Origin of the sequence: Alkalimarinus coralli (assembly GCF_023650515.1) — a bacterium.
GTDB classification, from domain to species: domain Bacteria; phylum Pseudomonadota; class Gammaproteobacteria; order Pseudomonadales; family Oleiphilaceae; genus Alkalimarinus; species Alkalimarinus coralli.
In genome coordinates this window covers 2,639,046-2,696,520 of record NZ_CP096016.1, presented here as the reverse complement: position 1 = coordinate 2,696,520, position 57,475 = coordinate 2,639,046, and the positions used below count along the sequence as shown (strand labels likewise).

The window sequence follows — 57,475 nt, the reverse complement described above, 5'->3', positions numbered from 1 at the left end:
CACTTCACGCTTTTTGCTGGAGTCAGCAGGTCGGCCATGACCGAGTGACGTTTAATGACTATGACTACGAAAAACCGAACCGTTCTCTCATGTCATCCGCTCAGAATAGTCGAGACGCCTCACTCGAGCAGTATCGTTACCCCGGTGGTTACAAACAGTCGGAAGAAGGCGATAGGTTAAGCCGTATTGCGTTAGCACGAGAATCTATCGCAAGCTGCAAGATAGACGCTGCGGGCACTGTGAGTTTTTTGAGTAGTGGCGCGGTCTTTTCGCTTAGCCAGCACCCGAGGAGCGACTTCAATGATGACTTCCTGATTGCTGAATTACGACAGAGTGGCGACCAGCCTCAGGTTCTGGAAGAGCAATCGGGCAGTGGCAGTTATCGCTTTACGGCAGAGGTTTCGTGCGTTCCATCCAGCATGGAATACCGCTCGCAAAGAGGCTATCAACGACCTTTGATTAAAGGTTCTCAAACGGCCGTCGTGCATGGCGCGCCAGGTGAAACGATCTATACCGATGACCTTGGGCGCATCAAAGTTAATTTTCATTGGGAGCGAGAGAATAAAAGCTCGTGCTGGGTAAGGGTCTCCCAGTCATGGGCAAGCAATCAGTGGGGAGCGATTAACCTGCCACGGGTCGGGCAGGAGGTGATAGTGGATTTTGTGGATGGCAACCCTGATCACCCGATCGTCACTGGCTGCGTTTACCATAGCCTGCACAAGCCTCCTTATAAACTACCTGACCATAAAACGCGTACCTCATTTAAAACCCAAAGTGTCCCTGCGGGTGGTTTTAACGAACTTAGAATCGAAGACAAAAAAGGCCAGGAACAGATATTTGTGCATGCTCAAAAGGACCTTGATCTGAAAGTGCTGGAGAACCACAAAACCCATGTCGGCGCAGACAACCATCTGATCGTTGGAAAAAGCCGATTTGAGCAGATAAAAGGCGAGATAAACCAATCTGCCGATGGCGATATTAAATGCCAGACCGGTGGCGGTTATCACTTGACGGTGAAAGGCGATCAGCAGGCCAAAGTCGGGGGCGATATAAAACAGCAATCTGGTGGTGATGTTCATATTAAGGCAGGTAGTAAAGTCACTATCGATGCTGGGGTTGAGCTGACAATCAAAGCGGGCGGCGCTTTCGTTAAGCTCAGCCCGGCGGGAGTTCAAATACAGGGTGCCACCATTAATCTGAATGGTGGCGGCAGTGCAGGGTCTGCCAGTGCGGCATCACCGAAAACACCTGAGGCGGCCATTGAAGTCGTAGGGGAAGGGGCAGGTAAGCGCGCTGAAAAGGGTAAAGCTAACCAGCCCCACAAGCAGGAAGCCATTGATTTTCACCATGATGGTGGGGCGCTTAGCTTTTTGACTGCGGATAAACTGGAAGTGGCCTCATCAAATGCCTCAGCCTTGCAGACAGCGTGCGAAGTGTGCGGTGAACCAGGGGGATGCGGCCATGAAGCATGATGCAATCAGCTTGGACTTGCTCTATGAAAAATTGTGGCCTGATCATGGAGAAAACACTTATGCTTTTTTAGATGCTGCCTCTCACCAAGCATTGCCAGCCAAGATATGGGAACTAGAAAAAGAACCTCAAGCCATATCGTTGTTTTTCCAGTCGTCTGCCGCCGAGCTGTCAGAGCAAGCCCCGTATATTGTTAAACTTGAGAAAGAATCATCACTTACGAATTGGATCTTGGGTAGTTGGCAAAAACAGCCTGTCGGGTTTTTCTTCACATCGTCTCTTTCTTTGGATGCGCTATTTATTTTATATAGAGCCAGAGTTTGTGTAGTTGATGACGATGGCAAGCCGATGTTATTTCGCTTTTATGACCCACGCGTGATGCTTGCGTATCTCCAATATGCCCCCGAGCAGAGTGTTGAGCAACTAGTGTACCCCATTTCGAGACTCATGATATGGGATTATTACAACGAAGAAATCGCACTTTATGAGCAAGTGAGCAATGCAGACTTGACCGACACAATGATGACTACTCGTCGATTTGAACAGAGGCTTACTCCCATCCTTACATCAGCCTTATTGCCCTTCAAAATATTGAGTTATTTGAAGTTGAACTTTATTGAAAAAACTCATGCCTTCACAGACGCGGAAATTCTAACGCGGATAAGAGATGATTACATTCCAAGGGCTACCCGATTGGGGTTCAATGACGACTCTTCTGTAGGGCTGTTAAGCAGTCTGTCACTGGAGTTTGGAGATCGTTTTGAGACCCATCCAATCATTATAAATGCCACAAAAGACAGAAAATATAACTCGTTAAGTGATGCGCTATCAGGTATTGATGAGATAACTTGGGAATATATCCGTGAGCACAATTGGGGTGCTGCCCCCCTCAAAAAAGGACTTGGACAATGAAAAATAAGCTATTGAAGGCCTGTGGCGGTGTGATGTTAGTGCTAATGGTATTAGCGAGTGCAAGCTGCGTCTGGTATCGGGACGGGTTTCACTCGATCATCATTGTTAACCATACAGACCGGCCGATATTTACAAGCTCAATACAGCTAGGCGGGTTTACCTATTGGGCTGGAGCCGCAAATGCTCAGAATGAGGGGGGAAGTGTATTGCTAGATGTTAAATGGGTACCGCGTAAGGCTATTTTTACCTGGAATTGGGGGGATGTAATAGGGGATGAAGACAATGTTCAAGTAATACCTATTCCACCATATCCTGATCTGCCGAGTGGCGCTAGGGTACGTGATAACCAGCTCAGAATTCATGTTTTTCCTAATGACCGTATTATAGCCGAGCTGGGAGTTTCATATATTGATAAAAACAATGATTCGCAAGGCGTAAGTTTTTATGATGGCCCCAAAAAAATAGGTTGGTGGTGGCATAGGCATTAAATTGTAACTTACTATAACTCAAGGATGAGTCGATCAATGAATATTAATACCCATTTTAGTTCTGCGTCACAACTTTCTTCAGCAAAGTGCAACGGGGGGATTGCCTGTAACAAACCCGATAGTATATGGATTAGTGTTTTCTTTGATGGAACAGGTAATAATATTGAAGTTGATGAAGCGCTTGGAAGAATGACTAATGTAGCCAAACTACACAAATCCGCTAAAGAGCTGGTCAATAGCGGGGTCTACCGAATATACATTAACGGTGTGGGCACGAGAAGCGGCGATCAAGGGCCTATTGACTATATCCGTGACTCGGTCTATATCGGGGGCGCCTCAGGTGCAGGAGGGCAAGCTCGAATTCTGTACGCCAAAAGTAAAGCTGCTGATTTTTTAAAGGATCAGAACCATGCAAAAACTATCAATATAGCCCTATTTGGCTTTAGCCGAGGTGCCGCGTTAGCTCGGCACTTCGCAAATGTGTTGGTCAATGAAGGTCTGGAGAATCAGAACGACCCTGGTAACCCATTCAAAGTAGGCGAACATATTAATATCAAATTTTTGGGTATTTTTGATACTGTGGGTTCGTTTGGTCTTGGGGGGAATAATATAGATTGGGGTTTTGAGTTTGAAATCCCGCAGGCTGTAGAAAAAACTGTTCATTTTATTGCGGCTCATGAGAGGCGTTCTAAATTCGACCTACAGTCTATACGCACTAGTGGTTGCATACCTGTATCTGGCAGGCTAAAGGAAGTGGTCTATCCCGGTATGCATGCGGATGTTGGGGGAGGTTATATGCAACATGAACAGGGAAGACATAAAGAGCTTTCTCGCATTCCACTACATAATATGAGTCAGGCGGCAATTAATGCGGGCGTGCCTCTGTATTCAGTTGAAGAACTAAAGTTATCCAACCCAGAGCTATACAGCGTATTTGAAGTGTCTTCTGAGCTTAAACGTTTTTATAAGTCTTATTGTGGTCAGATACCTTCCACCCCAAACCTCTACCAATCTATTGCCTACCATGAAGCGCTTTACTTTAAATGGTTGAAAAAATTGGTTGCCCAACCCGATGAATTTACGCTTCTTATCAATAAGGCCAAGGCTCACAGAAAGAATTTACAAGACAGTATAGAGCCTATTTCCAAAGATGAGCGAGAGAAGAGAGTTCAAATAATTAAGGATCTTCGTGATGCCCAAAGGCGTGCGCCAAGAAAGTTAACCGGTGTTCAGTTAAGACTGGGGGTTTATGATGACCCCGCCTACTTGGAGATTCACCGGGAACTACAGGGCAAGCAAGATGAAATTGAGTCAATAAATAACTCCATTGATGATATGGAGGATGCTTACGCTCAACTAAGCGAGAGCTACTACAGCGCTAAATGGAGAGATTTGTACTTTAAAGGCGTAACGCCCAGATTCTCCCCGCCTGCATCTGCTTTTTACCACTTATCAGGGGCTAAGGGACAGATGAATGAGCAGCGCCGAGTTAAATCGATTACTCGCGAAGAACGTGATTTTCTGACTTGGATGGACGCGCCTGTTTCATTGCCGAAAGAGGCTTCACTGTTGTTTGAAAAGTATATTCATGACTCTGTCGCTCACACGCCAGACCCAACTGGAGACCGGTACTTTCAGCGGCGAGCCATTTTTTTTCAAAATGATGAACGCTGGGTATCTGAAAAAAGAGCTTAACGCGTATATCGGTCTACGATTTTCTGAATTCCACCTTGCTGCTTGAATACCCTTATAGCTTGGTCGAACTTAGGCAATATATCTGGGTGTTTTGATTTTTTGCTGACCAGTAACGGAAAGGGGACTTCGTCAAATACGAAAGGCAGCATCTCGACTTTATCCGTAAGCTGCTCTTTTTTTAGTAGCGCTAAACCTGCAGCGCTGGCGTGTATGGCGATATCATATCGCTCAAATGCTATATTTCTAAAACAGAGATTAATGTCTTTAAATCGCTTTATTTCAATACCATACTTGCCATAAAAATTGTTTGCCCAGCCATTTCCAATCATGTCGCATACGTTGTAGTTTTCTAACTCGCTTATGTTGCTTAGGGTGAGCGCAGATAACGCTTTTTTATGTTTGGAATGCCTGTTGATAAATGCTTTTTCTTCAAGCGTATACACTACTTCACTGCTGCTATTGCTATATGCAAGCCGTGCTTCAGTGGCGGTTGTTACAAGCGCATCATGAACGCCAATTTCAACATTGTGCTGAACCCGCTTCCAAGGGTATCCATAAAACTCGACAGGCTCTTTTAACTTCGTCTCAAAGACTTCTTTAACGATATCAACCAGAATGCCTGCCATTTCATTGTTTTCATTTCTAAAGCTAAATGGTGGCCAGCTTTCGTTATAAGCAACAGAAAAGGGCTTGTTCTCAGCGAATGCAAGCGTAGGCAGAGTCATGGCGAAAACAATTACCGAATGGCGTATTAAACGTTTGATCGTAGAGCCTTGCATGCATTATCCCTGCATCTATTTAAAAAGAATTGACTATAGGGTAGTACTATATCAGTTGTGCTGCATCCTGAAATTATATTCTTACGTGCATTATGCTTTCACCCTATACCATAAGCGATTAAACTTAAGTTGAAGGTGTTAACTGGTGGGCCGTTTATGTCACAGTTGCTTAACTTAAAGCCATCGGATGGGCATCGTTCAAACCCATGCGTGAGAAACTGTTGCCTGGACGAACAAGATATTTGCCTGGGCTGTTTTCGCTCTTTAGATGAAATACTGGCATGGCGTAAATTGACAGAAGAGCAGCGCAGAGCCGTGATGCTTGAGGCAAAGAAAAGGCGAGAAGCCAGACTAACTGATAATAAATAACGCTGTTCTTCCACCCAACATTACTACAAACATTAATACAATAGACGCGATATATTTTAATGCATATTCATATTTTAGGTATTTGTGGCACTTTCATGGGCAGCTTGGCGGTATTGGCCAAGCAACTTGGGCATCATGTTACAGGGTCTGACCAAGCCGTTTACCCGCCTATGAGCACTCAGCTGGAAGCTCAAGGCATTGAGCTGATGAATGGGTATTCGCCCGACAACCTGAATCCTGAGCCTGACCTTGTGGTTATAGGCAATGCCATGAGTCGTGGTAACCCCGAGGTGGAAGCCGTTTTGAATCAAGGGTTGCCCTATACCTCAGGGCCAGAGTGGCTTTCAAGATACGTGCTGCAAGGGCGCTGGACGCTGGCTGTGTCAGGCACTCATGGAAAGACAACCACAAGTACCATGCTTGCATGGATTCTGGAGTATGCGGGCATGTCTCCGGGCTTTTTAATCGGGGGGGTGCCGCAAAACTTTGAAGCCTCAGCCCGGCTGGGAGATACGCCTTTTTTTGTTGTAGAAGCGGATGAATACGACAGTGCCTTTTTTGATAAACGCTCCAAGTTTGTACACTATCGTCCACGCACGCTAGTTATGAATAATTTAGAGTTCGACCATGCTGATATTTTTCCAGACTTGGCGGCTATCCAAACACAGTTCCACCACTTAATTCGAACAGTGCCTTCATCAGGGCTGATTATTGCCCCGAAAAACACAGCAAGCCTCCAACAGGTATTAGACAAAGGTTGTTGGAGCGACTTGCAGACAATATCTACAGGAGACGGCGACTGGAACTACAGGCTTAATGCGCCAGATGGCTCTGAATTTTCTATCAACATTGAGCAGGAGCATGCGACCGTAAACTGGGGTATGACAGGCCTGCATAATGTGTTGAACGGTGTCGCGGCAATGGCTGCCGCCAGGCACGTCGGGGTGACTGCCAAAGTGGCCGCAGAAGCACTGAGCCAGTTTGGCGGGGTTAAGCGCCGCCTTGAACTATTGGCTGATATTAAAAATGTAACGGGTGTTAATAGCATTAAGATATATGATGACTTCGCCCATCACCCTACAGCCATTGAGACAACCCTTGATGGGCTTAGAAAACAGGTCGGTACAGATTCAATTATCGCGCTCATCGAGCCACGTTCAAACACGATGAAAATGGGTGTCCATCAACGTAGCCTGCTCACTTCGGCAGATGAGGCAGATCAGGTTGTTTGGGCAAACCTGGCAATAGATGGTTCAATGGACTGGTTAAATGGCATGGTTGATAGTGCCGTTAGCAAGCACCAACTGGGTTCGTCTGTTGAAAGCATTATCAAGACTGTAACGCAGGGCATTCATGATGCTGGTTCATCCAACCAGCATGTAGTGATTATGAGTAACGGCGGCTTTTCCGGTATACATCAGCAACTGATTGCTGCGTTAGAAGAGAAGGCATAAGTCATGATAGAGCAAAAACGCGTAACCGTTGCCATTACCGGGGCATCAGGGGCTCAGTACGGGCTTCGACTGATAGAGTGCTTGATTAAGTCAGATATTAAGGTATTTGTCCTGGTCTCAAAAGCAGCGCAGGTTGTTATTGCCACAGAGACAGAGTTGAAACTTCCCGCTCAAGCGGCTGCGATGACACAATTCTTAACTGAGCGATATCATGCAAAAGAAGGCCAATTAGTGGTTTTCGGAAAAGAAGATTGGATGTCACCGGTGGCATCGGGTTCAGGCGCGCCTTCATCAATGGTTGTCTGCCCATGCAGTACTGGCGCACTTTCGGCAATTGCTACCGGGGCGAGTAATAACTTAATTGAGCGCGCGGCGGATGTGGTGCTGAAAGAGCGGCGTCAATTGATCCTGGTACCACGAGAGAGCCCGTATTCGGCTATTCACTTGGAAAATATGCTTAAACTGACGCAGATGGGGGCGACGATCATGCCTGCCAGCCCTGGTTTTTATCATAAGCCTGAGTCGGTAGAGGATGTGATCGACTTTATGGTGGCGAGGGTGCTAGACCATCTCGGCGTTGAGCAAAAGATGGTCGAACGATGGGGGGGTGACCGGGCTTAGGTAAAACGTGAACAACTCTTCCCCCCCCACAAGGGCTCGTTCCTACCTCAGAACGACAGAACCCATTATGGGAGACGCTGGGCAATGATGAGTCAATCACGCTTGTTTTAATGCGCAATGGTTTGCCAGTGCGGTACGACTATCGAGTCGAGTAATTTGCAGGTTTCAAATCCATGGCAGATACGTTTATTTGCCTTTTGATTGCTTCACGGTTTGTAAGTTTTCCCCTTCAAGCGTAAAAGCCTGGCCAAACCCCTTCACATAATTAGCGGTTGATGGGGTGAGTTCAAATAGTTGAAAATCCGGCAGTGAGCGCAATAATTCAACTGTAGGGCCGTGCTCTGCCTGAAAGAGATCTAACAGCGTCTCCCATTGTTGATGTTCTCTGGGAATGGGGGTGGCGCTGCACTCAATGGTTAGCCGACGACGCGCGAACAGGTTTTTCGCATCAACTTCGTTTTGTATGAAAAAAAGAGAGAGCATAGGGTGGCGTAGAATATTTGCCGTATGTGATGCCAGTTCGCTAATAAAGATATAATAGCGCCCCGCCTGCTTAATGTAAGGGGCGTAGCTGGCTTCCGGGTTGCCTGCCGGGTTAAGCGTTGCAAGTTGAACGGTTTTAAACTGGTTAACCAGGTCTGAGGCTTCTTCTATTATTTCTTCTGAATTCACTGACTGATTCATGGTTTTCCTATAGTGGCCATTGGCCCTCTGCAATTGTGTGGAACTATGCTGGACGCTAATGCCCACCTGGAAGTAAGCATAGTCGGGCACTAATTATAGTCGGGAGCTAATTATAGCCGGAAGAACATTATAGTGGGCGTTGGTGGTTGTTTTAACTGTTGAGGGCGTACTTTTAGCTGTTAGTAACGGCCGTGAATGCTAAAAACATCTGAGCCCCAGCCGTTAAATCAGGAGTGTTCAGGCTGATCGCCACCTAACAGGCAAGCAAGATCCCAGAACCAGATGTTACCTGTTCAATCGGCAGCAAACCCCATGGTAATACTGTCACCTGCAGCAGCCGCATTGCTGGGCAGGTCGGCTCTTGCAGACTGAATACCGAACAACAGGCTTATGAGCAGTGCGAGTGAAAACCCTTTGATTAGTGCTCTGGTACGAGTGACATGACTTGTTTTCATTGTTTGTCTCCGTTCCCTTCGCTTTGGGTCAAGCGATTGTTTTTTTATTTTTTTATGAACCTCAGTCATTCTTTTATGTCAAACTGGCAGTTTTGTACAAAAAATAAACAAGTGTGAGCTGGTTAATGAGATGTGCGTCACAAAACTATGTTCGTGTCGAGATGGTTCACTGTGATCGCTGGAAGCCGTGTATCACTTCATTTCATGCTCTATGACTTACGTGATTTTTTTAGCTACTTAAATTGGTGGATTAGAGCATTGAGCAAAACAGTTCAGGCTTGAGAAACTGAGGGTATGCGCCCCTTGGTTTCATATACCAAACGGGGATACCAGAATAAGTAAAATATTGAGGAGATAGCCCATGCTGACACGCCCGTTGTTTGATTCAGATTTAGAAGGTTTTAGAGATGCGGTTAATAAGTTTTTTGTGAAAGAAGCGGTTCCTTTTCATACTCAATGGGAAAAGGAAGGGCAAGTTTCGAAAGAGCTTTGGCGAAAAGCAGGAGAGATGGGGTTTTTGTGCCCGACAGCGCCTGAAGAGTATGGTGGTGTAGGGGCTGATTTTAGATATAGCGCTGTAGTGATGGAAGAAGCCTCTGCGCTTGGCCTATCGGGGGTCGGCTTTTCCCTTCATTCGGATATTGTCATGCCTTATATATTGCGCCATGGTACTGAAGCGCAGAAGCAACACTATATACCCAAGCTGATTAGCGGCGAGATGATTGGGGCTATCGCGATGACTGAACCGGGAGCGGGTTCAGATTTGCAGGGCGTGAAAACGACGGCAATAAAAAAAGGCGATAAGTACATTCTCAATGGCTCTAAAACGTTTATCACCAATGGTCAGCTTTGTGATCTGGTCATTGTCGTGGCTAAAACAGACCCGAAAGAAGGTGCTAAAGGCACCAGTTTGTTTATTGTTGAAACAGGTACAAAAGGGTTCGAAAAAGGTCAGAATCTTGAAAAAGTGGGCATGAAAGCACAGGATACCTCGGAGCTGTTTTTCCAGGATGTTGAGATACCGGAAGAGAATTTACTGGGTGATGCAGAAGGCAGAGGGTTTGTTCAGCTAATGCAGGAGTTGCCGCAAGAACGACTATTGGTTGGTCTTACGGCCATGGCTGCCTGTGAAGCTGCGCTGCAATGGACCATCGACTATGTTAAAGAGCGAAAAGCCTTTGGCAAGCCGGTTATGTCGTTCCAAAACACGCGTTTCAAACTGGCCGAACTTAAAGCCGATATTATCGCTGGGCGTTGCTTTGCAGATCGCTGTTTGGAACTGCACCTGGACAAAAAGTTAGATGTGCCTACGGCTGCAATGCTTAAACAGTGGACAACTGATTTGCAGTGCAAGGTGATGGATGAATGTGTACAGCTTCATGGCGGCTACGGATACATGTGGGAGTATCCTATTGCGAGGGCCTGGGCTGATTCTCGTGTTCAGCGAATATATGCCGGAACCAATGAAATAATGAAAGAGATCGTCGCTCGATCGCTATAAGTGGTTTGCCGCTTCTGACCCTGGCTTTAGCTGCGCTAAGTTATGCCCAGGTGACGAGGACTCTTATGGCCAATAGGGTAAGCAGCCCCTTAAAAAGCACTTTAAATTGCTTTTCGGGGAGCTTGCCCAATACACGCAAGCCGATTTTTGTGCCTATGTACCCCATGGTTATCATCAACCCCAGCAGTGGTAGCCATTCAGTAAATGCGAACCCCGCGAACCCGAAAACCACTATCTTGAGTAAATGTTGAAGCGTCATGCAGCTTGAGAAGTTAGCGGTATAGATCCAGCGGTCAACCCCGCTTCTTCCCAACCAGGCAGAGACAAGCGGGCCAGTTGCGCCCACAGTCATTGTTGCTAGCGTGGTTAACCATCCGCCGAGTAGCAACCCGGTGGGCGTTTTTCCCAAGCCAAACTCCGGCATCGGCCCCCAGCATAACCACAGGATAAACAGTGCAACCAGTGGTGGAATTATTTCGGTGCCGATGGCGCCCAAAAGAAAAACGGCACAGCCCGATGCGATTACGGCACCTATAGCAAAAAGACCCACCACCTGTTTGTCGATGTGCTTGCGGGTGAGTACTGCGCGTGATCCGTTTGACCCCATTTGCACCAGACCGTGTAAAGGGATGAGTGCGAGGGGAGGGACTAAGTCGGCCATTACGGCAATTAAAAACGCACCCCCGCCGACACCCAACGCAGCAGTGATAAATGACCCTAAAAAGCTACTTGCTGACAGCAGCGCGATGGTAACCGGCGATAGGCCTGCAAACCACTCAGTCATTCAGGCTTCTCGTTTTCGGGGTTGTTTGTTTCAGGCCTCTCTTTTTCAGGTCTATCTTTTTCTGGTCTCTCTTTTTCAGGAACATAGCTCATTGCTCGTTCGGTCAGTGCGGTAATGGTCAGAGATGGGTTTACACCAATATTGGCGGAGATCGAGGAACCATCGCAGACATACATGTTTTGATATCCAAACACACTGTGTTTTGAGTTGATGACGCCTTCACTCGCGCTGTCACCCATGCAGGCGCCACCGAGAATGTGTGCGGTAGTCGGTATGCCCATGAGCGTTTCGGAAAGTAAAACAGTGGGTTTTCCGTCAATGATCTCAGCGTATTTTTCTCCAAGCTCCTGCGCCTCGGGTATAAACGCGGTAGGCGCTTCGCCTATATCTACGCGCGATTTCATCCCGAATAGGCCGCGAGTAAACTTTAGCGTGCTGTCGAGTGTTTGCATAAAGAGCAGTATTTGCGTTCGTTTTGCCCAGTCGTCAACAGTTGCCACCCTAAAGTTTTTGACCGGATGGCGTAGCCACTGCCAGGCCATTTTTGCAATGCGGGTGATAATATTGCCACCTCTAACCATAGGCACCATGGCCAGCCGCCAGAAGCCTGCACCTGCAGAATAGCGCACTGCCTCCAAATGGCTATGGTCGTCAGTGTGCAGCAGCGAGCTAATAGCAATGCCCTCAGAATAGTCGTTCTCTTTACTGGTTGTTGTCACCGGAATTAAGGCTTCTGAATTGGTGCGAATACCGTAACCGAGTCGGTCTGAAATTCTGGGTAATGAGGTTTCTTTAAGTTTTAAAAGCAGCTTGATGGTTCCCATAACGCCACCCGCAAAAATAATACCTTTGGTATGAAATGTTCCAGATTCACCGAAATAGCGAGTTGAGTTTTTCCAGTCCACGCTATAACCATGAAGGCCGTCAGCAAGATACTCTCTTACATCGATGACTTCTGATTCGGCTTGAATCTCTGCACCATTCTGTTGCGCAAGATAGAGGTAGTTTTTATCCAAGGTGTTTTTTGCGTTGAAGCGGCAACCGAGCATACAGCCGCCGCAAAAAGTACAGCCTACGCGTTCCGGGCCTTTTCCGTCAAAATAGGGGTCTGCGACTTTCTTACCCGGTTCGCCAAAAAATACCGCGACATTAGGGGCTTCAAAACATTCCTCTTTTCCCATTTGTTTAGCGAGTGTTTGAAGGGCTTCATCGCCGTGCTCTTTTCGGGGAGATGGCGTTGCGCCCAGCATGGTTAATGCTGTTTTGTAGTGTGGCTTAAGCTCTTCTTCCCAGTTTTCTAAATGACGCCAGCTATCCGCTTCAAAAAACGTTTTTTTGGGCACTGGCAGTGTGTTGGCGTAAACCAGCGATCCGCCACCGACACCAACGCCGGATAGTACGGTGACATGGCGGAAAATTGTCATTTTAAAGAGTCCGAAACACTTTAACAGTGGTAGCCATAGCCACTTTTTTAGCTTCCAGTTGGTTGTCGGGAAGTCTTTGGCTTTGAGCCACTTTCCCTTTTCCAACACTAATACCTTGTAGCCTTTCTCTGACAGACGAAGGGCTGATACCGAGCCCCCAAAACCGCTGCCAACAATGATGTAGTCGTAGTCGAAATGCTTATCCATGCTCGTTCCTTATTATTCTGGTCTCTGAACCATTGTCTATCAGATTCAACGGTGATCACAAGAGGCTCTTGATCTTATACAAGTACAACGTAATCAGAATTCGTTTAAATGCACAAGTTTATGACGACATTGACCTGAATACAGAAAGGTCGGGCACTCACTGCGAGAGGGGATGGTAGATGAAGAACAAGGGGTGGCAGGTCACCTTAGCGGGTACAGGCATTAACCTGGCGTTAGGGGTACTTTATACGTGGAGTATTTTTAAAAAAGAGATTACCGAATCGATTCAGCAAGGTGGGGTGTTTAATTGGAACTTGTCGTCTATTAATGACCCCTACGCGGTTGCTTGTCTTACGTTTGCCTTAACGATGGTTGTTGCAGGAAAGTGCCAGGATCGTTTTGGCCCCCGTGTTACGGCTATATTGGGTGGGGTTCTGGTTGGTGCAGGTTTCTTGCTTATCTCTCAAACCGCAGATTATTGGGGCTGGATTATTGGCTTTGGCGTACTTGCAGGGGCAGGTATTGGCTTCGGTTACTCATCTGCGACCCCTCCCGCTTTACGCTGGTTTCCATCAGCCAAAACCGGACTGATTGCAGGTATTGTTGTATCAGGTTTTGGCCTGGCTCCGGTTTATATTGCCCCCTTAGCGGCCTATATGACAGGCGCTCTTGGTCTTCAGAGTACGATGATGATACTGGGGATCGGTTTTACGGTGATTGTATGTTCGCTGGCCATGCTGCTATCTAACCCACCTGAAAACTATCGTGTGAACGAGCCGGCCGCCGCTGCGGTTGTTCCTGCACAGGATTTTGCTCCATCACAGCTATTGAAGGAGTCAAAATTCTATATTCTCTGGACGATCTACTTTATTGGTGCAGGTGCAGGGCTCATGGTGATCGGTAGCGTTGCAGGCATGGCTAAACAGAGCATGGGAACCATGGCGTTTATGGCGGTATCTATCATGGCTGTGGGAAATGCTGGGGGCAGGGTTGTGGCAGGTCTGTTGTCTGACCGAATTGGGCGTGTCAACACACTATTTGCCATGCTTATATTCCAAGCGGTACTCATGTTTTCTGCTATTCCATTATTGGGCGGTAATGATGCCAGTGCGGTGGCGCTTATTCTGTTAGCAACGTTTATCGGCTTTAACTACGGCACCAACCTTTCCTTGTTTCCGGCTTTTGCCAAAGGGCTATGGGGCGCGAAAAATTTTGGAACCAATTACGGTATGTTATTTACTGCATGGGGAGCGGGTGCATTTGTACTGGTAAGAGTGGCGGAAGTATTAAAGGCATCCAGCGGTTCTTTTACCAGCTCTTTTGCGGTTGCCGGAGGCTTGCTGGTTCTAAGTGCTCTGCTAACGTTTATGCTTAGAGAAAAGCAAACTGTCACGCGTCTTAGTGTTGCTCACGCCTCCTAATTTTCTGCTGGCCTGAGTTAAAAATATAGCGATACCCTTAGGTGAATATCTAAGGGTATTTTTTTGCCAGCTGTAAAAATAAGTTGTGCGTTTATCTTGCAGAAATGATGGGTTGAAAAAAACGATAATCGAACGCTATTTTGTTTATAACCCCATTACTTGACGTTATACTCTGCTCCAATTTGAGGCATTGGGATTGTGCACGGAATTTGGTTTACAGGTTGCTCATTGATGTCTCATCAAATCATTTTACTCTTCGCAAATTCTATAGGTGAAGTATGCCGGTACATGAGATTAAACACCCATTGGTGCAACATAAATTAGGGCTGATGCGTGAAGCTGATATCAGCACCAAACGCTTTAGAGAACTGGCAACAGAAGTTGGCTGCTTGTTGACCTATGAAGCGACTAAAGATCTTGAGCTTGAATCCAAAACCATAGAAAGTTGGGCTGGCCCAATAGACGTTCAGCAGATTCAAGGTAAGAAAGTGACCGTAGTGCCGATATTAAGGGCAGGGCTCGGCATGATGGACGGCGTATTGCAGCTGGTTCCGAGTGCTAAGGTGAGTGTGGTAGGGCTATACCGTGATGAAGAGACACTGGAACCGGTTCCTTATTTTGAAAAACTGGTGGGAAAGATAGAAGATCGTATCTCTCTGGTTATTGATCCTATGCTGGCGACCGGCGGCTCAATGGTGGCAACGATTGAAATGTTAAAAAATGCTGGCTGCGACCATATTAAGGTTCTCGTACTTGTTGCGGCACCTGAGGGCATTAAGCGAGTGGAAGATGCATACCCGGATATTGATATCTATGTTGCTTCGGTTGACCGTTGTCTGAATGAGAACGGGTACATCTTGCCTGGCTTAGGCGATGCCGGTGACAAGATATTCGGTACTAAGTAAGGGGAACGGAATGAATTCGACTTCCTCAAATGCAAGCCGCGCACCGGCCTGGCAAAATGCATTAGCAGGTTCTCAAATCCTGCTTGTTGCGTTTGGTGCACTGGTACTGGTGCCGCTGATTACCGGGCTTGATCCGAGTGTTGCGCTTTTTACTGCCGGCGTAGGGACTCTGCTTTTTCAGTTGGTAACGAAAAGAACCGTTCCGATCTTTCTGGCTTCCTCGTTTGCTTTTATTGCACCTATTATTTATGGCACGCAAACATGGGGGCTTGCGGCCACCATGGGAGGGCTGGTGGCCGCAGGTGTGCTATATATATTGATGAGTATTGCGATACGCATTTACGGCACTGACTTTTTAGATCGATTACTACCGCCGGTGGTGATTGGCCCGGTTATCATGGTGATTGGGCTCGGCTTGGCACCTGTGGCAGTAAATATGGCGATGGGTAAAACCGGTGATGGTTCCGCTGAGCTAGTCCCATATGCCACTGCGCTGATGGTGTCGCTAACGAGTTTGGCCGTTACCTTGCTGGTGGCGATTAAAGGCCATGGTATTTTTAGGTTGTTGCCTATTCTATCAGGCATTTTAGCGGGTTATGCTCTGTCTCTGTCGTTAGGGCTGGTCAGCTTCACCTCGCTGGATGATGCAGTGTGGTTTGCGGTGCCCAACTTCATTATGCCGGAATGGAACTGGCAGGCGGTGCTATTTATGATTCCTGTGGCGATTGCTCCAGCGATTGAACATGTGGGAGATATCCTGGCGATTGGTACTGTGACGGGTAAAGACTATTTCAAAAAGCCAGGCTTGCAGAACACCTTGCTAGGCGACGGTATCGCAACAGGGGCGGCGGCGATGCTCGGCGGCCCGCCAAATACAACCTACTCTGAGGTCACAGGAGCGGTTATCCTGACCAAAAACTTCAACCCTGTGGTTATGACCTGGGCGGCAGTGTTTGCGATTCTGCTGGCCTTTGTCGGTAAATTTGGTGCTCTTTTACAAACGGTGCCGACACCTGTAATGGGTGGGATTCTGATTCTGTTATTTGGTTCGATTGCGGTTATTGGATTGAATACACTGATTAAGTCGGAAGTTGACCTCTCTGAACCCCGAAACCTCAGTATCGTCTCACTGGTGCTGGTGTTCGGAATCGGCGGGATGGCGATTGGTAATGGTGAAATGGTGTTAAAAGGTGTCAGCCTGTGTGCAATAGCGGCGGTTGTATTAAACCTGATATTGCCATACCCAAAAGCTGAGCCAGCCAACGAATAACCGGCAAAGAACTAAGAAAAGGCAATCGCAAAGGGCAGGCATTAGGTTGGTGAACTAATGGCCTGCCCTTTGTTTATGCGCTATTTACTTGGAGTCGGCGCGGCTGACAAACTTGCGCTCGTCAACGCTGATGGTAATTCGTTCGCCTGTTGAAATATGCTCTGGCACTTGAACGGTTAGTCCGGTGGAAAGAATTGCCGGTTTTGTTCTTGCTGTTGCAGAACCGCCTTTCAGTGCCGGGTCTGTCTCAACAATATCAAGGTCAACGTTGGCAGGCAGGTCCAGCGCTATTGGCGCATCGTCAACAATGACGACCATCAAACCTTCGGTATCTTCATTTATGAACTGTAACTCTTCTTCAATTCGCTCTTTGTTAAAGCTGTAAGATGAATAGTCTTCGTTATCCATAAAGACGTATTCGTCGCCATCAGAGTAGGAAAACTTCGCAGGGCGACGTGTTAAGTCTGCGAGGTTCAGCATGTCTGAATCTTTGAAGGTCTCATCAATTTTATTGCCGGTCGCAACATCGTACATCCGCATACGATAGATACTTCCTCCAGCTCGACCTTGCGGCACTGAACGCTCGATGGTTCGGATGACGTAGACGTTGCCGTTATACTCGACGGCGGCATTTTTCTTTAGTTCACTAGCTTTTGGCATCTTATTCAGCTCTAAAATCAAAAAATTAAGGTTACTATAAACTGTTGATGAATCAAAGATAGCGGGCTGCTCATGGGGGACTAATAGTCCACCCCTTTCCGTGCCATGATACCCGCGGTATAAGCATGTTTGATGTCGTTTATTTCTGAAACTGTATCGACCAACTCCCGAATCGCCTTACCGCCGCCACGTCCGGTGACCACAACGCTCTGATTTTCCGGACGATTGCGAATGGCATCCAGTACTTTCTCCTCGTTTAGATAGCTATAGGCCAGCATATAGGTGAGTTCGTCCAGTACTACAAGGTGCAAGCTTTCGTCTTGCAGCATCTGTTCGGCGTGCTTCCATGACTTTTCAGCAGCGGCGATATCAGCGTCTCTATCCTGAGTATCCCAGGTAAAGCCTGTTCCCATCTGATGAAATTGAACTTCAGGGTGCTGGTCTCGGATGAATATCTCTTCCCCCGACAGTTGTACGCCTTTTATAAACTGCACAATGCCGACGTTGTAACCGTACCCGAGGCAGCGCATGACCATGCCGAAAGCGGAACTTGATTTTCCTTTTCCATTGCCAGTTAAGAGAATTGAAACGCCGCGTTCGATATTTGCATTAGCGATACTCTTATCGACCTTCTCCTTTTGTTTTTCCATGCTGGCTTTGTGTTTTGCTGACTTAGAATCACTCATAGTGGGCCTATAGTTTGAACTGATTGATTATTTTCAAGGATTCAGTGTAATGGTAATCCAGTTGCGCATCAGTATAGCGATGTTTTTGCTGTACAGGGCAGCTTAACCGGGCGTGACAAGTATTCATGCAGTTGGACTCAGCCTGCTTTCTATAATTGATACAGGTGTTGATATTGAGGCTACCACTCTCACATGCGCCTGCCGGGCAGTGACTAATGCAGGGTTTATGCTGACAGCTAGTACAGGGTGATGGTGGCTCGAAAGGGGGCGATACTTTGAATTGGCTATTGGCCAAAATAACCGCACGATAAGCAAACCAAGTCCCCCACTGTGAGTTGATTCCCACTTTAAACGGTGACTCATGATGCCAGCCTGCTAACTGGCCAAGGGTGATCAAGTTTATGGTTTGCGATAGGGGGTAAACAAGCTCATAGTTCAGCGTTGGGTGCGCGGTATTAAGCCAGTTAGTGATAGTGGCCTGACTGAAGTCATCAATCCGGTTTTCAGGGTGGGGCCTGGTCTGGGGTAAAAAATTCCAAAGCTTGCGCCCCCCATGGCCAACTAAAATCAGCTGTTGGTACTTTGACTGTTGTAGACCAAGTGAGTCAATGATGCTGTGCGGTAGCGCTGAAATATTGAATACATGTAACAGGTTTAAGCCGTTGTCACTCAATATTTCAGGTTTGAGTTCTTGATAGACAGGCATCTTTACTCTGCTAACTCGTTGCATTGAAATAACTTATCCAGATCCAGGTGCTGCTCAACGGCATCTGCCAGTCGGTTGATCGATGATTCACGGAGCTGTCCGTAATCAATTTGGGTGGCTTCTTTTAAACCCGCCCATATCAGCAGTTGTTCCAGTGCTTCTGGTTGATCAAACAGGCCGTGTAAATAGGTGCCAGCAATTTGGTTATCGTTAGAGAGTACTCCGTCGCTGATGCTGTCGCCGTTAATGTTGTCGTTGTTAGGGCAGTTGTTATCGCTAATATGAGTACTGCCAACGCTCGCGCGGCCCAATGTCAGCATGGGGTTGTTGAGCGCTTTACCACGGGTAATACCGGCGTGAATCTCATAGCCAGTGACGGGCACTTCTGGCTGGTCTGGCAGCTTGAGTGTTCCGGCAACACGCTTTAGCTGTTTCTCTGGCTCCAGTTCGGTGCTCATTGACAGCAGATTCAGGCCGGTTTCATCTCCAGCAGTACCTTCTATGCCTAGAGGGTCTCGAATACTTTCGCCCAGCATTTGATATCCACCACAGATGCCCAGCAACTTGCCTCCATAGCGCAAGTGTTTGTGTATCGCTTCTTGCCAGCCTTGATGTTTGAGCCACTGAAGGTCTTTCCGTACATTTTTGCTGCCGGGTAAGATAATCAGGTCAGCCGGGGGAATAGCGTCCCCTTCTTTTATGTAGCTAAACTTTATCTGAGGGTGTAGCCGAAGAGGGTCAAAATCGGTGTGGTTGCTAATGCGGGGGAGTAACGGAACAATAACGGTTAGAGATTCCTGATGATCTCCACTATCCTCTTTTTCGATACAGTTCACGCCATCTTCAGCATCAATGTAAAGGCCGTGTAAATAAGGGAGAACACCCAGTACAGGTTTATTGGTTCTCTCTTCCAGCCAATCCAGCCCTGGTTGTAGCAGGGCAATATCACCTCTGAACCGGTTAATAATAAAGCCCCGTACCCTGGCTTGTTCTGAAGGGGATAGAAGCGCTAACGTCCCGACCAGATGTGCAAACACACCGCCTCTATCGATATCTGCCACAATTACTACCGGACAATCAGCTTGCTCAGCAAAGCCCATATTGGCGATATCGTTTTGCCGAAGATTGACCTCGGCAGGGCTACCGGCACCTTCGATCATCACATAATTAAACTGGCTTTTTAAGCGATTGAAGGAGTCAAAAACGGCTTCACGAGCGGTGTTTTTGTAGTCATGGTATTGCTTCGCCTGCATGGTGCTAACGGCTTTTCCCTGTATGATCACCTGCGCGCCCTGATCTGATGTTGGCTTCAGCAGCACCGGGTTCATATCGGTAATCGGGTCAAGCTCACAGGCCATTGCCTGAAACGCCTGTGCTCGACCAATCTCGCCCCCATCGGTTGTTACTGCGCTATTCAACGCCATATTCTGTGGTTTAAACGGCGCAACAGGAATCCCCCTTCGCTTTAACACCCGGCAGATACCAGCAACCAGCGTACTTTTACCTGCATCAGATGTTGTGCCTTGAATCATTAATGTACCTGATAGGGAAGGGCAGGCCGAGTTTGCATGTGCTTCTGTCATGAATGGCAACTTATATAAGGCTATGAATTGATTGAACGGGAATGCTATCAGGCATAGGGCAGGAGTCAATTAAACATTATTATCGGTAAAGAACTTTGCAGGTCTACTGCGCGCTTTCGCCATTTTTTGCCTTGTCTTTGTGTCGCTTATGACGTCGTACAAAGGTTTTCATTAAAATTAACAAAAATTTAATTGATAAGCGTTCTCATTTGCATATAATAATGATTATTGAAACTTAATACGGGTCTTTAAATATGTTGGTGTGCATCTGTAACGGTATTACTGATAAAGATATTGAAAATGCAGTTCATGAAGGCGCTACCGGATTTCGTGATGTTCACGCCGCTCTGGGTGTAGGTGGATGCTGCGGGCAGTGTGCTTCTTACGCAAAAAGCCTTGTTGAAGATACCGTTTCCCAGTTGCAGTTATCCAATAATTTTCACCTGGCTCAAGAGATTGCCTGTTAATCTAAATTACTTGCATTAAGATTATCTTTATAATCATGTAGTTGCATATTATCTTTTACTATTGGACAACCTCTTCTAATTGCCAAAAATAGTTGGCACTCCCTCCCTATCGTCTATACTATCCAACCTATACTACAGTAAATGGTTAACTCCATTGGCTCTTCACGCTAGTTTGAAAAGGTTTTCATTATGAAAGGCGATAAAAAAGTCATTGAGTTACTTAACAAGTGTTTAGGTAACGAGCTGATAGCGATCAACCAGTATTTTCTTCATGCGCGAATGTTCAAGCACTGGGGGCTGGCTGAGCTAGATGAGCACGAGTACAAAAAGTCCATAAAGGATATGAAGCAAGCGGATAAGCTTATCGAGCGGGTTTTGTTTTTGGAGGGGATTCCAAACCTGCAAAAACTGGGCAAGCTATTGATTGGCGAGCACACTCAGGAAATCCTCGAGTGCGACCTCAAACTTCAAACAGTGACGTTGCAGGATTTACGAGAGGCCATCGAATATTGTGAGTCTGTGTCTGACTATGTCAGCAGAGATCTGTTGGGTGGCATTCTGGATAGTGAAGAAGAGCACCTGGATTGGGTTGAAACACAACTTGATCTAATTAATAAGGTGACTATCGAGAACTATCTTCAGTCTATGATCGGCGATTGATTTTTTGGGAGTAAAATTATGAAGGGCAGCAGTAAAGTAATTGACGTACTGAATGATCTATTAGCCGGTGAGTTAACGGCGATGGATCAGTATTTTGTTCATTCCAGAATGTATGATGACTGGGGGCTATCTAAGCTGTATGAGCGCATTGGCCATGAGATGGAAGATGAAACCGGTCATGCAGATGCAATGATAAAGCGAATATTGTTTTTGGAGGGTACCCCTAACTTAACGAAGCGTGAGCCTCTGAATATTGGTTCTACTGTTCCTGAAATGCTGCAAAGTGATCTTGATCTTGAGTACTCAGTGGTCAAAAACCTTAAAGCAGCGATCGCGCTGTGTGAAACAGAGCAGGATTATGAAACCCGAGCGATGCTGGTAAAGCAGCTTGAGGATACAGAAGAAGATCATGCCTACTGGCTCGAAAAACAGCTAGGGCTAATCGACAAGATTGGCTTGCAAAACTACCTACAGTCAGTGATGTAGTTCCTGGCCTGTATGGTCGAATATAAATAAAGGGCTTTTCGGCCCTTTTTTGTTTGCCCAGCGAAGCTGGCAAACCCGTCCACTTGAAAGAAAGTGGAATCACCCTGACTAAGGGGAAGATAATCTGAATGGCAAGGGCGTCACTGGCCAACGGTGGGGTCTGAAGGAAGCCATAGGAAGTTAGAGATACACAACTAACCGTAACCTGTTTCGGCGGTGTTGGTGGGTCAGCGTCCAAAATAACGGACTTTAAGTCTATGATGAGCTGCAATTTACTAAATATGTGTACACAAGTCGCTTGATCAGCAGGGCACGTATTATAGGAACGTTAGCAATAACGGTCTCTGACTGCCACGGTCATATAAGGGAGTAATCAAGGTCAGTTATTGCGGTCATGGCTGGCCACCAAAGCAGTCGTTCGCCTCTGAGTCGTTTCATCACGAATAGTTTCCAGAGCATTCAATTGTCAGTCAAGGTCTAATGCACTCGCTGGTTCATCAAGTAATAATAGTTTCGATTGGCGCGCCAGTGCTTGTGCTAGCCCAATCATTTGGCGCTGACCATTAGACATTTTTTGTCATGGTTGACTCATCGCCTTGTCCGGCTGAGTGGTTGATGTGGTCTCAGACCTTAAGGAACCCTTATTCAGCATCACCCAATAGGTTCCTTGTGCCGGGAATGGCTGAAAACGCTCATATAACTCATTTAAAGTAGCGTGTGGGTCTAGTTCCTGAAACGTCTTTGGATATAACCACTTAGCAAATACCTGAGCAGCAACTACATTAAGAGGTGTGTTATAGAAATGATGCCAGATAGCGTAGGCTCGTCCTTGTTTAACTGCTTCCAGCTGTTTTACACCGCGTGTATTGGATGCAGACAGAGCGTTATGAAATGACGCTCTAGCCACATCTTCAGATATGTCGGCTCCTAATACAATATAAGGTGGAATGTTATCTGCGTGGGAGGTATTCCCCGCTGTCCAAGTGTCTTTCGAACCTACAGCGGTTGCTATGTAGGCTTGCGGTTGAAATGTTAACAAGTGTTCCAGGTTTATAACTCCGGCAGCCCCAGGTACGATGTTTTTAGCCACGTTATTGGCGCCCACATAATCAGAAAAGTCTGCCATCATTCCTCGCACCATTGTTTCGCAGCACATATCCAGTAAGCCTACCCGGCTATGAATAAATACGCTGGTAGGCGTTAGTGAGCTGTTTCGTTGCGACAAGCCATCAGTCACACGCTGTAATTGTTCACGGTAGAATTGATTAAATGCTTCTGCTCGCTGTTCTTGTCCAAAAATTTTACCTAGCAGTGCAATACTTTTTGGGGTGTTTTCCAGCGGTTTTTTACGAAAATCAAGAAAAACGACGGCAACGCCTGCTTGTTCCAATTGTGTTACTACGTGTGCATGCCTCGCGGTGGGGCCATGGCCTTCCAAGCCAAAAATAGCAACGTCTGCTCTAAGGGTTAATACCTGCTCGACACTAAAAGAGTCTGCAGAGGTATGACCAATCAGGGGAATATTTTCAATCTCAGGAAATTTTTTTTTAAACTGCCGGTAAGTACCGGGCGCCGTTAATTTAAGGTCTGCCAGCATGCCGACGATTTTCGAAATCGGATCTTCTTCAACAATAGCTAATGCAGGGATGTAGCGGCTTTCACCTAAAATAACCCGCGCTACATTGACAGGAATAGTCACCTCACGTCCGGTCAAATCGACTACGGTACGAGATGCCTCTGCTAAACTAATACCACTAAAAACAGAGAACGTAATAAATAACAATAGTGACTTGGTCAAGCACCTAAATACTGGATACATTAATTTACAGCTCTATGAAGGCCGCACTGCTATCGGTAACAACCTGTTTAATTAGACTTCAGAATAAGTAAAAGAGCGCTTTCGGAATGATAGCGAAAGGAAGTACGCACCACTCCAAAAGCAACTCCAAACTAAAGCGTTAGATGCGCCATGCAGCGGTTAAGCGAATATCTCGCCCAGGTTCGGGCTGACCAGCAATGCTTTCATAACCGGGTGAGCCTGTAAGGTCTTCACTGCTTGCATGATCAAGGTACTGTTTATCAAAGATATTCTTAATAGTGAGTGTTAGCGTAATATCTTCATTTGAGGTTGGTAGCCAGCGAGCATAGATATCATGTACACCATATCCTGCCTTTCTAAAGTCAGAAATAGGGTAGCGAGGGTCATTCCATGTGTCATTAACGGAAATATCAATACCTTGAACGAATTCAGCTACCCAGCCAACGAGCAAGTCATTATTAATATCATAAGAGATATCAGTTACTAACTTGTTACCCATTGAAGTAGCTGTTGAACCCGTTATGTAGCGGAAAGCATCTTGACCATCAATTTCAGTATCTGCGCTTATAAAGCTAAGTGCAGCTGTTAGGTTGTTCCAAACATAATCAGCCTTAATATAGAACCCCGTCGTTTCGATATCATCATCGGCGTTTGTATAACCTTTAGTTAGAACCGCATCTTCAATGGTTAGGGAGTAAACACCACCAGATAATCCAAAGTTCTGATTGCTATAATCAAACCCTAGTTCATAGTTTTTAGATGTTTCACCTTTTAAGTCCGGGTCTCTAACGTTACCGTTTGCTGCGTAGACTAAAGAACCATCTCTAACAGTAGGTCCACGAAAGGCTTGAGCATAGCCAGCACTGATACTAAAGTCTGATGTGATATCGTAGTTTGCACTGATATTCGGGCTTACAGCGCTATCTTCAAGGTTTTTGGTAGCGGCCTCTTCATCGACTTCATACTTATCATAACGAGCACCTGCTGAAAGCGTCAGTTGATTTGTTACGGTGATAACATCCTGAAGATAAACACCTCTGGCTTCACCGGTTTCTTTGCCATTAAAGGTACTGTCAAGCAAACCCGCATAACTACTTTCGTCATCACGGTAGTTGATGCCGTAAATTAACTCATGACTAGCAACCAAACTGGTATTTTGAAGTGTCAAACCATGGCTTTCTACAGCCTCACGATCTATGTTGGAAAACCTACCTGTACTGGTACGTTGCTGTTCGTTATTCGTGTTATAAATATTGAACATCACATCAATATAATCATTATTAACAGAATCAAATTCATAATTAAGGATAGCGGTATCCCGGGTTACTTCCGTAGGCGTCTCATAGCTTGTGCCTGGGGTCACGATCCACTCGGGGCGGAAAGGCAAATCGCCTTCTTCCTTAAGCCTTTCATAGCTTACAGTTAGCTTCTGCTCTTCGGTCAAGTTAGCAACCAGTTTTACGTAGCCATTTAGATTTTCGCTATTGGTACCGAGAATGTCATCACCGTTACCATCTTCCAGGTAGTCAGAATCAGCACCTATAACACTCGCCAAAACACTAACAGTATCAGACTCATCGCGGGCAAAAGCGGTTGTTGATACTCTATAACCTTCACCGTTGCTGTAGTAAGTACCTTTGACCAAACCGCCCGCTTGCTCACCGGCATTTAATAGGTCACTTGGGTCTTTAGTGACAAAGCGAATCGAACCACCTAAAGCACCGAAGCCAGCTGCTGCGCTACCTGGGCCTGCTTCAATTTCAACTTGTTTTAATAATTCAGGTTCTATGGCAACGCGACCTGCGTGGTGGAACGCCGCACCGGCTTGTTCTGCCCCATCAACGGAAATATTTAATTCATTTTCCCCAATATTACGAAGATAAAGTTTCTGACCAAGGCCTACTGCACCGCCTGCATTCACTTGAGGGTCTAGTTCAAATATTTCGCCTAAGCTAGATGCGGTTGTTTTTTCAAGGTCTTCTGACGTTATCAGGTTGTCGATACCGCCAGTAGCCTGACCTTTAATCACTATCATGTCAGTGTTGCGAACGTCTTCTGTCGCTTCAGGAGTCGCAGTTTGTTTGGTATCAGCTTCCTGAGCTATGGCCTGTGTACTTATTGCACTGGCTATTGATACCGCCAGAAGACTAAGCCTGTGTTTATGAGTGAAACGTGTTAACTGGGGCATTACTACAACCTCTGTATATTATTAATTAATGGTAATGATAATCATTGTCATTTGTGTGAGTGTTAAAATACAGGGTTTTTACAATTGTTACATTTGGCTCCGGAGGACAATAGCCGGTATTTCTAGCCCGTTACTTTTTTATCTGTATTTATGGTGTTCGGAAGGTCTCTTAATTGTAAATGATAATGGTAATGGTTATCATGCGCATTAGTATTCATAATTAAATTCATTTTGAACGTTCTATTTTCTACAAGATGCCTCAATCGATATGCTCTCAAAAAAATATAATGCCCGCCGGATAGCCCATTTCATTCATGGTTTTTTTGGACTTAAATTAATGCTTCTTTTAACCGTAGTGCTCTTATCGGGGACTTTAGCGGTTATAGCTGAGGAAATTGATTGGCTTATTTACGATGAGATTCGGGTAACGCCTGTTGGCGATAGACTGAATGAAGGTTTGCTGTTTGACAAAATAAAGGAGGCCTATCCCAAGATTGGCTTGTCTGCCTTTAATACTGCCAATGACCGTACGCATACCGCAGCTAGTGCCATGTTGACGCTGCCGGATGGAGGCTTTCGTAACGCATGGATTGACCCTTATACAGGAGAGGTGAAAGGGGATACGCCGCTACTGAGTGTTGGTAACTTTATATCTTTTTTACACGCGTCTCTTTATCTGCCTGTCATAGGCCGAAGCTTGGTTAATGCTTTTGGGGTGTTTTGCCTGGTTAGTTTAATTACAGGGTTAATAAGTTATCGGTATTTTTGGCGAGGCTTCTTTCAACTTCCTCGCTGGAAAAGAGGGCCTAGAGTGTACTTGAGTGATTTGCACAAACTGGTGGGGTTATGGAGTTTATGGTTTGTGCTCATTATCGGAGTGTCTGGTTCATGGTGGTTTTATCAGAATCCTCTTGAGCGGTACTTTGGGGTGCCGAAATTAACGCCATCTTACTTGACGGAGCCTGTAGTAGATCATGGAGACTTAAGTCGGCTGGGTCCAAATACGCCTATACGAGCATCTGCTGAGGATGTTGTGACGGCTGTAAAAACAGAACATCCGGATTTTGAAATTCATATGTTGAACCCACCGGATCATAATGGCTTACTCTACAAAGTGAGAGGGAGCTATGGTGACTTTTTGGTGAGCCGCACAAATAGTGTAATTTATGTTAATCCTTATACGGGGAAGGTCGTCGAAAACAGACCTGCTTCTGATTGGAATGGTATGCAAAGATTTGATGCCGCTATGAGACCTTTACACTACGGCAGTTGGGCTAACAGTGGTGTGGCAGACCTATTGGTTAAACTGATTTGGTTTTTATTTGGTTTTGCATTAACCGGAATGTCGATTTCAGGCGTGATGATTTATTATAAGCGAACTTTTAAGGCGCGTAATAAAAACTTACCTCAACCCTCATATGGTAGAAAACTTAAGAAGCTTTGGTTGATTTTACGTCCGTGGGGCGGCTCTATGTCGGGTTTTAAGTATGTGAATGTGCTTTTTGTTGCTGGAATTCTAGCAGGGTGTGGCATTGCTTACACGCTGGGAAGTCAAGGGACGGTCGGGTCAGGTTTTGTCTATCAGAAACAGGCAATAGGGCCTTGGACGTTATCATTTAATGCGGTAGCAGGTTTATTAGAGAAAGACCTGCCTCCGATTCGAGCTGGTCGGAGAACAACGCTAAATGCGACTATTGAAGCCGGAGACGCCTCTCAAATTAAGTTTATGTATGCAAGGGTTGGTAAGCCTAGAACAACTCGAGCGCCAGGTGATGTCATTCATGGCCCATTGGGGATGCAGCATGCAAATCTGAAAATCCCGGAAAGCCTAAAAGACTCTGCGGAGTTGTGGATAACGATCGAAGACTGGAGTGGTCAGTTTTATCAGTCTTCCTGGTCGTTGATGCCTAACGGTAAAGAAACACGAGACTTGTAAGCGTGAACCTGGTCTAACTGGCTTACTCTCGTAACCTTATATGTTGTAGTGAGTCACACAGATCAGGCGTTATTCGTAACGCTAAATCATTACTTCCTCTAATCCTTTTGTAAATGATGATAGGCTTGCGTGTGGGATCATGATAAGTTGCTTCGTTTGACTCTCACAGTGCCTTTTCACTCTATAGTATGCGTCGTGGCTAACACAGTCAGTTGGGCAGAGAACCGCATCTGCTTGAGCCAGCAATGAATTGAGCTTTGATTGACTTTCTTCTTTTCCTCCATCGTGATAAAGAAACGCACCATGACATTGCTCTACTAACGCTCTAAAAAAAGAGCATTGACTGGCTCGCCCCCCTACATAAAGAATATTTAAGCCAGTTAGGTTTCTAAGTGGGCACTCTTCTGTTTCTGAAAGCTCGCAACTCTTATTGCAGTGGTCGCTCAACAGCCTGTTGAGTGTTGATTCTACAGCTTGTTTCTCGGCTCGGTGTATAACCAGTTCTTGTTGTAGATGTTCGTTATTTTGAGCGAACTGTTTAAGTTTTATCTCCAAGCCGCTTGAATGCTGTTCAGCTTGTTGTGCTCTTAAAGCGGTTACCTCAAGCTGTTTACCAAGGTTTTTGAGCTGCGCGAGTCCTCCCTCTTTTTCTATAATGTCCAATTTCTGTTTTTCTATCTCTAGCGCTTTCATTTGAGCTTTGTAGTATCGTATCTCTTTATTTAAACTTCTAATGTCAGACTCTTTTTGCCGCAATTGAGCGGCCATGGAAGAGGTGGTTTTTGAATGAGCTTCATTGGCCATTTGTTTTTGTGCTCGCAGTTTTCCCACAACTTTTATGTCGTTTCGCGTTGATGCGCCCGATATGTGAGATAACATATGCACTTCACCTGTTACTCGTTGCAGCAGGTTGTTGTCTATATGCGGGTTAGTGACAATGGCCCAAAAGGCACCTGCAACATCCCCACTTTCAAGGGCTTCACTCCAGAGTTGTTCAAACTCTTCAAGTGATCTTGCTTTAGCGTAACGCTTTATTTGCGAGCTATATTTTTTATCGAGAAACTTTTGAATATAGCGAATTGGGTCACTGGCGGCACTGACTGAGTTAACAAAAATGCTGTGCAACTTATAATCAGTCATTTTACCATCTGTCGTAATTTGGTATTTTTTTGTGATTTGCTTTAGCTCTGCCAGTGAAAGGCACGTTCCAATAATGCTGCAGTGATAGGCCTTATCAAGATGCCATAGCTTTTTTCGGGTTAAATGACTTGAACGAAGGCTCGATGTCTTGCTGTTTGAAGGGGCGCACATAACGGCTTTCTCTAAGCTAAATCTTATATTTTATGCAAATGATAATTATTCGCAATAAAATATTAAGAGATTAAACGATTATTGTGCTGAGGGAGTAGGGGAGCGTGTGGCAAATTTGTTGTGACAATTTGCTTATTAGAGAGCTTTGCACGATGTTATGAGCGAAGCAAAGACAAGGCAAAAATGACGAAAAAGCGCAGTTTATGTGTAATAAGTCCCGGTCGACCCAGGAGAGCGCACCATTTTGAGCCATTTTTTAACGATGAATTTGTAAGCGCAGTAGTCGTGCAAAACTCTCTATTAATATGCCGAGAAATAGGATTTATCCTGGCAAACCGTCGACTCTTGGATTCATAAGAATGGAGTAAAACCTAACCAGATAAACCACAAATGCTCCAGCCCACAAAAACGAAGAGCTAGCATATAACAAAGGCGCGTAGTGAGGCAAAAATGCTATAGAGGATCTAAGCACGCTGGCAATAATGATGAAAATGACCGTTACATTTAACCATTTGCTAGCCTGTAATATTCTGCCCGTATGTACGGTGGAGACAATGGTCATTATCATTATGTAAGCAAGCCCGAGTGCGCCAGTGGTTAAGATGTGCCTGAAATGGTTTATTCCGTAGAAACTATCATCTAAATAATTAACCGCCATAAAACCATAACCAAAGGCCATTAGCAGAAGAATAGAGGCTAACGGCCAAACCAGTGGAATAGTGAACAATCGGACGTCTTTAATAAAGAAGTCATTTAGGATATTGAGTATTGCAGCCGAAACAGCAAATGCTAACCAAGCCAGAATATGATTCTCAGGTATCAAAAATTCAGCTGTCGTAAATAGTAGCAGGGTAAAAATAGCTAAATAATACCTGGGAGGGCGGGATATAAATAATTCGTTTATCTCATGTTGCTCCAATAAGCTATTGATCACACCGGTATTAACGCGCTGCAAGACTGAGAGAATCAGTATCATAAACGCCCCTACAGCTAGTTTTAGAACGGCAATAGAGTCAGCTGTGACTCCCGTTAATAGGCGTAATGAGCCAATTTTTGATATAAAAAAGACGACCTGAATCGTTGTTAATAGCATGATTGAAAACGCTAGAGCTGAATGCCTCTTTTGCGGGTCTGAAAGCACTGGCTTGATGACTTGAAAAAGTAGCCACAACCAAAAAGATAAATTGACTATGCTGACGATGAGTGGGCCAAGCAGGTCGATCATCCAGAAGCTAAGTCGCCCAACGGCCCACAGAATAATTGCCCACATTAAGGGGCTGTCTGTTATGGGAGTGGTTCGCTCAAAAAACTCTGGTAGTGCGGTCAGTAGAAACCCTGCAATTCCGGCTCCTGCCAGACCAAACAGCATTTCGTATATATGCCATTCAATGATGTTGCCAGTAAAACTCAGGGTGATAAAGCCCCCCCAATGCACTCCCCAAAGCAGGGCAGTGAGAACAATATAACCAGATAATAATAAAAAAAATGGACGGAACCCATAAGCAAGTAAAGTGTGCGACAGCGGTGGGTTTAATGTCTTTGGAGTGGCTGCCACTATTTAGCCCTCAGGTTTAATTCAAAGGTTTGCCTTATTTTGGGATGTGCTAGCAGCCTTGCGGTTTCCTGATAAACAAACTGGTCGTCCCGTTCTGGTAGCGGCTTGTTAAGTGTAAAGCTTTCGACTATTCGCCCAGGGTCAATATCAAGGAGTAAAATTTCATGGCTTAACCTAACGGCCTCCATAAGGTCGTGGGTGATAAACAAGATTGATAAATTTTGAAGGTTAACGAGCTCTACTAAAATGCTTTGCAGCTCTTGTTTTAAGCCTATATCCAACGCTGAAAAAGGTTCATCCAGATATAATAGCTCAGGTTGAACGACTAGTGCGCGAGCAAAGGCAACTCGTTGGCGCATGCCGCCGCTTAAGTCTTTAGGGAATTTATTAAAATCTATTTCATCTAAACCAAAGCGTAAAGCAATGTCTTTTGCTTGAGCATGCCGCTGGGCTTTTTTAACACCTTTTGCTTTCAGCCCAAAGGCTATGTTATCCAGGGTAGTTTGCCAGGGTAGTAATCGAGCATCTTGAAAGGCAAAAGAAAAACTTTCGAATGTGTTTATGATTTCCCCATCCAGCACATCCAGTAGTCTTGCACACAAGTGTAAAAGCGTGGTTTTACCCCCTCCGCTAGGGCCGACAACAGACACGACTTGCCCTTTTTTCACGCTAAAATTGATATCGCGTAGTATTTCTGCAGGGCCAAAACGGTGATTAAGGTGGCTGACCTGTAGACTGCTTGTTTGGGTTAATTGCGCCACTGTTCGACCTCCCGCTTGATGGGCTCCATTAACAGGTATTCAATTAATAATAGAGACGCAACCATGATCGTGACCAAGGCGAGTGCAGTTGCGGTGTCGAGTTGTGAGCGGCTAATGGCTAACGCAGCGCCAATGCCACTATTACTAGCGAGCAGTTCGGCCATTACCACGACTTTCCAGCAGGTGCCTAGTGAGACGCTCCATGCGGGGAAAACATAGGAAAAAATATGCGGAAAATAGATATCAACTACTTTCATTCTCAAAGGAACTTTAAATATGTTACTCATCGTGTTTAGATCATTTTCAAGTGTTCTGGTGCCTTGAAGGGCACCTACAAACACCATTGGAAAAGATGCTATCACGATGGTAAATACCACCGTCATATCAGTCATACCGAACCACATCATAGCAAGTACAATCCACGCTATCGGTGGCATTCCCATTAAGATAGTTACGAGAGGACGACTCATCATTGATGCGGTCGCAAATAGGCCGGCTAATAAACCTAATGTTGTCCCCAATGCCACCGATATGAGAAAGCCCCACATGGCTCTTTTTAATGAGATCAATAACTCTGTCTGCAAATCGCCATCTTGTAATAACTGCCATAATGTAGAAAAGGCGACTTGAGGAGAGGGGAGAATCAGGCTTCCATAGGTTTGGTACCCGTACTCCCAAAACGCAATAAAGATGCAGATGCTGGCAATGGCTCCCCAGCCGCCCCAGAGATAGCGAGGGAAGTTTTTTAGAATATTAAGGAGGGCGTTCATTCTGTATAGTAAAACGAGTTGCTAGGTAGCGTCCCGCCAATAAGGGCGGGGGTTTCCTGGTGTAACATAGAAAAGAAATGCTCTAAGTCAGATTTTGCTTCGGTAGCAGAAACGACGCGTATTTGGCTCACTTTAATGGAGTCTGAGATTGCTTCCGGTGTTAACATTTTGACTGTTTTCCCAATTAATTGCCCCGCTTCATCCGGGTTGTCGATGCACCACTGTGTAGCTTTTCGATACTCATCATTAAATCGCTTAATCTCATGGCTTGAAAGAGCGCTATTGAGAACCGCCATGCCTGCTTGAGGGATACTACTTTGTCGCTTTAGTAGCCGCCCCCATTCATCTTGCAGATTGGCACTTCTATAGAGGTCAGGGGCAATCATTTTCACCGGAAAAGACTGAGTTTTGCGTAAGGCCATTGATATAGCAGGTTCGGCTAGTAACGCGTGATCAACCCGACGCATTATTAATAGTTGCATTGCGTCTAACGGGCTCGCAACATAGCGTAAATTGAAATCGGTCTTGGGGTTGAGCCCTGAAGATTTAGCCAATGTTGAAAAGATAATATCTGGCATGTCGCCCCTAAATGGCATAGCAATTTCTTTGTCTTTAAAGTCGGCGATGGTTTTAAGGCTGTTATCTCTTGAAACCATCCAAAGTATCCCCCAGACGGATACATTAAGTAAGCGAATATCGGCACCACGATTGTAAAGATTAGCCGCAACATTAGTTGGGGTTGCTATGAAATCTACGTTACCATTCAGAGACATTGCTCGCATTTGGTCTGGCGTTCTCCAGAGTTCAAACTTGAGACTGTCTGTAATATCAGTCAGTGCCCCTGAGGACACCATGCGCATCAGTGGGTTGGAAACGCTGGCCATAGGGCCCGCCAGCGTTATTTGTTGCCGCTTCTCAACCGCATTAGCTAAAGAGAACATGAATAGCAGAACTGTTATACATGCTATTTTTAACCAAACTAAGCTGTTAGTTACCATGAATACGTTGCCCCTAAAGAAAAGCTAAGGCCCTGGCCAGGAAGAAACGTAGGCTGATTGGCATCTGAAATGCCCCGTATCACATAAGATGTCTGGTAAGTTTCGTCGTTAATATTATCCAAATCAGCGTAGAGTCGGAATGACTCTGTTGCTTTGTAAGATGCTTTTATTCCTAGCAACATAAATGCGTCCTGAACTTGCGTATTGGAATGATCAACATAGGTATCTGATGGTTGCCATCTGACATTTGGCGCGATAAGAATCTTATTGTTTGGTTGGTAAGCTAACTCAACATACCCAAGGTGTTCAGGAATTCCCGCTATTTGGTTGCCACTATAAATGCCGCCATCAAAGGTAAAGTGGCTGTAGTTGTAGATAATATTAGTGTTTAAGCGGTCCCCGCCCAGCAGCAAGTTGTTTCCAAGAAGGGTATTGAAGCCTAGCTCGACTCCTTGATGCGTTGTACCATCGGTGTAATTGAGAGTTTCTGCGTTCACGGCAAACCCCGTTACCAGCGTTATCAGCTCATCTTCCACCTTTGAGTGGTAGTACGTCATTTGCCACGATGTATCGTTCCAATCACCTTGAGTACCTAACTCAAGTGTCCAGGCCGTTTGTGCTTTTAGGTCTTTTAAAGCAGCGCCTGATGCTATTTCGGCATCAGTAAACGGCGGCGAAGGCGGACTGGTTTCACCCGGCACAATAAGAGGCCCAACCATTCGGGTAACGAGGTGGTTAAATGTCGGTGCTTCCATGCTACGACTCAGGTTAGTAAAGAAACGCACAGATTCATCTGCTTCATAAATCAAACCAATTTTAGGGTTGAATGCATCGAATGACAGATCCTGATTGACATTGGCAACTGTTTTATCAAATCCTTGAGATGGGGGAGTAGATGCTTTTCCCTTTATATCCCGTTCGTTATGCAACCATTGAAGCCCTGTAATTAACTGTACTTGGTCGTGAACTCTAGCTTTATATTGCATATTTAATGCAATATTGTTTGCATCCATATCCAAATCTGCGAACTGAAATAAACGCGTTCCATCTTCTGGGTTATTAACCCAGTACTCAGTTGGCATGTCTCCCTGGTTGGCGGTTAACGAAATGAGCAGGTCGTCTTGTGGTGTAATCAGGTTACCTGATGTATTAAAGGCGTAGCGAACCCCTAGATTGTTTGATTCAACCACTGCATGAGACAATGGGTCGGTAAATACGTCGTCTACCGTTTCAGCAAAAACACCCAGCTCGTGATCGGTATGGTCAAAGCTTATACTTGTGGTATTTGCTAATCGAAGTTGCTGCGTGTCTCTATGAGGCTTACGCTTGTAGACGTTAAAAACACCATCCCAGCCCCCTCGCGCATTCCACCCAAAGGTTGGATGGTTGACTGCGGGAGCTGGCAGACCAGAGGGAGGGGCATAGTTGGAAGCATAGCCATCACCTATAACGGCTTCAGGGTGTTCAGTTGCGATGCCTTTTTGAACTACGAATGGAATTTGGAAGTAATTGTCGGCATAGTTAAAATAAGTTCTATTTTCTATATTCTCATTAATTTGATAGCCAACATTAAACGCCAAGTCAGTTCGTTCGCCTTCACTGTGGTTACGAAATCCATCAGACTGGGCTCGCCCACCGCTGATGTAATAATCCCAAAGTTCGTTTTTGTGGCCAAAGCCAAAATTTCCGTTAAATTGGCTGTTAGAGCCACCTTCTGCCTGGATAAAATTGTTGCTGTTAAGGGCTGTTCTAGGAACCATATTAATGGCGCCACCTAGCGCTGCGCCGCCATACTGGAGAGCATTAGCACCTCGGTATACAGAAATATAACGCATTTGCTGTGGCGCAAGAAGACCAATAATAAAAGAACCATCGGATTGGTTTAGAGGCAAGCCGCTTGATAGCAGCTGTACGCCGCGATTAACCGGATTGTCTTGAATTCCTGAGCCTCGGATGTTCAATCTAGGTTGGTCATTTCCTCCAAAAAACTCTTGCATAATAACGCCTGGCTCGTTCTTAAGAACATCGCTAAGCGTTGATTTGCTGGTTGATAAGTCATTCAAGTCAACCAAATTGGTTCCACCGGGAACATTGTATAGATTGTTTTTTAGAGTGGTCTTAGTGGTTGAGCCAGGGCTTTTGTCCCCTTGGATAACTAAGGGAGATAGATTGACGCTGTCTTCTGTCATCTGCTCATTTGCGTATAGGTGTCCTGTGGATAGCATGAATAACAAAATAGAGTTTATTCCGTTGCTTTTTGTCCTCATAATTCTGACCCTGCTCAAGTGAATATCAAGTAAACGCAAATGATAATTGTTCTCATTTATATTTACTTGATATTCATCAAGAGTGGTTAAATAACTATGATTGCTACGATAAGAAATGGCTTTTACGGAGGCTACTATTGACGATTAATATATTGAGCAGTCTGTTGCCGCATTTTTAGGGCTTGTTTATTTTCAGGGTCAACATCTAATAGTTGAGTCAGTGTTGCACGGGCCTCCTTATAATGCCGCGCCAGCAACCAGCCATTAGCCAGTAACTGCAAGTTAGTGCTGTTCTTTTTGACTTGTCCATTTTTCATTGCCGCGCTTAATGCCTCTGCGCCCCGAAGAGGGGTGTTCTGTCTCATTGCGAGCTGGGCCAGCCATACATAGTGACGTTCCTTTTTCATATATCCACCCAACTGGGCTGAACGTAAAGCACTCAGGGCGAGGCCGAATTGCTCTCTTCTATGGTAGATTGCGGCCAACTGCTCCCAATATTGCATCTTGGGGTAAATCGTTAGTATTTGTTTTAAGAGTTTGATGGATTGGTTATCCTGCTTTAGCTGTTGGTGGCTTGCTAGCGCGAGTTGATACCAGCTTTCAGGTGCTGGGTTTTTAAGTTTAATCGCCTCGTTCAGTGGAGGGAGAACATCAGCCCATTGCTCAAGTTTTGCGTAGCTTTGTGCAAGAACCAGATAGTCATCCGTTGATACACTAGCCCGTTGTTTGTTTCCCTTGTCTGTATTGCTCGATTTTGTCTTGTGGCCTGTATTTCTATGTCCCGTATCATGGAGTGGATTGGCGGCTTGAATGGTGAGCTCTACCCAGTTGCTCATTAGGTTGATCGCCTTTTTCCATTGTTCCTGGTTGAAGGCGAGTTGGGCCAGCATGTGCTGTAGTTTTAGCTGCTCTGGTGGTTCGAAAATATCGGCGTTCCATGCTTTTTCAAAATAAACCAGCGCGCTTTTGTAGTCAGATTGATGTAACGCAATGCCGCCTCTGACTTTATAAAACAGTGCCTGTTCGTAGTCATTTAGCTCTAGGGCTTGTAACTCGTTAATGGCCGCTATGGATTGCTTGGCGAGCTGTTCCGGAGACAACGGGCTTGACGGGGCGGGCGCCTGTTGTGATTTCGGGGTGGTTGTAAATACTTGCTGAGCCTGAAACAGCAGTTTTTGAACATTAGGAGAAAGCCGTTGCCGGTTACCAGCATTGGCAAGGTCACTGTGGATGAGCAGCACCAGTATATTGAGTATGACTAGCAGGCTGAATGTCACCTGTATAGGGTTGGCGTGCCTGCGTGAAGGGTTTGTTTGTGTAGAAAGATAGGTTCTCGGGTTGTTCATGACTGCATCTTGAAGGAGAGTTTTTGACGGGTTCTAAATGGCTGGCTTTTGCCATTTTTAACGAAAGGATTAAATTTCCACCTGAGAATGGCGCGCTTGACCACGTTATCAAAAACTCCCGGAGGGGTTGCGTCGATAATTTTGAAGGAATCAGGTACCACCTGTCCTTCCGGGTCAACCGTAAACTCAGCAGTAACTTCGCCTTCGATGCCCCGTTGCAATGCTCTGCGTGGGTACATTGGGTTAATTCTGGTAATGGGAGCTTGCGTCAAATTAAGCTCAAGGCTATCGGATAGCTGTAGGTCGGAGATCGCGATTTTGCTTAAATCCGCTCCGATATTCATCTTTATATCAAGGTCGAGAGGAGCAACCGAGGGGGATATATCGGGCATGCCAGCGGCCACCGCTTGTTTCGGTGTTGCGACCTTTGGCTCCGGCGTTGATTGGGACTCCAAAAGAGGAGGTGGCGGGCGCAGCCGTTCGCGAATGTTAAGATCGGTATCAAACCGCATGCGCCCTATATCGATACTCAAAGACTCTTGGCGGCTATATTCGTGAGTTAGGCCAAAGCCTGCCAGCTGAGCCATAAATGAAAACAGCATAAAAACCACTAAGGCTGAAAGGGGCAGAAACCAGAGCTGTCTCATGTTATCCGGCTCCATTTTTGGTAGCGACTGCGACCTGCTCGATACCCGATAGCTTGACCTGATCCATCACTTTAACCAGAGTGCCGGTTCTGGCATTTCGATCTGCTTGTATCATGACGGCCACATCGGGCTGCTCTACTTTGAGCTTTTCCAGCGTGGGTCGAATCATTCTGATGTCGGTTTGCTTTTGATCAAGCCAGATTTGCCCTTCGGGGGTAATGGCGATCATAATCCCCGCGCTCTCTTTTTGTTCTGCGGTATTTGCGGTCGGGCGGTTAATATCAACCCCGGCTTCGCGTATGAAACTGCTTGAAACAATAAAGAAAATCAACATGATAAAGACAATGTCGAGCATTGGGGTCATATCGATTTCGTTATCATTTTCTGATAAATCGAGATTAAGTCGGCTTCTCACGATTGACTCCTCAGTAAATTCAGTGCGTTTAGCTGCAATTGGCTCCAGCGATTAAGCCAGACATAACACATTAGCCCAGAGACGGCTAACACCATACCTGCCATGGTTGGGAGTGTGGCTTGTGCAACGCCGGAGGCCATTAACCGTGGGTTAGCCGTGCCTTTTAACGCCATAATATCGAAAAGGTGGATCATGCCGGTGACGGTGCCGAGCAGGCCAATGAGTGGGCAAAGCGCCACCAGCGTTTTGATAACGGGCAATGTTGCAATAATACTCAGCTGCAAATCACAGCACTTAAGCAATTGCTGACTGCGCACAGGGGTCGATATGCATGCCTGTTTTAGCTTTGGAAAGGTTCTAAAACGGAACCACAAACGTTCAAGCAATAAGCTCCAGAGAACTAATGCGCTACCAACCAGCAACAGCAGTACAGGCCCACCTGCGTGAAAAAATGCACTCAGCGATGGCATAAATGAGGTGAAATCAAGCGGCATCTGAAAGACCTGCCGACCGGTTATCCAAGCGAATATCTGCGTTTTTATTGATTGCGCTATTCCGGTCAATGGTCAGTGCCAGGGACTTCTGCTGTAGTAGTTGAAGCAGGGTTCTGGTTTTGGCTGAAATAAAGCTGTGGCTGAATAATAGTGGGATGGCAACACAGAGCCCTAATACGGTTGTCATTAGTGCTTGTGATATTCCTCCTGCCATCATTTTAGGGTCTCCGGTGCCGAACAGCGTAATACTCTGGAATGTGCCGATCATGCCAGTCACGGTTCCCAATAGGCCTAATAATGGCGCTATTGCGGCGATTAACTTAAGAAGTGTTAAACCTCGCTCAAGCTTGGGAGCCTCTTTTAAGAGCGCTTCGTCTATACGAATTTCTCTTTCGTTTTGAGTGTCTTGGGGTGGCTGGCCTGCGTCGCTGGTGTTCGGGTTTGTTGCTGATGCCGCAAGCAATATCCTGCCAAGTGGGTTGTTACTTGAAGGTTGTTCTATCTGTCTAAGCTGTTTGTTAACGCTGGTGCCAGCGATTAGCGTGGCGGTTAGCCGCCAGAGTGCAGCCAGCGCACCCAGCATACCCAGCCCAATAATGATGTAGCCAACCAAGCCACCCTGTTGAACTCTCTCTTTTAACGTTGGAGTTCTCCCCAGCAGTTCCAGCAAATTACCTCGGCTAGGATCAATGACTAAACTCTCACCCTGGCCGGCAAAAAAATCTGCTGCTTGCCGCTGAATTGATAGCGCTGGCTGTCGAGGTAAAACTCTCATGCGCTGGTCGTTGGGTAGATATTGCAAATACTCGCCTTGTGGTGTGATTGCACCAAAAGCGCCAATTCGCAGTATCTCACTTTCCTTGTGCTGGCCATTGGTCAGCGTGATATTGCCCCTGATGACTTTAATATCAGCACTTGCTGTCATTTCCTGTTGCAAGAGAAACCAGAGTGTTTTCAGCTCGTTCAGGGTCGGTATTCGCTTTTGATCTGCAAACTCAAGGGCCGAGATCCGGTTCGGAAATTCAATGCTAGTCAATGAGTCTTGTAAAATGCCACTAAAGTCCTGTGCTTGCTGTTTCACTACACCGAAAACTTCGCCCAGTTGGCCGCTGCGGGTGATTAGACGTTCGTTTTTTTCAGCGATGAAATCTTCATTCTGGTCAAACCTGTCTTTTAAGAAGGTCTGCATCAGCTCAGCTTTTTTAAGTCGGTCTTGAGCCTCCTTCAGCAGTCGGGCCTGATCGCGCTGATTTTTTGTGAATGCCCGCAGCCGATCACTATCTGTTTTCGTGTCTGTAGCGATGCTATTTTGAACCTCGTCCAGCAGGGCCTTTAACCCCTCATTTGTTTGACCAACGCTGTTGTAGCTAACGACTGATAGAGCTAGACATAGCCAAAAACGGAAAAGTTTTTTTATAGTCAACGTTTTGAATAGTGCAATAACGGATATATTAATAGGCATTACTACTTCCCTGAGCTGAGAGGCGCATCAATAGATAACGGTAAATCAAGAAGTTCCGGCACGGTTTGCTGTCTGGCAAGTTGAATGCCTTTTTGAATAGACCAACGGTGGTCGGCAGAAAGCGCTTTCCAGTGGCTGTTTTGTTTATCCCAGACCCCGCTTTCTTGGCCGTCAGCCGTTTGATAATAGAGCGCTATGCGGCCGAGCTTGAGAAAGGTAACGTCTTTGGTGATGTCGTCTATATTTAGCTGTGCGTTGTATGCTTCAAGTGTGCGGCCATATTCGACTTCAATCTGATAGGCTTCCAGCACCTGCCGGTATTTTTCTGCAATGCTAATGTCAGCGCGATCAAGTACTGCTTGAAGTCTTGATAATCGGCCCGAACGTTCGTCTTGCAGGAACGGGAGATCACTCTCTACGAACCTGGCAAGCATCTCTTTCATTTTAACCAACAGGGGGAGTGCAGCCTGGCCGGTCTCTTCAAGTGAAGATATCTGGTCTTGTAAGCCTTTTAACTCACGCTCTTGTGAGTCTACCAGGCGGCGTAGCTGGTTGTTGTAGGTCTCTATTTGCTCTGCGCGATGAATAGTCTCTATATAGCGGTAGTAGTCTTCAGTTGTTTGATCATCCAGTTCGTTAATTCTGGTCTGCGTTTGCGCTGCCTTCTGCGTCGCTTTGCTCACTTGACTATGAGCTTGCTCAATAAAGGTTGATGCATTAACGGACATGCCAACAAAAAACAAACAGGTTAGATAAGCAATCGTATTTAAAGGTTTTTTCATGATTCTACGCTATATAAAAAGTTTTAATCAAATGATAATGATTCGCATTAATATTTATATCGAGGGTGGAATTCTAGTATTTATGGTTGTTAATGTAAATAAGAATGGTTAGCATTAGCATTATCGATTGTGTTGTTTTTTAATATTACTCCCAATTAGATGTAGTGAGATAATGTCTTCCAGAAAATATAGCAGGCGCCGTATTGCGTATTTAATCCATATTTTTTTTGGTCTTAAACTGACTATTCTTCCAACTGTTGTTTTGGGAACCGGAGCGATTGCTGTGTTTGTAGAAGAGCTGGACTTGGGAGGCGAATTTTACCAGTCCTCCTGGTCGTTGATGCCAAACGGCAAGGAGACACGAGATGCGTTATAAATCCCTTTTTAAAGCCTCATTCTTTCTGGCGATGGGGCTGCTCAGTCACTCTGCATTTGCTCATTACCCGCTACTTGATTGCTATTACGGGAGTGAAGGTGGGTTGCACGTATATTGTGATGCGGGGTTTTCTGACCGTTCGAAAGCTCCGAATGTCATGATGGAGGTATTCTCTGAGGATGATGAGGTCATCGCGCAAGGACGTACCGATGAGAATGCACTATTTGATTTCAAAAGACCTGACGGCGCATTTTTTATCATTATGGATGCGGGGCCAGGGCACGTGATTGAAATATCTGATGATGAGGTACGAGAACGATAGATATCAGCTAACCGAAAAAACGGTTGTAAACCGTAACGAAACTAGCATCAAGTGACTAAGCAAAAGGTGAATGAGCTCAGTGGTTGAAGAAAAAATACGTCCCATTAACCGGCAGGGTGAAGATACCGTTATTGCCTGCCTTGTTGTTGCGGTTGTTTGCTGCTCCGTACTGATGCTTTGGTTACGCCAGCCTGGTCAGGTCGCAGCCGTTGAGCGCGTGCCAGACGGCGCCAGGCAAACACTTACTGAGTTAAGTGTTGCGGCTGAAGAAATTCATATGATGACAGAGCTGGATGGGAGATACCCAACGGTGAGTGATTTACGGCAAATGGGCGTGGCCCCTTTTGCAAGTAATCATCAACAGCGCTGGGTAGAGGTTCAGCCAGGTTGCTATTTAGGTTCAACAGGAGAGTTTAGCTTTCGCCTGATGACAGCTGATGCAACCACAGATATCAGCTGGCGAGCAGGAGGGAATGACTCTCAACCTGAACAGTTAAATAAAGCGTTATGTACTAAAAGACTAAGTGAAGATAAGGGGCTTGATTGGCAGGTGTTCTCTTCGTCTCAAACACCGCATCACTCCAGAAGTCGGGAGCATTCACACCTATGAGCCGTTTAACTAGCCATTTTCTTATACTTATTGCCTTGTTGTTGGGTTCATATACTCCGGTCGTTGCTCAGGAGAAGCTAACCATAGGGATCACGTTACATCCCTACTACTCATACGTGAGTAAAATTGTGGGCGATAGGGCAGAGGTGAAACCACTGATTGAAGCAGGGTTTAACCCGCATGCCTATAAGCTATCGCCAGCGGATTTAGCAAGGCTAAAGTCAATGGATGCTATTGTCGTCAACGGTATCGGCCATGATGAATTTGCGATTGAAGTGCTCAACCGACTTGAATTACCCAATCTTGAAATTATCTACGCCAATGATTCGGTGCCTCTTATCGGAAATAAGGCGGGTACAAAACATAACCCTCACACATTTGTCTCGATTGATGCGACGATTCGGCAGGTGTATACCATTGCCAAAAGGCTTGCATCTCTAGACCCTCCCAATCGCAGGTTTTACCAGAAAAATGCAATACAGTTTGCTAGAGAGCTAAGGGCTATAAAGCGAACCACTCAGCAGCAGTTGGCGGCGTTAGATTTTAGTCAGATCAGGGTCGCCAGTACGCACAATGCCTATGGATACCTATTACAGGAGTTTGGCCTAACGGTATCTGCTGTTGTTGAGCCTGCACATGGTGTATCACCCAGTGCTGCACAGTTGCAGTCGACCATTGAGAAAATTCGCACAGCAAATGTGGATATCCTGTTTACCGAGCTAAACATGCCTAACCAGTATGTTCGTGTTATTGAAGAAGAAACAGGTGTTCGGTTGTATCACTTTTCTCATATGACTTATGGGGACTATCGTGTTGAGCTGGTCAATGAAGACATGGCGTACAACTTGAAAACACTGGCATCAGCATTCACTTTCGCCGCAGGGGAAGGGCTTGAATAACAATCCATTAAAAGGACCATCCATTTGCTTGACTAAAGCCAGTGTGACGGTTGAGTCAACCCAGCTTGTTGCACCTGCTTCAATGCTCATGGCTGGAGGTCAATGGCATGCCATCGTTGGCCCCAATGGTGGAGGGAAAAGCACGTTATTAAAAACAATACTGGGGTTGATGCCGCATCAGGGTGATGTATCGATTAGCTGGCCGGGCAATAAAAAAGGAGGCGTAGGTTATATGCCTCAGATGCAGCCATTTGATCGGAGTGTACCTATATCGGTATTGGATTACGTATTGATGTCCGCGACCAAAATGCCGCTATGGTGCTCAAGAAAGTTGCCTCATAGTGTGTTTGATGTGCTTGAGCGTGTTCGGTTGACAGGCCTTTTGGACAGGAAGGTGGGGGCGCTCTCAGGCGGGGAGCGTCAGCGGCTTCTTCTTGCTGTAGCTCTTTTGCACTCTCCCTCACTGTTGGTGCTGGACGAGCCTTTATCTGGCCTGGATCGGGAAGGGCAGGAAGAGATGCTCAGCCTGCTGTCTGAGTTTAATCGGCAGGGAGGCACGATTGTGATGGTCGAACATGACTGGCAGGTCGTGATAGACCATTGTCATCAAGCGTACTGGATTGAAGGTGGGCTAAAAGCCAAAGGTTTGCCGGCCGAGGTGTTTGAATGCACTTCTCCATCAACCGTTAGACAACCCTCAGATTCGTGCATCCTTGTATGAGGTCGTTCTAAGAGACAGTTGTATGAGACCGTTCTATGAGACTGTTATAAGAAATAGCTGTATGACATTTTACGTTGGTCATAACAGTCACTCCGCACATTTGAGTATGTATTCTGTATGTTAACAGCAATTTATTCGCAATTTGACTTATGGGTTAGCGCCGGTTTGTTGCCCAGTATGTTTGCTTATGACTTTCTAATAAATGCGATATTAGCGAGTTTGATGATTGGTCCGCTGCTTGGGTTGTTAGGAACTCTCGTGGTGGTTAAACGATTGGCCTTTTTGTCAGAGGCGGTGGGCCATAGCGCTCTCACAGGTGTATCAATTGGCATATTGTTAGGTGAGCCGGTTACTGCGCCTTGGATTAGTCTATTTACCTTTTCGATTCTGTTTGCACTGATGCTGCAGTGGGTTAAGGGGCGAAGCACGGTGCCCTATGATGCATTAATTGGTGTGTTTTTGTCGTTTGCGCTGGCTCTGGGGGCTGCCTTGTTACTTTATGTGGCAAAACATGTGAATGCGCACCTGATTGAGCAGGTGATGTTCGGGTCAGTACTCGTTACAGCAAAAGGTGATTTGTGGATACTGCTTGTTATGAGTGTGTTGGTGTTTGTATTGGCTTGGTGTTATGGGAATGAAGCCTACCTAGTGGCTATTTCACCGGAGGTTGCTCATGCGCAACGGATTAATGTGCGGTTGCATGACTATGGGTTTGTATTGCTTATTGCACTGGTAACAGTGGCTGCCGTTAAAATTATTGGTGCTGTCTTGGTCGGGGCTTTGCTGCTTATTCCTGCGGCCAGTGCGCGGCTGATAGCGGCCAACCTGAAACAGATGGTGCTTTGGTCGGTACTGATTTCGACCAGTAGTGCGCTGTTAGGTGTCTTGATGCCGATGTACGGGGAATGGGCCATTTCCTCAGGCCCTGCAATCATCCTGTTTGCATGTGTCTGGTTTGGTTTTATGTTGTTGATAAGACAGTTAAATCGGGGGGAAGCGTGACCAGCAGGGTTGATAGCGTGATATTAAAGGTTGTTTGGGTTATAGCTGCATTATTTGGGGGGGTAAGCCTTGCATCTTGTTCAATGAGCCAGCATGGTTCCGTGCAGGAGACAGCACTCAAAAACGACACTGAAAGCCCTTTGGTTGTGACGGTTATTCCTGTCGTCGATAGTATTGGGAGGCAGTTAGTTAAAAACACACCGATACGGGTTTCGTTTCTTCCACCACGAAAATATTCTGTTAACAGGGTGCATGGTTGGGTTCGCCACAATAGTTCAGTGTTGCCTGCCAACGCTGATGCGGTTGCAGGCATTAGTGCTATATGGTCGGGCGTTGATATGTATCCTGCATTAAGAGAGCGCAATATCCGAGTGGTGCCAATTGACCTGGCCCATGCACTGACGCCGGGTGGCGAGAGGGTTGCGGCGGTGCGCTTTACCAATCCGAAAACAGGTATGCAAGGTCCTGGCTATTTTTGGTTAAACCCCGCCAATGCGCTGTTGATGACGGGGGTTATGGCGCGGGACTTGTCCGCCTTGTGGCCTGAGCATGCTGACCAGTTAAGTAAAAATAAAGCTGAAATTAATCAATTGCTGCGAGCCATTCAGATTGATATTGATAAGAAACTGTATGATCTGGGCATAGAACAGGTTGTGGTTGATAACATTAAGTTAACCGACCTGGCTGTTTCACTGCTATTACTGGTAGTGTCTGTTGAAGATGCACGCAACAACGGTCTTCCAACACTTTATCTTACGAGTAAGAAGCGCCGTAAAAAAACTGCCTTGTTGCCCAGCAATTTTACAACCTGGTCTTTAGATGATTTTTCCAAGGCCGGAGTCGCCAGTTTCACTGATCGCTGGCAAGATAATATAAGCCATTTCCCTTCAAATTGAACGGTTGTTCATTTTTTACTGCCGAATTGCCATTTTATGCAAAGAAAGTGCATTTGCTTAATTGCAAATGAGAATCAATATCATTAGTATTCGCGTTTGTGAGTAATACTACCTACTTAGATGGTATTGCATGTATGGGTCAATGTTAGGGTATTTGCAGTTATGGGTTTGCAGAAAAACAAGTTAGCCACTGTTATCGCGATGGCTTTATCTACATCGTTTTCCGGAGGTGTGGTCGCAGAGAATGTTGAAGACAAAGTAGCAGAGTCAAATGAAGTACAGGATGTAGACGCGTTGGAAGCGATTACCGTATCAGGAGAAGGTTCTGCTGCAAGCGAATACATCGCTACCGATAGCTCTCGCTTCAATAAGTTGGATGCTCCGATTGCTGAAACGCCCCGCTCGGTTTCAGTAGTGACACGCAAAAGCATAGAAGACCGTGGTGCTCAGTCCATTCAGGACTCTTTAGGTTATACATCTGGTGTGTTGGCTGGCCCGTTTGGTTTTGATTCGAGACTGGATTCAACCCGAATTCGAGGTGTAAGCCCACTGGACTTTCATGATGGCTTCCGGTCAAAGTATGGCTTTTATAACAGTCCTCGGCCCGATATTTATACACTGGAGTCGGTAGAGGTCATTAAAGGGCCGTCGTCTGTGCTTTATGGGCAGGGCGCGTTAGGCGGAATTGTAAACTCTACGTCGAAGCTCCCCCAGCAGGAAACCAAGCGTGAAGTTGATCTTCAATATGGTACTTTTGATCGTAAGCAAGTCGGCATAGACTTTACCGGCAAGGTGAACGACAGTGGAACATTCCTCTACCGCTTAGTGGGTGTTGCCCGTGATAGTGATACGCAGGTTGATCACGTTGAGGATGATGCCAAAGTATTTATGCCGTCATTAACCTGGCAGCCAGACGCAGAAACCAGCCTTACTCTGTTGGCCAATATACAAGAAAATGAAGGCGGTTCAACGCTCCAGTTCTTGCCTAATGAAGGCACACTAACACCGGGCAGGCATATTGGTTCTGAAACGTTTATTGGAGAACCCGGCTGGGATCGCTACGACACTAAACAGCAGGCCTATTCGCTATTCTTCGACCGAAAAATTAATGACATATTCAGCCTCAGTGTTAATGGACGGTACACAGACAGTGAAGCAGATTATAAGACCCACTGGATTACCTATGTTCCATGGGAGGTCATAAACCCTGACGGCACAGTTCTACGAACGATTTATGATGCTCCAGCGACCACTGAAGTATTTACCGGTAACGCGATCTTAAAAGCAGACTTTTCCACTGGCGCGCTTAGTCACAATGCGAGCTTTGGAACAGACTACATCAAGTCTACAACTGATACCGACAAATACACCGGTAGAGGTGCAGGTGGGTTGATTAACATATATAACCCAATATACGGAAACGTGGCGGCGACCCCGCAGCCCGTTGATACGCCAGCAGACCAACTACGCCAACTAGGCTTTTTTGTTGGAGACCAGATTCGTTACGGTAATTGGATTGCCTCACTTGGGGTCAGGCAGGATGCGGTAAAACAGAGCGCTAAAGATGAACCGTCAAGTGCGGGTATTGATGAAACGGTAACAACTTACGATGCAGGGTTGATGTATCAATTTGCTAACGGTATCTCTCCTTACTATAGCTATGCTGAATCATTCGAGCCGTTGGGTAAAGATATGCTTGGTTCACAGCTTAAGCCTAAAGAAGGTGTCCAGCATGAGGTAGGTATTAAGTACCAGCCTGTTGATAGCAGCGCACTTTATACCGTCGCCGCCTTTCATATCGATGAAACCAACCGGCCTACCAGTGGAGGCCCGGGTATTACGGTTCAAACAGGTAAAGTGAGTATCAGAGGGGTTGAGTTGGAGGCACAAAAGCGCCTGAACGATTTTCAGGTGCTGGCCAACTACAGCTATATTGATGCGCAAAACCGTGATGGAGAAAAGAGTGTTAGAGTTGCGGCCGTTGCTCCACAGCAGGCTTCTGCCTGGGTAAGCTATGACCCTGTTGCCTCAGGTGTTCAAGCAGGTATCGGCGCTCGTTATGTTGGTAAGAGCTGGGATGGAACGGATACCTTGTATGCTGACCCCTACACATTGGTTGATGCCATGATCGGTTATGATTTTGGTGATGTGTTAGTCAGCTTAAATGGAAAAAATATCGCTGATAAGGAATTTGTAGCGACGACAGATAGCGGACGGAGCTTCTATGGTGAGAGGCGTACGGTCGTTCTGTCTACTAAACTGAGGTTCTAGTCGATAACCAAGCTGACTGCAAAAAAACCAACTCTAGCCAGAGTTGGTTTTTTTATGTGTCATCGTAACCCGTTAGCCCTTGTCCGGCTGAGCCTGGGTAGCGCCAGTAAATAGACAAAGTAACAACCGCCGACTATCGAGGCGATTGTTCCAGCAGGCATTTGCATCGGGTATAGCATTGTTCGGCCAAGCCAATCCGAAAATAACATCAGTAATATCCCGGTTAGTGTTGCTAAAACCAGTTGTGGAAGTGCTTTTTTTGCCCCGAGGATGGAGGCGATATGGGGGGCTAACAAACCTACAAATGCGACGGGGCCCATAAAGGCCGTAATAAGTGCGCAGAGTAGGGAAGCGATAACCAGCAAGCTTAGCCGTGCTTTTGGTGCTGCCAGCCCGCGTGCCATTGCTATTGCGTCGCCTGTTGAGATTAGCGTTAACCATCGAGAGGTAGCGAGACAAGCGCTGAACAATAATAGGACACCTGCCAGTAATATTATTGCGCCTTGTCCTGTCGCTCTGTAAGTAGAGCCTGCGAGCCAACCGAGAATACTATATACGCTGTCATCTCCTTTCGATAGCGCAAAATGCACCAGTGCCTCTATCAGTGCGGACAGAGCTATGCCAAACAGGACTATCTTCCCCGGAGCGTAGTTGTGCCGCTTACCAAGCAATATAATGATACCTAATACGCCCATGCTACCAGCGAATGCCACGGCCGTTCCTGCGTCGTGAACGGAACCTCCAACAAAAATCGTAGTGAGCACCAGCATCAGCGTTGCCCCGGAAGATAAACCCAATATATCGGGGCTGGCAAGCGGGTTTCTTATTAAACGCTGCAATAGTACCCCTGCTATTGCCATACCGGCACCAGCGGCTATTGCGGTGACGGTACGAGGCCATCGGAGTGAAAAAATAAGCTCAGATGGCCAGGCAAATTGCCACCCTTGCACACTGGGCGAGAAGGCGATAGAGATAATAAGTAGTGCCAAGACCGCAAAAAGCATGGCGGCCCAAGTTACAGGTTTTACGAAGTTTGCCCCCTTGGGTAACTGCAAGGCTGACTGGTCTTGTGCGGTCATTTTTTGTCGGGCAAACCATAAAAGTGCCGGTGCCCCGACCAGTGCAGCCGTGGTGCCACTGGGTACAAGGTTGGCGCTCCAGGTACTGAATATAATGGCGATTGTGTCTGTCAGCAGTAGCAGTATTGCTCCTAGTAGCGTGCTGTAGGCAAGCTCATCTCTGGCGTTTCTGGCTCCTAGAGCCCGTGCAATATTAGGTGTCAATAAGCCAATAAAACTGATGACCCCCACAGCGGTAATCGCACTGGATAACAGCCATAATGATGCCAGCAGAAGTATTGAAAGCATGGGAAATAGCGCAAGTCCACGAGCCTGAGCGCTTTGTTCTCCCAGCCTTAGCAGTGTAAGCGGGCGATGGGCGAAGAGAATAACGGCAATGGCAATAGTTGCTTTTGGCAATAACCATACGACCCAATCCCAGCTTGTCTGTGTCAGATCTCCTGCGCCCCAGATAAAGAGGTTCTTGGCGTACTGGTCGTTAAGTAGTATTACGGCTGAGGCGATTGCCCCCAATAAAATATGTACCGCCATACCGGCCAGTATGACGGGCAAACCACTCAAACCTTGGTTACCAGCAATGAGTAGTACCAGTATGACCGATAATGTGGCACCACCCATCGCTAACCAGGCGCTGTAATGACCGACTAATGCGGGAGCCCATACACTCGCACAGACCAGTGCCAACCATGCCCCGGATGAAGCCCCTAATGTCATGGGAGACAACAGTCTGTTCTGTGTGGCCTGTTGCAGCACACTGCCGACAAGGCCAAGAATACCCCCAACGAGCATAGCAAGAACAGCTCTGGGCAGTGTTGCGTAAACGAATCGAAACTCTTCGAATTCAATAGTTTCCTGCCCCCACACAAGCGCCCAAAGAGTATTCAGGTCAAGAGTGGAGTCTATGGTTGCATAGCCCAGAAGCGTAAGGGGGAGTAGTATAATTGTCAGGGTATATCGTTTGCCGGATTGTATCTGCATGGTGTTAGTTTGAATGAATGCTAAGAAGTGAGGCGGTCATCGCTTCAGCCAGGTACAGCACTGATACGGGGCCACCATAGGTCCAGGTTGGTCTTACTGCTGCAAATTTATTTTTGCGAACAAATGGCATCGCACGCCAAAGTGGTGTGCTAAATAGTGTATCGGCTTGTTCATAGGGCAAGAAGTGGAGTACCGCTCCTTCATTCACTCTGCCCAGTTCAATGACCTTTTTCTGCGTGATGCCCCATTGCGAATTAGGTTGAGGAAGCCCTGGTTGTATTCCCAATAGCTCAAGCGCATATTGAGGCATTGAGTTCTCACCATAAATCCATGCCAGCGCAGTGTTGTTGAACCTGATCGGGGTTACTTTCGGAATCTCTCCTTTAAAGTGCTTCTGTAGTTCTGCTCTGAGTTCGCTTACACGTTTATCCATACTACTCAATCGCTGTATGGCAAAGCGTTCACGGTTAAGTAATTTAGCGAGTCTTATAAAAATGTCTTTCGATGTTTGGTAGTTATTGTGGGAGGCCGAAAATGTTTCGAAATACAATACCGGGGCGATTGCCGAAAGGGTTTCTATAAGGTCTCGTTGCTGAAACGAGATAACAATAAGGTCGGGCTTAAGCTCAGCTATTCGTTCAATGTTGGGTTCGTTTCGGGAGCCTATATCGAATACCGCTTGTGGAATTTCGGGCCGTGCAACCCATTTTTTATAGTCTTCTATCCCTGCAACGCCAAGTGGAGTGACCTTGAGCTCAAGCAGCATTTCAGTGATTGACCACGGCAGCGTGATTATTCGTGTGGGAGACTCGTCAAAATGGTGCACTCCAAGGCTATCGGTGATGCTCACCGGTTGCGCATGACTCGATATGGCGGGTAGCCATAACGACAATATGGCAAATAAGAGTAGGGAAATAAAACGATTCATTTTTTGTCCTCGTTAGGCGACAACAGCGATTGAGTGGTTAAGTGTGGGGTGGTCGATAAGTTGGATATTAATTCCGTACAGGTCAGACAAGGCGGGTGAGGTGAGCAGTTCATCTGGCTTGCCTTCCAGCCAAACCTTTCCCTGCTTAAGTGCCACAATGCGGTCTGCGTAGCGTGCAGCTAGATTAACGTCATGCAAAATGACGATGATGCCCTTACCCGACTCTCTATTGAGTTGGCGCAGCAATGTCATTAGCTCGTACTGATGGGGTAAATCCAGTGCAGAAGTGGGTTCATCCAGCATCAACACTGGCGCTTGTTGCGCAAGTAACATGGCCACCCATGCACGTTGTCGCTCACCCCCTGATAGTTGATCGGTCATATGTTCCGCATAATTGGCAATATCTGTTTGAATCATTGCTTCTTGAATGATTTGAGCGTCACTTGACGTCCATCGACCCAATGTTCCTCGCCATGGGTAGCGTCCTAACCGGACAAGTTCTCTTACGGATAGGCCGGCAACCGGAGGTAGCTGTTGAGGTAAAAATGCGATTTCCTGAGCTAGCTTTCTCTGAGAAAACTGCCTAATTGAGCGGTTGTTATAGGTAATGTTGCCATGGTCGGGTTTAGTTTGCCGTGCGATGAGGTTTAGCAACGTCGACTTACCTGAGCCGTTGTGACCAAGAATGACGGTAAATTTATCTGGCGCAATGCTGAGATCGTTAACGTTCAATATCTCTCGGCCATCCCTGTTCATTACTATATTGGATAGTCTAATCATAATAATATTTACTGCTTGATATTCCGCGGATGCTAATTTGAAGAACTAAACTGCTTGCAGCATCGCTCAACTCTTAACGGTAGTTTTTGTTTCGGGCAGGACGCACAGAGCACCCCATCTTGACGTCGGTAGTGCATACAGCACCCCTTTCTATTGAGAACCAACTGCTCCCGCCCACTTGATAATTTAATGGGCATATAACTGCTTTGGCCCGAGAGTTCCAAGGCAGAGAGCCAGAGTTCTCCAAGGTTAATGATGTGTTGATTGGTTAGCTGGCTGTTAGAGTGCTTAAGGCGATTTAAAGCGGCCAGCAGAGTGTCAGCTACCAGCCGCATTGCGCTTACTTTTCGTATGCGGGTGACTTCGCTGAGTTGGTCAAAAGTAGCATTACAAATGCTTTTTAGCTGCCCCCCGGAAACACCGATGAGGTCATTAATGTTACTTCTAATATATGAATCACTGGGTATGACAAATCCGGCAACGCTCTCAGCGGTTCGGGTTTGGCTGATTTTATCGATGGGAACCACGATATTGAGTTGGTGGACACCAATTAGCGCCAGGTAAATGGGTTGCCAAACCAGAAGGCTCCACGCACGTACCGACCAGTATGGCATGCCTGCTTCGGGGTGAGCTGTTTGCAGACGCTGGTAAAGTAGGGCGATCGCTTTCTGGTTATCTTCGCCGTGTTTGATCATCCCTGGCTGGTGCGCTCCAATGACCCCCTTTAACGAAGGGGAAAAGTGCTGAGCGGCCTTTATCAAGTAATCTAGTTCAGGGTCTATGTCTGATTTTTGTTCCGGATAGAGTTGGTTCATTGCTCCAAGCCTGAGTCGTTTCTGTGTAAAGCGTGCAAATAATATATTTATTGTAAATCAGAATCATTCTCATTAGTATTCGTATTTAAGGTTTGACAGTGAAACTTATAACGTTAGATGTGAAAGGGGGGGGAGAAGGTATGGTGGATTCTCGGCAAGGGGGATGCTCTTGAACCAAATTAAAACTATTGCTCAGTACGAGTTATATAGTGTCAAGGGAGAAGTTCCATCACGGCTTTCTCATTGGATTGAAGGCGTCTATCGCCAATTTATGCTGTCGAATGGCGCGCATGTGAGGCTTGCCAATATCAAGGTAAATCAACAGGTTGACTTGATGGGTATCGCAGAATCTGGTGTAACTTTTTCTTTTACGGCGAAGCAATTTCTTGGTGTCGAAATGCCGCACTCTGAGCCTGTCTGCCCTGACTGTAGTCGTAAGAAAAATCAGCTGGCTCAAGCCGCATTGGTATCTCAGCATCAGAAGAGGGGGGCTAGGCTTCATGCCAATCAGCATATTACCTGTATGCAGCTATATGTCCCTTTTACGAGAGTGAAACAAATGGTGGCGCTAGAAGGGCTGAATTTGAAACGGCCCTGGTTTTCAGCAATAGATGATGACATGTCTAGGGTGCCGCGAAAGGAGGTGCTTTCTATCCATGTTGATCGTCAAATAGCTCAAGCCATCAATGCTATATACAAAAGTGGATTAGACCTTCTGAACAATGATGTTGGTCAGGTACAGGTTCTCAGTGAAGCGCTGCTACAGCGCTTGATTCGCCAACTGCATCAGCGCTATGTCGGGCCTGCTGTCTGTAAAAAGAAAGATGCTGCGCCCTCCCAAATATATGCAGATTTATCGGTTTTTGGTCATGCCAGCTCTACCGTTATTCATTAAACCCAGTCGTTAGCAGGAACCCATTGTTATGAGTAAATTATTGGATGCCAATATTGGTCTGATTTATGGAACGGATACCAATAATACAGAGCAGGTTGGTGAGCGAATTAGCCATGAACTGGAAGGTCATGGCTGTTCGGTGACCATGCTGAATGTGATAGAAACAAGCGTTGAAGTTTTGAATAGCTTTGATTTTCTTATTATGGGTATACCCACATGGGATTTTGGCGGTATTCAGGAGGACTGGGAAGACTTTGAGGTAGAGCTGTTAAGTGCCGAGCTGGGGGACAAACAAGTGGCGCTCTTTGGTTTGGGTGACCAATTTGGATATGGTGACTACTTTGTAGATGCAATGGGCTGGTTATATAAGCATGTCACCAGTATTGGGGCAAAGGTGATCGGCCATTGGCCGACTGAAGGTTATGAGTTTGAGGCGTCTTTGGCTGCGAATAGCGAGAAGTCTCACTTCGTCGGGTTGGCAATAGATGAGGATCAGCAGTTTGACCTGACAGACGGGCGTATTGCCAAATGGGTGAAACAGCTAATGCTGGAGTATACCGCTGTCTGATAACGTTCTGCGCGTGTTTGAACTGTTCCGGTAATTTATTTTGTTGACTCTAAAATCGACTATTAAATGGACAAAACAACTTTTATTGCTAATAATAATTGTTATCATTCTTGATTGGCTGCTAAAAGTTGATAATCCTAATCACACAAGCAGTAAAATCTTCCCGGAATAGCATTGCAAAAGGTAATCGCATGGTGTGGGTTGTGCTCTTTTTCGTCTCAGTTATCGCGTTGTTTGTAGCCAAGCGCAAATATAAAGATCTGCGTTTGGCTTACCTGCGCAATCAAAAACATCATTGTCCGCCAAGGCAAACAAGCAACAAACAGGTTTAAACGTTTGATAGGCACTTTTTAGTGCTATTAACGCTCTAGTGGTGTTCTTGCCAGACTCCAGACATAGACCTCTTTTGCGCCCGCTTCAAGTAACAGGTTGCTTAACATATCCGCTGTTGCACCTGTGGTTATGACATCATCAACAAGCGCGATGATTTCACCGTCCAGCCTTTTTTGAACGCTAAATGCTTGAGCCAGATTCTTTTGGCGTTGTTTTTTGCTTAGAGATGCTTGAGCAGGGTTGTTAAGTTGCCGTACTATGCAGTTGCGATCAAAACCTATCTTGAGGCGCTGGCTCAGGTCTCTGCATATATCCTCTGACTGATTAAACCCCCTTGCATGTAGTTTATCAGCGTGAAGAGGAACAGGAACCAGCTTATCTGGTCTGCTTAGCTGACCGGTCTTGAATTGCTCTTCGATAATGCCTGCTGCCAGATCTGAAAGAAGCTTTCCTAAATGCCGCTTTTGGCTGTACTTAAAGTCACTGATTAGCGCGTTAACAGGGAATGTGTAGCTGAAGGCCGAGAAGCACTGCGTGTAGATGGTAGGGCGTTGCAAACATGCACCGCAAAGTCTTTTCTGCGTCAATGAACTTTCGTCGTGTCTTGTTATGACAGGTAGTGGGAGCGCGCAGCCTGTGCAACATGACTGGTTAAAAGGGAGGTCTCCCTTACATCCGTTGCAGATTGGGTGCTTCTCATAGGTGGTTGTATCGCATAAGTAGCAATGTTTTTGCGAGACCGCTTCTTGTATTGTTTGCCGTGGGTAAAGCCCGTTAACCATTTTTATAAATTTGGTTGACAGCTCCATTGCCTTGTTTATCATGTCTCTTCCTGAGAATTGAATGGAAAGGCTGTTTAGCCGCCCCATTGAGTGCTGAATAGTTATTTTAACTGTTTTCCATTGGAATTTGCCCGTATTAAATCGGGATCTATATAAAGTGTACAGAGGCCAGACTATGACGACTACCGCAATTCGCCACGATTGGAATGTTACCGAAGTGGAAGCATTGTTAGCGTTGCCATTCAACGATCTGATGTTTAAAGCGCAATCGGTTCATAGAGAGCACTTTGACCCCAATGCGGTGCAAATCAGCACGTTACTATCCATTAAAACGGGATCCTGTCCTGAGGATTGCAAATACTGCCCACAAAGCGCGCACTATAACACTGGCCTTGAAAAAGAAAAGCTGCTTGAAATTGAGAAGGTTATAAAAGCGGCAAAAGAAGCCAAAGAAAATGGCTCCAGCCGTTTCTGCATGGGGGCTGCATGGCGTAATCCGAATGACCGGGATATGCCTTTAGTGCTGGATATGGTTAAGCAGGTTAAATCTATGGGAATGGAAACCTGTATGACATTGGGGATGTTGACGGAAGAGCAGGCCGATACACTCGCGGAAGCGGGGCTGGACTACTATAACCATAACCTCGATACATCAGAGCAGCACTACGAAAATATTATTACTACCCGCACATACTCTGATCGCTTGAATACGCTGGCGAACGTGCGTAAGTCTGGCATGAAAGTGTGCAGTGGCGGAATTCTCGGATTGGGTGAAACCGTCACTGACCGGGCTGCAATGCTTGCTCAGTTGGCGAATATGGACGTTCACCCGGAAAGTGTACCGATTAATATGCTGGTTAAGGTTGAAGGGACACCCTTAGACCATGAAGATGATGTTGACCCTATTGAGTTTGTCCGCACTATCGCGGTGGCTCGCATCTTAATGCCCGCGTCTCATGTTCGCTTGTCTGCTGGCAGAGAGGATATGACAGACGAAATGCAGGCACTCTGTTTTCTGGCAGGCGCAAACTCGATTTTTTATGGCTGCAAACTGCTAACAACGGCCAACCCTTCAGAAAATGAAGATATGCAGCTATTCAAGCGTTTAGGTATTCACCCTGAGCATAAGCAGGAAACAAAACCGGAAGAGCAGCAGAATGCGGCGTTGGCCGATGCGTTAGAGCATGAGAAGCACAAGCATATTTTCTATGATGCGGCGCGATAGACGCTGAACGCAACAGGAGGCACCCTGTGGGATTTGAATCGTTAGCGTCGGAACTGGAAGAGCGAAAGAAGAAGCATTTGTATCGCAGTCGCCGGTTGTTGCAATCCCCTCAGGGTTCTGAAGTGTTGCTGGATAACAAGCGCTTTCTGGCATTTTGCAATAATGATTATCTGGGGCTGGCAAACCATCCTGATGTCGTCAACGCATTCCGGCAAGCGGCTAATGAGTGCGGTGTTGGAGGTGGTGCCTCTCATCTGGTTAATGGGCATCACCAACAACACCATCAGCTCGAAGAAGAACTGGCCGAATTTACCGGCAGAGATCGTGTTCTGCTTTTCTCTAATGGGTATATGGCCAATATCGGTGCTGTAAATGCACTGCTTGGCAAAGGGGATTCAGTACTGGAAGACCGGCTGAATCATGCTTCTTTGCTGGATGCAGGGCTTTTGAGTGGTGCCCGTTTTCAGCGCTACCACCATGCTGACTCAGAGAGTCTGGCACAGCGTCTTGTCAATCTCCCCTCTACTAATCGTCGTTCTTTAGTGGTGACCGATGGTGTTTTCAGTATGGATGGTGATATCCCCCCGCTGCCTGAGTTAGTGGCCACTTGCCGACAAAATAATGCATGGCTGATGGTTGATGATGCTCATGGTTTCGGCACTTTGGGCAGGAATGGCGGTGGTTGCATAGAACATTTTGAACTTGGACAGGATGATGTTCAAGTTCTGGTCGGGACGTTGGGCAAGGCGTTTGGAACTGCAGGGGCGTTTGTAGCGGGCAGCGAATTGTTGATCGATACGCTGGTTCAGAATGCGCGCAGCTATATCTATACCACGGCTATGCCTCCTGCCGTTGCTGCGGCGACTCGCGTGAGCTTGAAGCTGTTGCAGAACGAGCACTGGCGAAGAGAGCGTCTGGCTGACCTTATAAAGCGTTTTCGCAATGGTGCCGTCCAGTTGGGGTATGAGCTAATGGACTCTTTCAGCCCAATCCAACCGATTGTGATTGGTAGCGAAGAAAAAGCACTGGCGCTAGCGGCATGGTTGGAAGAGCAGGGAGTACTGATTACTGCGATACGGCCGCCTACCGTGCCAAAGGGCACAGCCCGGTTAAGGGTAACGCTTTGTGCAGAACACACTGAGCAACAAGTCGACAGGTTGCTTGATTTGCTTGATCAGGCAAAACCCCAATGAATATAGTAATTATTAACGGCTGGGGGATGCCTTCCGGCATTTGGGCTGGGTTTTGTGATCTGCTCAATGCTCATATTGCATATAAACGCTGTAAGGTCATTGATATTGACCGCACTTTGAGTGTGAGTGAGTGGGTGGACTATCTGAATGATATTGTTGAACCCGATACGCTGTTAGTGGGCTGGTCTCTTGGCGGAATGTTGGCGCTTGAATATGCCTATCAGCATCCACAAAACATACGTGGCGTCTGCCTGATGCAAGTGAACCCCAAATTTGTTGCGGGGCCTGACTGGTCGACGGCCATGGATTATGGGGTGTTTCAAGCCTTTAAAGGGTTAGCTGGCAGTGAGAATGAGGCGGATAT

57 protein-coding genes (2 of these 57 only partly in view) are annotated in these 57,475 nt (G+C 46.3%); 28 read left to right on the top strand and 29 right to left on the bottom strand.

The features are described 5' to 3' along the window. The 4 genes in view from MY523_RS11980 to MY523_RS11965 are tightly spaced (at most 36 nt apart) and all read left to right on the top strand, a layout consistent with a single transcriptional unit that may run on beyond the window. Nucleotides 1–1,472, top strand: partial view of a type VI secretion system Vgr family protein gene (locus tag MY523_RS11980; protein WP_250654937.1) — the 3' portion only. It extends 664 nt beyond the left edge of the window; 1,472 of the gene's 2,136 nt are visible here — the last part of the coding sequence; the start codon falls outside the window, past its left edge; its stop codon occupies nt 1,470–1,472. Continuing rightward, nucleotides 1,462–2,382 carry a DUF4123 domain-containing protein gene (locus MY523_RS11975; protein ID WP_250654936.1) on the top strand — a complete coding sequence of 307 codons (921 nt, stop codon included), beginning with the start codon at nt 1,462–1,464 and terminating at the stop codon, nt 2,380–2,382. Before MY523_RS11980 ends, MY523_RS11975 begins: the two co-directional genes overlap by 11 nt. After that, nucleotides 2,379–2,870, top strand: a complete 492-nt coding sequence (locus MY523_RS11970; protein WP_250654935.1) for a hypothetical protein — start codon at nt 2,379–2,381, stop codon at nt 2,868–2,870. Before MY523_RS11975 ends, MY523_RS11970 begins: the two co-directional genes overlap by 4 nt. Nucleotides 2,871–2,906: 36 nt before the next feature. Then, a complete protein-coding gene (locus MY523_RS11965) occupies nt 2,907–4,565 on the top strand; it encodes a T6SS phospholipase effector Tle1-like catalytic domain-containing protein (protein WP_250654934.1) in 1,659 nt (552 codons plus the stop codon). Here the strand turns inward: MY523_RS11965 and MY523_RS11960 are convergent. Further along, entirely contained in the window at nt 4,562–5,344 is a 783-nt protein-coding gene (locus MY523_RS11960; protein ID WP_250654933.1) for a substrate-binding periplasmic protein, read from the bottom strand. The two genes, MY523_RS11965 and MY523_RS11960, sit on opposite strands and share 4 nt — an antisense overlap. 156 nt (nt 5,345–5,500) lie before the next feature. Between MY523_RS11960 and MY523_RS11955 the strand changes: the two genes are divergently transcribed. Genes MY523_RS11955 through MY523_RS11945 form a run of 3 tightly spaced genes read left to right on the top strand, consistent with a single transcriptional unit; the run spans nt 5,501 to nt 7,788 of the window. Then, entirely contained in the window at nt 5,501–5,713 is a 213-nt protein-coding gene (locus MY523_RS11955; protein WP_250654932.1) for a DUF1289 domain-containing protein, read from the top strand. A gap of 59 nt (nt 5,714–5,772) precedes the next feature. Continuing rightward, a complete protein-coding gene (gene mpl / locus MY523_RS11950; protein ID WP_250654931.1) occupies nt 5,773–7,167 on the top strand; it encodes a UDP-N-acetylmuramate:L-alanyl-gamma-D-glutamyl-meso-diaminopimelate ligase in 1,395 nt (464 codons plus the stop codon). Between the two features lie 3 nt (nt 7,168–7,170). Next, nucleotides 7,171–7,788 (top strand): flavin prenyltransferase UbiX, encoded by a 618-nt coding sequence (locus MY523_RS11945; RefSeq protein WP_250654930.1) that lies wholly within the window; start codon nt 7,171–7,173, stop codon nt 7,786–7,788. A 186-nt stretch (nt 7,789–7,974) separates the two neighbouring features. On the opposite strand, the gene MY523_RS11940 is transcribed toward MY523_RS11945, so the two are convergent. After that, entirely contained in the window at nt 7,975–8,472 is a 498-nt protein-coding gene (locus tag MY523_RS11940; protein WP_250654929.1) for a HugZ family pyridoxamine 5'-phosphate oxidase, read from the bottom strand. A 293-nt stretch (nt 8,473–8,765) separates the two neighbouring features. After that, entirely contained in the window at nt 8,766–8,927 is a 162-nt protein-coding gene (locus MY523_RS11935) for a hypothetical protein (RefSeq protein ID WP_250654928.1), read from the bottom strand. Between the two features lie 361 nt (nt 8,928–9,288). Here MY523_RS11935 and MY523_RS11930 point away from each other — a divergent pair, with 361 nt between their 5' ends. Then, a complete protein-coding gene (locus MY523_RS11930; RefSeq protein WP_250654927.1) occupies nt 9,289–10,428 on the top strand; it encodes an acyl-CoA dehydrogenase family protein in 1,140 nt (379 codons plus the stop codon). A gap of 40 nt (nt 10,429–10,468) precedes the next feature. Here MY523_RS11930 and MY523_RS11925 read toward each other — a convergent pair whose 3' ends face one another. Together MY523_RS11925 and MY523_RS11920 are read right to left on the bottom strand one after the other, a co-directional pair. Further along, nucleotides 10,469–11,212, bottom strand: coding sequence for a sulfite exporter TauE/SafE family protein (locus MY523_RS11925; protein WP_250654926.1), 744 nt, complete (start codon nt 11,210–11,212; stop codon nt 10,469–10,471). Continuing rightward, nucleotides 11,209–12,843, bottom strand: a complete 1,635-nt coding sequence (locus MY523_RS11920; RefSeq protein ID WP_250654925.1) for a GMC oxidoreductase — start codon at nt 12,841–12,843, stop codon at nt 11,209–11,211. The genes MY523_RS11925 and MY523_RS11920 overlap by 4 nt, the downstream gene beginning before the upstream one ends. 179 nt (nt 12,844–13,022) lie before the next feature. Between MY523_RS11920 and MY523_RS11915 the strand changes: the two genes are divergently transcribed. The 3 genes from MY523_RS11915 (at nt 13,023) to MY523_RS11905 (ending at nt 16,439) form a co-directional block, all read left to right on the top strand. Continuing rightward, nucleotides 13,023–14,264 carry an L-lactate MFS transporter gene (locus MY523_RS11915; RefSeq protein ID WP_250654924.1) on the top strand — a complete coding sequence of 414 codons (1,242 nt, stop codon included), beginning with the start codon at nt 13,023–13,025 and terminating at the stop codon, nt 14,262–14,264. Nucleotides 14,265–14,542: 278 nt separating this feature from the next. Further along, nucleotides 14,543–15,169, top strand: coding sequence for a uracil phosphoribosyltransferase (upp, locus tag MY523_RS11910; protein ID WP_250654923.1), 627 nt, complete (start codon nt 14,543–14,545; stop codon nt 15,167–15,169). A 10-nt stretch (nt 15,170–15,179) separates the two neighbouring features. Then, on the top strand, nt 15,180–16,439 hold the full coding sequence (locus tag MY523_RS11905; RefSeq protein WP_250654922.1) for a uracil-xanthine permease family protein: 1,260 nt from the start codon (nt 15,180–15,182) through the stop codon (nt 16,437–16,439). 84 nt (nt 16,440–16,523) lie between these two features. Here MY523_RS11905 and efpL read toward each other — a convergent pair whose 3' ends face one another. The 4 genes from efpL to MY523_RS11885 all read right to left on the bottom strand — a co-directional run bounded on the left by efpL (nt 16,524) and on the right by MY523_RS11885 (nt 20,074). Beyond that, nucleotides 16,524–17,099: an elongation factor P-like protein EfpL gene (efpL, locus tag MY523_RS11900; RefSeq protein WP_250654921.1), complete on the bottom strand. Its 576-nt coding sequence runs from the start codon at nt 17,097–17,099 to the stop codon at nt 16,524–16,526. 80 nt (nt 17,100–17,179) lie between these two features. After that, on the bottom strand, nt 17,180–17,785 hold the full coding sequence (cobO, locus tag MY523_RS11895) for a cob(I)yrinic acid a,c-diamide adenosyltransferase (protein ID WP_250654920.1): 606 nt from the start codon (nt 17,783–17,785) through the stop codon (nt 17,180–17,182). Nucleotides 17,786–17,792: 7 nt separating this feature from the next. Next, on the bottom strand, nt 17,793–18,515 hold the full coding sequence (locus MY523_RS11890) for a hypothetical protein (protein ID WP_250654919.1): 723 nt from the start codon (nt 18,513–18,515) through the stop codon (nt 17,793–17,795). Continuing rightward, nucleotides 18,494–20,074, bottom strand: a complete 1,581-nt coding sequence (locus MY523_RS11885; RefSeq protein ID WP_250654918.1) for a cobyric acid synthase — start codon at nt 20,072–20,074, stop codon at nt 18,494–18,496. The genes MY523_RS11890 and MY523_RS11885 overlap by 22 nt, the downstream gene beginning before the upstream one ends. A 254-nt stretch (nt 20,075–20,328) precedes the next feature. Here MY523_RS11885 and MY523_RS11880 point away from each other — a divergent pair, with 254 nt between their 5' ends. From MY523_RS11880 to bfr (MY523_RS11870), 3 genes are all read left to right on the top strand, one after another. Beyond that, nucleotides 20,329–20,541, top strand: coding sequence for a (2Fe-2S)-binding protein (locus MY523_RS11880; RefSeq protein WP_250654917.1), 213 nt, complete (start codon nt 20,329–20,331; stop codon nt 20,539–20,541). A gap of 189 nt (nt 20,542–20,730) precedes the next feature. After that, a complete protein-coding gene (gene bfr, locus MY523_RS11875) occupies nt 20,731–21,201 on the top strand; it encodes a bacterioferritin (RefSeq protein ID WP_250654916.1) in 471 nt (156 codons plus the stop codon). Between the two features lie 18 nt (nt 21,202–21,219). Further along, complete coding sequence (gene bfr, locus MY523_RS11870) at nt 21,220–21,687, top strand: bacterioferritin (protein WP_250654915.1); 468 nt, start codon at nt 21,220–21,222, stop codon at nt 21,685–21,687. Nucleotides 21,688–22,153: 466 nt separating this feature from the next. Here bfr (MY523_RS11870) and MY523_RS11865 read toward each other — a convergent pair whose 3' ends face one another. The 3 genes from MY523_RS11865 to MY523_RS11855 all read right to left on the bottom strand — a co-directional run bounded on the left by MY523_RS11865 (nt 22,154) and on the right by MY523_RS11855 (nt 25,694). After that, a complete protein-coding gene (locus MY523_RS11865; RefSeq protein WP_275975310.1) occupies nt 22,154–22,258 on the bottom strand; it encodes an ATP-binding cassette domain-containing protein in 105 nt (34 codons plus the stop codon). A 6-nt stretch (nt 22,259–22,264) separates the two neighbouring features. Next, nucleotides 22,265–23,485 (bottom strand): ABC transporter substrate-binding protein, encoded by a 1,221-nt coding sequence (locus MY523_RS11860; protein ID WP_250654914.1) that lies wholly within the window; start codon nt 23,483–23,485, stop codon nt 22,265–22,267. Nucleotides 23,486–23,645: 160 nt separating this feature from the next. Then, a complete protein-coding gene (locus MY523_RS11855; protein ID WP_250654913.1) occupies nt 23,646–25,694 on the bottom strand; it encodes a TonB-dependent receptor domain-containing protein in 2,049 nt (682 codons plus the stop codon). Between the two features lie 268 nt (nt 25,695–25,962). Between MY523_RS11855 and MY523_RS11850 the strand changes: the two genes are divergently transcribed. Continuing rightward, on the top strand, nt 25,963–27,630 hold the full coding sequence (locus MY523_RS11850) for a PepSY-associated TM helix domain-containing protein (RefSeq protein ID WP_256470529.1): 1,668 nt from the start codon (nt 25,963–25,965) through the stop codon (nt 27,628–27,630). 81 nt (nt 27,631–27,711) lie between these two features. Here the strand turns inward: MY523_RS11850 and MY523_RS11845 are convergent, their stop codons facing one another. From MY523_RS11845 to MY523_RS11790, 12 genes are all read right to left on the bottom strand, one after another. Next, complete coding sequence (locus tag MY523_RS11845) at nt 27,712–28,941, bottom strand: DUF2325 domain-containing protein (protein WP_250654911.1); 1,230 nt, start codon at nt 28,939–28,941, stop codon at nt 27,712–27,714. Between the two features lie 322 nt (nt 28,942–29,263). After that, nucleotides 29,264–30,496, bottom strand: coding sequence for an NnrS family protein (locus MY523_RS11840; protein ID WP_250654910.1), 1,233 nt, complete (start codon nt 30,494–30,496; stop codon nt 29,264–29,266). Continuing rightward, a complete protein-coding gene (locus MY523_RS11835; RefSeq protein WP_250654909.1) occupies nt 30,496–31,257 on the bottom strand; it encodes an ABC transporter ATP-binding protein in 762 nt (253 codons plus the stop codon). The genes MY523_RS11840 and MY523_RS11835 overlap by 1 nt, the downstream gene beginning before the upstream one ends. Continuing rightward, entirely contained in the window at nt 31,245–32,027 is a 783-nt protein-coding gene (locus tag MY523_RS11830; protein ID WP_250654908.1) for an ABC transporter permease, read from the bottom strand. The genes MY523_RS11835 and MY523_RS11830 overlap by 13 nt, the downstream gene beginning before the upstream one ends. Further along, complete coding sequence (locus MY523_RS11825) at nt 32,024–32,911, bottom strand: ABC transporter substrate-binding protein (protein WP_250654907.1); 888 nt, start codon at nt 32,909–32,911, stop codon at nt 32,024–32,026. Before MY523_RS11825 ends, MY523_RS11830 begins: the two co-directional genes overlap by 4 nt. Before the next feature lie 107 nt (nt 32,912–33,018). After that, complete coding sequence (locus tag MY523_RS11820) at nt 33,019–35,292, bottom strand: TonB-dependent receptor family protein (RefSeq protein WP_250654906.1); 2,274 nt, start codon at nt 35,290–35,292, stop codon at nt 33,019–33,021. Nucleotides 35,293–35,426: 134 nt separating this feature from the next. Further along, nucleotides 35,427–36,638, bottom strand: a complete 1,212-nt coding sequence (locus tag MY523_RS11815) for a tetratricopeptide repeat protein (protein WP_250654905.1) — start codon at nt 36,636–36,638, stop codon at nt 35,427–35,429. After that, on the bottom strand, nt 36,635–37,285 hold the full coding sequence (locus tag MY523_RS11810; protein ID WP_250654904.1) for an energy transducer TonB: 651 nt from the start codon (nt 37,283–37,285) through the stop codon (nt 36,635–36,637). The genes MY523_RS11815 and MY523_RS11810 overlap by 4 nt, the downstream gene beginning before the upstream one ends. Before the next feature lies 1 nt (nt 37,286). Next, complete coding sequence (locus MY523_RS11805) at nt 37,287–37,700, bottom strand: ExbD/TolR family protein (protein WP_256470528.1); 414 nt, start codon at nt 37,698–37,700, stop codon at nt 37,287–37,289. Continuing rightward, complete coding sequence (locus MY523_RS11800; RefSeq protein WP_250654903.1) at nt 37,697–38,194, bottom strand: MotA/TolQ/ExbB proton channel family protein; 498 nt, start codon at nt 38,192–38,194, stop codon at nt 37,697–37,699. The genes MY523_RS11805 and MY523_RS11800 overlap by 4 nt, the downstream gene beginning before the upstream one ends. Then, entirely contained in the window at nt 38,184–39,656 is a 1,473-nt protein-coding gene (locus MY523_RS11795; RefSeq protein WP_250654902.1) for a MotA/TolQ/ExbB proton channel family protein, read from the bottom strand. The genes MY523_RS11800 and MY523_RS11795 overlap by 11 nt, the downstream gene beginning before the upstream one ends. 2 nt (nt 39,657–39,658) lie before the next feature. After that, nucleotides 39,659–40,438, bottom strand: a complete 780-nt coding sequence (locus MY523_RS11790; protein ID WP_250654901.1) for a DUF3450 domain-containing protein — start codon at nt 40,436–40,438, stop codon at nt 39,659–39,661. Between the two features lie 172 nt (nt 40,439–40,610). Between MY523_RS11790 and MY523_RS11785 the strand changes: the two genes are divergently transcribed. The 8 genes from MY523_RS11785 (at nt 40,611) to MY523_RS11750 (ending at nt 47,535) form a co-directional block, all read left to right on the top strand. Beyond that, complete coding sequence (locus MY523_RS11785; RefSeq protein WP_250654900.1) at nt 40,611–40,814, top strand: hypothetical protein; 204 nt, start codon at nt 40,611–40,613, stop codon at nt 40,812–40,814. Then, nucleotides 40,804–41,136 (top strand): hypothetical protein, encoded by a 333-nt coding sequence (locus tag MY523_RS11780; RefSeq protein WP_250654899.1) that lies wholly within the window; start codon nt 40,804–40,806, stop codon nt 41,134–41,136. Before MY523_RS11785 ends, MY523_RS11780 begins: the two co-directional genes overlap by 11 nt. 70 nt (nt 41,137–41,206) lie before the next feature. After that, nucleotides 41,207–41,746, top strand: a complete 540-nt coding sequence (locus MY523_RS11775) for a DUF6162 family protein (RefSeq protein ID WP_250654898.1) — start codon at nt 41,207–41,209, stop codon at nt 41,744–41,746. Then, nucleotides 41,743–42,645, top strand: coding sequence for a metal ABC transporter solute-binding protein, Zn/Mn family (locus MY523_RS11770; RefSeq protein ID WP_250654897.1), 903 nt, complete (start codon nt 41,743–41,745; stop codon nt 42,643–42,645). Before MY523_RS11775 ends, MY523_RS11770 begins: the two co-directional genes overlap by 4 nt. Nucleotides 42,646–42,673: 28 nt before the next feature. Next, nucleotides 42,674–43,366: a metal ABC transporter ATP-binding protein gene (locus MY523_RS11765; RefSeq protein WP_250654896.1), complete on the top strand. Its 693-nt coding sequence runs from the start codon at nt 42,674–42,676 to the stop codon at nt 43,364–43,366. 117 nt (nt 43,367–43,483) lie between these two features. Then, entirely contained in the window at nt 43,484–44,368 is an 885-nt protein-coding gene (locus tag MY523_RS11760; protein WP_250654895.1) for a metal ABC transporter permease, read from the top strand. Then, nucleotides 44,365–45,264 carry a metal ABC transporter substrate-binding protein gene (locus MY523_RS11755; protein WP_250654894.1) on the top strand — a complete coding sequence of 300 codons (900 nt, stop codon included), beginning with the start codon at nt 44,365–44,367 and terminating at the stop codon, nt 45,262–45,264. The genes MY523_RS11760 and MY523_RS11755 overlap by 4 nt, the downstream gene beginning before the upstream one ends. 162 nt (nt 45,265–45,426) lie before the next feature. Next, nucleotides 45,427–47,535 carry a TonB-dependent siderophore receptor gene (locus tag MY523_RS11750; RefSeq protein WP_250654893.1) on the top strand — a complete coding sequence of 703 codons (2,109 nt, stop codon included), beginning with the start codon at nt 45,427–45,429 and terminating at the stop codon, nt 47,533–47,535. Between the two features lie 59 nt (nt 47,536–47,594). Here the strand turns inward: MY523_RS11750 and fhuB are convergent, their stop codons facing one another. From fhuB to MY523_RS11730, 4 genes are read right to left on the bottom strand one after another with little or no spacing between them, the layout of a single operon-like run. Further along, nucleotides 47,595–49,592 (bottom strand): Fe(3+)-hydroxamate ABC transporter permease FhuB, encoded by a 1,998-nt coding sequence (gene fhuB / locus MY523_RS11745; protein WP_250654892.1) that lies wholly within the window; start codon nt 49,590–49,592, stop codon nt 47,595–47,597. Between the two features lie 4 nt (nt 49,593–49,596). After that, on the bottom strand, nt 49,597–50,520 hold the full coding sequence (locus tag MY523_RS11740; protein WP_250654891.1) for an ABC transporter substrate-binding protein: 924 nt from the start codon (nt 50,518–50,520) through the stop codon (nt 49,597–49,599). Nucleotides 50,521–50,532: 12 nt separating this feature from the next. Further along, nucleotides 50,533–51,300: an ABC transporter ATP-binding protein gene (locus MY523_RS11735; RefSeq protein ID WP_250654890.1), complete on the bottom strand. Its 768-nt coding sequence runs from the start codon at nt 51,298–51,300 to the stop codon at nt 50,533–50,535. Between the two features lie 32 nt (nt 51,301–51,332). Continuing rightward, nucleotides 51,333–52,115 (bottom strand): siderophore ferric iron reductase, encoded by a 783-nt coding sequence (locus MY523_RS11730; protein ID WP_250654889.1) that lies wholly within the window; start codon nt 52,113–52,115, stop codon nt 51,333–51,335. A gap of 169 nt (nt 52,116–52,284) precedes the next feature. Between MY523_RS11730 and MY523_RS11725 the strand changes: the two genes are divergently transcribed. Then, nucleotides 52,285–53,010 carry a hypothetical protein gene (locus MY523_RS11725; protein ID WP_250654888.1) on the top strand — a complete coding sequence of 242 codons (726 nt, stop codon included), beginning with the start codon at nt 52,285–52,287 and terminating at the stop codon, nt 53,008–53,010. A gap of 28 nt (nt 53,011–53,038) precedes the next feature. Beyond that, nucleotides 53,039–53,578, top strand: coding sequence for a flavodoxin (locus MY523_RS11720; RefSeq protein ID WP_250654887.1), 540 nt, complete (start codon nt 53,039–53,041; stop codon nt 53,576–53,578). Nucleotides 53,579–53,937: 359 nt separating this feature from the next. On the opposite strand, the gene MY523_RS11715 is transcribed toward MY523_RS11720, so the two are convergent. Next, nucleotides 53,938–54,735 (bottom strand): ComFC family protein, encoded by a 798-nt coding sequence (locus MY523_RS11715; RefSeq protein ID WP_250654886.1) that lies wholly within the window; start codon nt 54,733–54,735, stop codon nt 53,938–53,940. Between the two features lie 133 nt (nt 54,736–54,868). Here MY523_RS11715 and bioB point away from each other — a divergent pair, with 133 nt between their 5' ends. The 3 genes in view from bioB to MY523_RS11700 are tightly spaced (at most 26 nt apart) and all read left to right on the top strand, a layout consistent with a single transcriptional unit that may run on beyond the window. Continuing rightward, the gene (gene bioB, locus MY523_RS11710) at nt 54,869–55,918 is read left to right on the top strand and encodes a biotin synthase BioB (RefSeq protein WP_250654885.1); all 1,050 of its coding nucleotides are present in this window, start codon (nt 54,869–54,871) and stop codon (nt 55,916–55,918) included. Nucleotides 55,919–55,944: 26 nt separating this feature from the next. Beyond that, nucleotides 55,945–57,111 carry an 8-amino-7-oxononanoate synthase gene (gene bioF, locus MY523_RS11705; protein ID WP_250654884.1) on the top strand — a complete coding sequence of 389 codons (1,167 nt, stop codon included), beginning with the start codon at nt 55,945–55,947 and terminating at the stop codon, nt 57,109–57,111. Beyond that, on the top strand, nt 57,108–57,475 hold the 5' portion of the coding sequence (locus MY523_RS11700) for an alpha/beta fold hydrolase (protein ID WP_250654883.1). It continues 400 nt past the right edge of the window; 368 of the gene's 768 nt are visible here — the first part of the coding sequence; its start codon is at nt 57,108–57,110; the stop codon falls past the right edge of the window. The genes bioF and MY523_RS11700 overlap by 4 nt, the downstream gene beginning before the upstream one ends.

Coding starts and splice junctions, on each gene's coding strand:
- MY523_RS11975 (WP_250654936.1), top strand. CDS start 1,462: ATGAAGCATGATGCAATCAGCTTGGACTTGCTCTATGAAAAATTGTGG.
- MY523_RS11970 (WP_250654935.1), top strand. CDS start 2,379: ATGAAAAATAAGCTATTGAAGGCCTGTGGCGGTGTGATGTTAGTGCTA.
- MY523_RS11965 (WP_250654934.1), top strand. CDS start 2,907: ATGAATATTAATACCCATTTTAGTTCTGCGTCACAACTTTCTTCAGCA.
- MY523_RS11960 (WP_250654933.1), bottom strand. CDS start 5,344: ATGCAAGGCTCTACGATCAAACGTTTAATACGCCATTCGGTAATTGTT.
- MY523_RS11955 (WP_250654932.1), top strand. CDS start 5,501: ATGTCACAGTTGCTTAACTTAAAGCCATCGGATGGGCATCGTTCAAAC.
- mpl (WP_250654931.1), top strand. CDS start 5,773: ATGCATATTCATATTTTAGGTATTTGTGGCACTTTCATGGGCAGCTTG.
- MY523_RS11945 (WP_250654930.1), top strand. CDS start 7,171: ATGATAGAGCAAAAACGCGTAACCGTTGCCATTACCGGGGCATCAGGG.
- MY523_RS11940 (WP_250654929.1), bottom strand. CDS start 8,472: ATGAATCAGTCAGTGAATTCAGAAGAAATAATAGAAGAAGCCTCAGAC.
- MY523_RS11935 (WP_250654928.1), bottom strand. CDS start 8,927: ATGAAAACAAGTCATGTCACTCGTACCAGAGCACTAATCAAAGGGTTT.
- MY523_RS11930 (WP_250654927.1), top strand. CDS start 9,289: ATGCTGACACGCCCGTTGTTTGATTCAGATTTAGAAGGTTTTAGAGAT.
- MY523_RS11925 (WP_250654926.1), bottom strand. CDS start 11,212: ATGACTGAGTGGTTTGCAGGCCTATCGCCGGTTACCATCGCGCTGCTG.
- MY523_RS11920 (WP_250654925.1), bottom strand. CDS start 12,843: ATGGATAAGCATTTCGACTACGACTACATCATTGTTGGCAGCGGTTTT.
- MY523_RS11915 (WP_250654924.1), top strand. CDS start 13,023: ATGAAGAACAAGGGGTGGCAGGTCACCTTAGCGGGTACAGGCATTAAC.
- upp (WP_250654923.1), top strand. CDS start 14,543: ATGCCGGTACATGAGATTAAACACCCATTGGTGCAACATAAATTAGGG.
- MY523_RS11905 (WP_250654922.1), top strand. CDS start 15,180: ATGAATTCGACTTCCTCAAATGCAAGCCGCGCACCGGCCTGGCAAAAT.
- efpL (WP_250654921.1), bottom strand. CDS start 17,099: ATGCCAAAAGCTAGTGAACTAAAGAAAAATGCCGCCGTCGAGTATAAC.
- cobO (WP_250654920.1), bottom strand. CDS start 17,785: ATGAGTGATTCTAAGTCAGCAAAACACAAAGCCAGCATGGAAAAACAA.
- MY523_RS11890 (WP_250654919.1), bottom strand. CDS start 18,515: ATGCAACGAGTTAGCAGAGTAAAGATGCCTGTCTATCAAGAACTCAAA.
- MY523_RS11885 (WP_250654918.1), bottom strand. CDS start 20,074: ATGACAGAAGCACATGCAAACTCGGCCTGCCCTTCCCTATCAGGTACA.
- MY523_RS11880 (WP_250654917.1), top strand. CDS start 20,329: ATGTTGGTGTGCATCTGTAACGGTATTACTGATAAAGATATTGAAAAT.
- bfr (WP_250654916.1), top strand. CDS start 20,731: ATGAAAGGCGATAAAAAAGTCATTGAGTTACTTAACAAGTGTTTAGGT.
- bfr (WP_250654915.1), top strand. CDS start 21,220: ATGAAGGGCAGCAGTAAAGTAATTGACGTACTGAATGATCTATTAGCC.
- MY523_RS11865 (WP_275975310.1), bottom strand. CDS start 22,258: ATGTCTAATGGTCAGCGCCAAATGATTGGGCTAGCACAAGCACTGGCG.
- MY523_RS11855 (WP_250654913.1), bottom strand. CDS start 25,694: ATGCCCCAGTTAACACGTTTCACTCATAAACACAGGCTTAGTCTTCTG.
- MY523_RS11850 (WP_256470529.1), top strand. CDS start 25,963: ATGCTCTCAAAAAAATATAATGCCCGCCGGATAGCCCATTTCATTCAT.
- MY523_RS11845 (WP_250654911.1), bottom strand. CDS start 28,941: ATGTGCGCCCCTTCAAACAGCAAGACATCGAGCCTTCGTTCAAGTCAT.
- MY523_RS11830 (WP_250654908.1), bottom strand. CDS start 32,027: ATGAACGCCCTCCTTAATATTCTAAAAAACTTCCCTCGCTATCTCTGG.
- MY523_RS11825 (WP_250654907.1), bottom strand. CDS start 32,911: ATGGCCAGCGTTTCCAACCCACTGATGCGCATGGTGTCCTCAGGGGCA.
- MY523_RS11820 (WP_250654906.1), bottom strand. CDS start 35,292: ATGAGGACAAAAAGCAACGGAATAAACTCTATTTTGTTATTCATGCTA.
- MY523_RS11815 (WP_250654905.1), bottom strand. CDS start 36,638: ATGAACAACCCGAGAACCTATCTTTCTACACAAACAAACCCTTCACGC.
- MY523_RS11810 (WP_250654904.1), bottom strand. CDS start 37,285: ATGAGACAGCTCTGGTTTCTGCCCCTTTCAGCCTTAGTGGTTTTTATG.
- MY523_RS11800 (WP_250654903.1), bottom strand. CDS start 38,194: ATGCCGCTTGATTTCACCTCATTTATGCCATCGCTGAGTGCATTTTTT.
- MY523_RS11795 (WP_250654902.1), bottom strand. CDS start 39,656: ATGCCTATTAATATATCCGTTATTGCACTATTCAAAACGTTGACTATA.
- MY523_RS11790 (WP_250654901.1), bottom strand. CDS start 40,438: ATGAAAAAACCTTTAAATACGATTGCTTATCTAACCTGTTTGTTTTTT.
- MY523_RS11785 (WP_250654900.1), top strand. CDS start 40,611: ATGTCTTCCAGAAAATATAGCAGGCGCCGTATTGCGTATTTAATCCAT.
- MY523_RS11780 (WP_250654899.1), top strand. CDS start 40,804: ATGCGTTATAAATCCCTTTTTAAAGCCTCATTCTTTCTGGCGATGGGG.
- MY523_RS11775 (WP_250654898.1), top strand. CDS start 41,207: ATGAGCTCAGTGGTTGAAGAAAAAATACGTCCCATTAACCGGCAGGGT.
- MY523_RS11770 (WP_250654897.1), top strand. CDS start 41,743: ATGAGCCGTTTAACTAGCCATTTTCTTATACTTATTGCCTTGTTGTTG.
- MY523_RS11760 (WP_250654895.1), top strand. CDS start 43,484: ATGTTAACAGCAATTTATTCGCAATTTGACTTATGGGTTAGCGCCGGT.
- MY523_RS11750 (WP_250654893.1), top strand. CDS start 45,427: ATGGGTTTGCAGAAAAACAAGTTAGCCACTGTTATCGCGATGGCTTTA.
- fhuB (WP_250654892.1), bottom strand. CDS start 49,592: ATGCAGATACAATCCGGCAAACGATATACCCTGACAATTATACTACTC.
- MY523_RS11740 (WP_250654891.1), bottom strand. CDS start 50,520: ATGAATCGTTTTATTTCCCTACTCTTATTTGCCATATTGTCGTTATGG.
- MY523_RS11735 (WP_250654890.1), bottom strand. CDS start 51,300: ATGATTAGACTATCCAATATAGTAATGAACAGGGATGGCCGAGAGATA.
- MY523_RS11730 (WP_250654889.1), bottom strand. CDS start 52,115: ATGAACCAACTCTATCCGGAACAAAAATCAGACATAGACCCTGAACTA.
- MY523_RS11720 (WP_250654887.1), top strand. CDS start 53,039: ATGAGTAAATTATTGGATGCCAATATTGGTCTGATTTATGGAACGGAT.
- MY523_RS11715 (WP_250654886.1), bottom strand. CDS start 54,735: ATGATAAACAAGGCAATGGAGCTGTCAACCAAATTTATAAAAATGGTT.
- bioB (WP_250654885.1), top strand. CDS start 54,869: ATGACGACTACCGCAATTCGCCACGATTGGAATGTTACCGAAGTGGAA.